This is a genomic window from Shimia sp. R9_1 (assembly GCF_017743775.1).
GTDB lineage: Bacteria > Pseudomonadota > Alphaproteobacteria > Rhodobacterales > Rhodobacteraceae > Shimia.
This window is the reverse complement of sequence record NZ_JAGHRN010000009.1, coordinates 1-47741: the sequence shown is the minus strand read 5'-3', so window position 1 is coordinate 47741 and position 47741 is coordinate 1. Positions and strand designations below refer to the sequence as shown.

General features: G+C 60.8%; 41 protein-coding genes, 2 tRNA genes and 1 pseudogene. 28 read left to right on the top strand and 16 right to left on the bottom strand.

All coding sequences use genetic code 11. From position 1 onward, the window contains the following. From tuf to J7399_RS19890, 6 genes and pseudogenes are all read left to right on the top strand, one after another. A pseudogene (gene tuf / locus J7399_RS19915) lies at window positions 1-197 on the top strand (elongation factor Tu); the annotation flags it as partial. A gap of 243 nt (window positions 198-440) precedes the next feature. After that, window positions 441-2006 (top strand): ABC transporter substrate-binding protein, encoded by a 1566-nt coding sequence (locus tag J7399_RS19910; protein WP_247742991.1) that lies wholly within the window; start codon window positions 441-443, stop codon window positions 2004-2006. A gap of 110 nt (window positions 2007-2116) precedes the next feature. Continuing rightward, the gene (locus tag J7399_RS19905) at window positions 2117-3097 is read left to right on the top strand and encodes an ABC transporter permease (RefSeq protein WP_209089384.1); all 981 of its coding nucleotides are present in this window, start codon (window positions 2117-2119) and stop codon (window positions 3095-3097) included. Continuing rightward, complete coding sequence (locus tag J7399_RS19900; protein WP_209081500.1) at window positions 3097-4038, top strand: ABC transporter permease; 942 nt, start codon at window positions 3097-3099, stop codon at window positions 4036-4038. The genes J7399_RS19905 and J7399_RS19900 overlap by 1 nt, the downstream gene beginning before the upstream one ends. Further along, a complete protein-coding gene (locus J7399_RS19895) occupies window positions 4038-5756 on the top strand; it encodes an ABC transporter ATP-binding protein (RefSeq protein ID WP_209089381.1) in 1719 nt (572 codons plus the stop codon). Before J7399_RS19900 ends, J7399_RS19895 begins: the two co-directional genes overlap by 1 nt. A gap of 104 nt (window positions 5757-5860) precedes the next feature. Next, window positions 5861-6352 carry an SAM-dependent methyltransferase gene (locus J7399_RS19890; protein WP_209089378.1) on the top strand — a complete coding sequence of 164 codons (492 nt, stop codon included), beginning with the start codon at window positions 5861-5863 and terminating at the stop codon, window positions 6350-6352. 58 nt (window positions 6353-6410) lie between these two features. Here the strand turns inward: J7399_RS19890 and J7399_RS19885 are convergent, their stop codons facing one another. The 7 genes from J7399_RS19885 to J7399_RS19855 form a co-directional block, all read right to left on the bottom strand. Continuing rightward, a complete protein-coding gene (locus J7399_RS19885) occupies window positions 6411-6626 on the bottom strand; it encodes a hypothetical protein (RefSeq protein WP_209089375.1) in 216 nt (71 codons plus the stop codon). Between the two features lie 228 nt (window positions 6627-6854). Then, window positions 6855-6929, bottom strand: a tRNA-Glu gene (locus tag J7399_RS19880). A gap of 48 nt (window positions 6930-6977) precedes the next feature. After that, window positions 6978-7052 (bottom strand) — tRNA-Glu (locus J7399_RS19875). A 189-nt stretch (window positions 7053-7241) separates the two neighbouring features. Further along, the gene (gene recJ, locus J7399_RS19870; RefSeq protein WP_209089371.1) at window positions 7242-8990 is read right to left on the bottom strand and encodes a single-stranded-DNA-specific exonuclease RecJ; all 1749 of its coding nucleotides are present in this window, start codon (window positions 8988-8990) and stop codon (window positions 7242-7244) included. A 90-nt stretch (window positions 8991-9080) separates the two neighbouring features. Beyond that, window positions 9081-10055 (bottom strand): class II fructose-bisphosphatase, encoded by a 975-nt coding sequence (gene glpX / locus J7399_RS19865; RefSeq protein ID WP_209089368.1) that lies wholly within the window; start codon window positions 10053-10055, stop codon window positions 9081-9083. Window positions 10056-10135: 80 nt separating this feature from the next. Then, window positions 10136-11449 carry a homoserine dehydrogenase gene (locus J7399_RS19860; RefSeq protein ID WP_247742990.1) on the bottom strand — a complete coding sequence of 438 codons (1314 nt, stop codon included), beginning with the start codon at window positions 11447-11449 and terminating at the stop codon, window positions 10136-10138. 98 nt (window positions 11450-11547) lie between these two features. Further along, window positions 11548-11790: a hypothetical protein gene (locus J7399_RS19855; RefSeq protein WP_209089366.1), complete on the bottom strand. Its 243-nt coding sequence runs from the start codon at window positions 11788-11790 to the stop codon at window positions 11548-11550. Window positions 11791-11918: 128 nt separating this feature from the next. On the opposite strand from J7399_RS19855, the gene J7399_RS19850 reads away from it, so the two are divergent. Next, on the top strand, window positions 11919-12512 hold the full coding sequence (locus J7399_RS19850) for a TetR family transcriptional regulator (RefSeq protein ID WP_209089364.1): 594 nt from the start codon (window positions 11919-11921) through the stop codon (window positions 12510-12512). 196 nt (window positions 12513-12708) lie between these two features. Here J7399_RS19850 and J7399_RS19845 read toward each other — a convergent pair whose 3' ends face one another. After that, window positions 12709-13620, bottom strand: a complete 912-nt coding sequence (locus J7399_RS19845; protein WP_209089362.1) for a pirin family protein — start codon at window positions 13618-13620, stop codon at window positions 12709-12711. A 217-nt stretch (window positions 13621-13837) separates the two neighbouring features. On the opposite strand from J7399_RS19845, the gene J7399_RS19840 reads away from it, so the two are divergent. The 7 genes from J7399_RS19840 to J7399_RS19810 all read left to right on the top strand — a co-directional run bounded on the left by J7399_RS19840 (window position 13838) and on the right by J7399_RS19810 (window position 20838). Further along, the gene (locus J7399_RS19840; RefSeq protein WP_209081482.1) at window positions 13838-15463 is read left to right on the top strand and encodes a long-chain-fatty-acid--CoA ligase; all 1626 of its coding nucleotides are present in this window, start codon (window positions 13838-13840) and stop codon (window positions 15461-15463) included. A gap of 46 nt (window positions 15464-15509) precedes the next feature. Beyond that, window positions 15510-16355, top strand: a complete 846-nt coding sequence (locus J7399_RS19835) for an alpha/beta hydrolase (RefSeq protein ID WP_209089360.1) — start codon at window positions 15510-15512, stop codon at window positions 16353-16355. A 284-nt stretch (window positions 16356-16639) separates the two neighbouring features. Continuing rightward, window positions 16640-17629, top strand: coding sequence for a nitronate monooxygenase family protein (locus J7399_RS19830; RefSeq protein WP_209065940.1), 990 nt, complete (start codon window positions 16640-16642; stop codon window positions 17627-17629). Next, on the top strand, window positions 17626-18297 hold the full coding sequence (locus J7399_RS19825; RefSeq protein ID WP_247742989.1) for a histidine phosphatase family protein: 672 nt from the start codon (window positions 17626-17628) through the stop codon (window positions 18295-18297). The genes J7399_RS19830 and J7399_RS19825 overlap by 4 nt, the downstream gene beginning before the upstream one ends. 119 nt (window positions 18298-18416) lie before the next feature. Then, window positions 18417-19442 (top strand): phosphotransferase family protein, encoded by a 1026-nt coding sequence (locus tag J7399_RS19820; RefSeq protein WP_209089359.1) that lies wholly within the window; start codon window positions 18417-18419, stop codon window positions 19440-19442. A 1-nt stretch (window position 19443) separates the two neighbouring features. Continuing rightward, window positions 19444-20220, top strand: a complete 777-nt coding sequence (locus J7399_RS19815; protein WP_209089388.1) for an SDR family NAD(P)-dependent oxidoreductase — start codon at window positions 19444-19446, stop codon at window positions 20218-20220. Window positions 20221-20418: 198 nt separating this feature from the next. Next, window positions 20419-20838, top strand: coding sequence for a PaaI family thioesterase (locus J7399_RS19810; RefSeq protein ID WP_209089351.1), 420 nt, complete (start codon window positions 20419-20421; stop codon window positions 20836-20838). 9 nt (window positions 20839-20847) lie between these two features. On the opposite strand, the gene J7399_RS19805 is transcribed toward J7399_RS19810, so the two are convergent. Then, window positions 20848-22251 carry an aminotransferase class V-fold PLP-dependent enzyme gene (locus J7399_RS19805; RefSeq protein WP_209089347.1) on the bottom strand — a complete coding sequence of 468 codons (1404 nt, stop codon included), beginning with the start codon at window positions 22249-22251 and terminating at the stop codon, window positions 20848-20850. Between the two features lie 117 nt (window positions 22252-22368). Between J7399_RS19805 and J7399_RS19800 the strand changes: the two genes are divergently transcribed. The 6 genes from J7399_RS19800 (at window position 22369) to arsJ (ending at window position 27340) form a co-directional block, all read left to right on the top strand. Further along, the gene (locus tag J7399_RS19800; RefSeq protein WP_209089344.1) at window positions 22369-22824 is read left to right on the top strand and encodes an Lrp/AsnC family transcriptional regulator; all 456 of its coding nucleotides are present in this window, start codon (window positions 22369-22371) and stop codon (window positions 22822-22824) included. A gap of 87 nt (window positions 22825-22911) precedes the next feature. After that, window positions 22912-23244 (top strand): metalloregulator ArsR/SmtB family transcription factor, encoded by a 333-nt coding sequence (locus tag J7399_RS19795; protein WP_209089341.1) that lies wholly within the window; start codon window positions 22912-22914, stop codon window positions 23242-23244. Window positions 23245-23257: 13 nt separating this feature from the next. After that, window positions 23258-23806, top strand: a complete 549-nt coding sequence (locus J7399_RS19790; protein WP_209065931.1) for an arsenate reductase ArsC — start codon at window positions 23258-23260, stop codon at window positions 23804-23806. Beyond that, window positions 23799-24848, top strand: a complete 1050-nt coding sequence (arsB, locus tag J7399_RS19785; RefSeq protein WP_209089338.1) for an ACR3 family arsenite efflux transporter — start codon at window positions 23799-23801, stop codon at window positions 24846-24848. The genes J7399_RS19790 and arsB overlap by 8 nt, the downstream gene beginning before the upstream one ends. A gap of 54 nt (window positions 24849-24902) precedes the next feature. Further along, on the top strand, window positions 24903-25913 hold the full coding sequence (locus J7399_RS19780) for an ArsJ-associated glyceraldehyde-3-phosphate dehydrogenase (RefSeq protein ID WP_209089335.1): 1011 nt from the start codon (window positions 24903-24905) through the stop codon (window positions 25911-25913). A gap of 167 nt (window positions 25914-26080) precedes the next feature. Continuing rightward, complete coding sequence (gene arsJ, locus J7399_RS19775) at window positions 26081-27340, top strand: organoarsenical effux MFS transporter ArsJ (protein WP_209089332.1); 1260 nt, start codon at window positions 26081-26083, stop codon at window positions 27338-27340. Window positions 27341-27402: 62 nt separating this feature from the next. Here arsJ and J7399_RS19770 read toward each other — a convergent pair whose 3' ends face one another. Beyond that, complete coding sequence (locus tag J7399_RS19770; RefSeq protein ID WP_209089329.1) at window positions 27403-29061, bottom strand: adenylate/guanylate cyclase domain-containing protein; 1659 nt, start codon at window positions 29059-29061, stop codon at window positions 27403-27405. Between the two features lie 316 nt (window positions 29062-29377). On the opposite strand from J7399_RS19770, the gene J7399_RS19765 reads away from it, so the two are divergent. Continuing rightward, window positions 29378-29860: a hypothetical protein gene (locus tag J7399_RS19765; RefSeq protein WP_209065925.1), complete on the top strand. Its 483-nt coding sequence runs from the start codon at window positions 29378-29380 to the stop codon at window positions 29858-29860. Between the two features lie 74 nt (window positions 29861-29934). On the opposite strand, the gene J7399_RS19760 is transcribed toward J7399_RS19765, so the two are convergent. From J7399_RS19760 to J7399_RS21035, 3 genes are all read right to left on the bottom strand, one after another. Further along, window positions 29935-31203, bottom strand: coding sequence for a PQQ-dependent sugar dehydrogenase (locus J7399_RS19760; protein WP_209089326.1), 1269 nt, complete (start codon window positions 31201-31203; stop codon window positions 29935-29937). Between the two features lie 165 nt (window positions 31204-31368). After that, window positions 31369-31680 (bottom strand): cytochrome c, encoded by a 312-nt coding sequence (locus J7399_RS19755; protein WP_209089323.1) that lies wholly within the window; start codon window positions 31678-31680, stop codon window positions 31369-31371. A 485-nt stretch (window positions 31681-32165) separates the two neighbouring features. Next, a complete protein-coding gene (locus tag J7399_RS21035; protein ID WP_247742988.1) occupies window positions 32166-33605 on the bottom strand; it encodes a hypothetical protein in 1440 nt (479 codons plus the stop codon). Window positions 33606-33797: 192 nt separating this feature from the next. Between J7399_RS21035 and lepA the strand changes: the two genes are divergently transcribed. The 5 genes from lepA to J7399_RS19725 all read left to right on the top strand — a co-directional run bounded on the left by lepA (window position 33798) and on the right by J7399_RS19725 (window position 40272). Continuing rightward, window positions 33798-35600 carry a translation elongation factor 4 gene (gene lepA / locus J7399_RS19745; RefSeq protein ID WP_209065955.1) on the top strand — a complete coding sequence of 601 codons (1803 nt, stop codon included), beginning with the start codon at window positions 33798-33800 and terminating at the stop codon, window positions 35598-35600. 532 nt (window positions 35601-36132) lie between these two features. After that, window positions 36133-36756, top strand: a complete 624-nt coding sequence (locus J7399_RS19740; protein ID WP_209089321.1) for a hypothetical protein — start codon at window positions 36133-36135, stop codon at window positions 36754-36756. A gap of 1224 nt (window positions 36757-37980) precedes the next feature. Further along, complete coding sequence (locus J7399_RS19735) at window positions 37981-38250, top strand: phosphopantetheine-binding protein (protein WP_209065922.1); 270 nt, start codon at window positions 37981-37983, stop codon at window positions 38248-38250. An 8-nt stretch (window positions 38251-38258) separates the two neighbouring features. Beyond that, window positions 38259-39491: a beta-ketoacyl-[acyl-carrier-protein] synthase family protein gene (locus J7399_RS19730; protein ID WP_209089319.1), complete on the top strand. Its 1233-nt coding sequence runs from the start codon at window positions 38259-38261 to the stop codon at window positions 39489-39491. A gap of 10 nt (window positions 39492-39501) precedes the next feature. After that, on the top strand, window positions 39502-40272 hold the full coding sequence (locus J7399_RS19725) for a MaoC family dehydratase (RefSeq protein WP_209089310.1): 771 nt from the start codon (window positions 39502-39504) through the stop codon (window positions 40270-40272). Between the two features lie 132 nt (window positions 40273-40404). Here the strand turns inward: J7399_RS19725 and J7399_RS19720 are convergent, their stop codons facing one another. Further along, window positions 40405-40794, bottom strand: coding sequence for a DUF3307 domain-containing protein (locus J7399_RS19720; protein WP_209089307.1), 390 nt, complete (start codon window positions 40792-40794; stop codon window positions 40405-40407). A gap of 349 nt (window positions 40795-41143) precedes the next feature. Here J7399_RS19720 and J7399_RS19715 point away from each other — a divergent pair, with 349 nt between their 5' ends. Continuing rightward, window positions 41144-44170, top strand: a complete 3027-nt coding sequence (locus J7399_RS19715) for a cyclic nucleotide-binding domain-containing protein (RefSeq protein ID WP_209089304.1) — start codon at window positions 41144-41146, stop codon at window positions 44168-44170. A 42-nt stretch (window positions 44171-44212) separates the two neighbouring features. Here J7399_RS19715 and J7399_RS19710 read toward each other — a convergent pair whose 3' ends face one another. Further along, window positions 44213-44767, bottom strand: a complete 555-nt coding sequence (locus tag J7399_RS19710) for a hypothetical protein (RefSeq protein WP_209065913.1) — start codon at window positions 44765-44767, stop codon at window positions 44213-44215. Window positions 44768-44879: 112 nt separating this feature from the next. Continuing rightward, on the bottom strand, window positions 44880-45752 hold the full coding sequence (locus tag J7399_RS19705; RefSeq protein WP_209089301.1) for a LysR family transcriptional regulator: 873 nt from the start codon (window positions 45750-45752) through the stop codon (window positions 44880-44882). Between the two features lie 95 nt (window positions 45753-45847). Between J7399_RS19705 and J7399_RS19700 the strand changes: the two genes are divergently transcribed. After that, complete coding sequence (locus J7399_RS19700; protein ID WP_209089284.1) at window positions 45848-47176, top strand: aminotransferase class I/II-fold pyridoxal phosphate-dependent enzyme; 1329 nt, start codon at window positions 45848-45850, stop codon at window positions 47174-47176. Window positions 47177-47741 lie beyond the last annotated feature (565 nt).

Below are 47741 nucleotides of genomic sequence, written 5' to 3'. Positions count from 1 at the left end.
AGTTCTACTTCCGTACAACTGACGTGACCGGCACTGTTGAACTGCCAGCGGGCACCGAGATGGTGATGCCTGGCGACAACCTGAAGTTCAACGTTGAGCTGATCGCACCGATCGCAATGGAAGCCGGTCTGCGCTTCGCGATCCGTGAAGGCGGCCGCACCGTTGGTTCCGGTGTTGTGTCCAAAATCGTCGAATAATCAGACCTTCTGATTTTTGACACGGAAGGGGGTGCCATTTGGCGCCCCCTTTTGCTTTGGCGCGTGCATGACCGGCTTCATTTTGCCCGCTGCCTCCTGTTTGCGCGCCTGTGCGAATTGCGGGTTTTTCTCGATTTAACAAGTTCATAAATTTCGCTGCCCTCTTGCTTTCACCCCCGCTCTGGGGTGAGACTTCCAAACAGGCTCGCTGGTGTAAGGCGAGAGGAAAAACAGGGGACTATTATGAAACGCGTCTTTTCAGCGGCTCTGGCTGCGGCGGTCTGCGCTGCGCCTGCTATGGCCGAGACTTTTAAATGGGCGGGCACAACCGACCCGCAGACCATGGACCCGCATGCGGTGAACTCCGCGCCGGTTCTGGGCTTTCTGAACAACGTTTATGAAGGGCTTGTGCGGCGCGACAAGGATATGTCCGTGCAACCTGCGCTGGCCACCAGCTGGGAGCCGATCGGCGAGGGCGCAGGCTGGCGCTTCCATCTGCGCGAAGGGGTGACCTTCCATGACGGCGCGAGCTTTGACGCTGAGGATGTGCTGTTCTCTTATCAGCGCGCCTCCAGCGAAGTGTCTGACACCCGCAGCTGGTTTGCGCCGGTGTCTGAGGTCAAAGTGGTGGATGACTACACTGTCGACATCCTGACCAGCGCGCCCAATCCGATCTTCCCGGACAGCATTGCCAACTGGATGATCATGGACAAAGACTGGGCCGAGGCCAACAGCGCCGCGCTGCCTGATAAGGAAAACGGCAACTACGCCACGCTCAACGCCAATGGCACCGGGGCCTTCAAGGTCACCGCGCGTGAGCCAGGCCTGCGCACCGAGCTGGCACCGCACGATGGCTGGTGGGACGAAGCCACCCACAACATCACCAAAGCGGAATTCACTCCGATCCAGAACGCCGCCACCGCTGTGGCCGCGCTGCTGTCTGGCGAAGTGGACATGATCAACCCTGTGCCAATCCAAGACGCCGCGCGTCTGCAGGGGCAGGACGGTGTGCAGATCATTCAGGGCATCGAAGCCCGCGTGATCATGCTGGGCTTTGCGCAGGATGCGGACGAGCTGAAATACGGCGCGGATGCGGGCAAGCCTAACCCGTTCAAAGATGCGCGCGTGCGCGAAGCCGTGGCCAAAGCGGTGAATGTGGACGCGATCCTGCAAACCATCATGCGCGGCAATGCAGAACCTGCCAGCCAGCTCGTGAGCCCGGCCATGCGCGGCTTCTCCGGCGCCAACTCGGAACGCCCGGCCTTTGACGTGGACGGTGCCAAGGCGCTGCTCGCAGAAGCCGGCTATGCGGACGGCTTTGAGTTTGGTCTGAAATGCCCCAACAACCGCTATCTGAACGATGAGGCGGTCTGTCAGGCGGTCACTTCCATGCTGGCCAAAGTCGGCGTGACGGCGCAACTCGACGCCATGCCGGTGCAGAACTACTGGCCGGAGCTGCGCGCGGATAACTTTGACATGTATCTCTTGGGTTGGTCCCCGGGCACCTTTGACGCAGAGCACCCGATCCGCTTCCTGGCCTCCACGCCAAATGCAGAGAAGAAGCTCGGCAGCTGGAACTTCGGCGGCTACTCCAACGCCCGCATTGATGAACTTCTGCCGATGATCCAGTCGGAGATTGACGACGGCAAACGCCAGATGATGCTCGATGAATCAGCCAAGATTCTGCAGGACGAAACCGCCTATGTGCCGATGTATGTGCAACCTCTGGTTTGGGGCGCGCGCGACAACGTCACGCTGATCCAACGGCCGGATAACTTCTTTATTCTGCGCTGGGTAAACGTGCAATAAAACTGCTGAAAAATGAGGCGTCGGGCAACACTCCGACGCCTCATTTGCTTTGCTTGACCCCATCTGAAGAAGGGCGCAAGGAACCCCCATAAAAACAAAGGGACGCAGTGATGCTGACGTATGTCATTAAACGAGTGTTACAGTCCGCGCTTGTGCTTCTGATCGTGGGGCTTGTTGCTTTCAGCATGTTCCGTTTTGTCGGTGATCCCATCGACAACATGCTGGGTCAGGAACGCACGGACGCCGACATCTCCCGCCTGCGGGCGGAACTGGGATTGGATGAGCCATTCCCCTTGCAATATTACAAATTCCTCGAAGGGGCCGTGCAGGGCGATTTTGGCGTGAGCTATCGTCAGGGCCGCCCCGTGGGGGAGATCCTGCTGGAGCGCGCGCCTGCCACGCTGGAGCTGGCGGCTGTGAGCGGCTTTCTGGCGATCTCCATCGGCATTGGGTTGGGCGTGTTTACCGCCATCCGGCGCGACGGGTTCATGGCCAATGCGATCATGTCGGTCTCGCTGATCGGGGTCTCATTGCCCACTTTCCTCATAGGTATTCTGCTGATCTATCTCTTCTCTGTGGAGCTCGGCTGGCTGCCGTCCTTCGGGCGTGGGGATGTTGTGAAAATAGGGTGGTGGAGCACCGGCCTTTTGACTGCAACAGGCCTGAAAGCCATCATTCTGCCCGCGATCACGCTGGGGCTTTACCAGATGACGCTGATCATGCGTCTGGTGCGCTCTGAGATGCTTGAGGTGCTGCGTCAGGATTACGTGCGCTTTGCCCGTGCCCGTGGCCTGAAGGCCCGCACGGTTAACTTCCGCCATGCGCTGAAAAACACGCTGGTGCCGGTGATCACCGTCACAGGCCTGCAGCTTGGCTCGATCATCGCCTTTGCGATCATCACCGAAACGGTCTTCCAGTGGCCCGGTGTTGGCCTGCTGTTCATCAACGCGATCCAGTTTGTCGACATCCCGGTGATGGCGGCTTACCTCATGCTGATCTCGGTGATGTTTGTGGCCATCAACCTGATCGTTGACCTTCTTTATTTTGCAATTGATCCGCGCCTGCGCACGGATGGTAAGGGGGCGCACTGATGTCTGACCAAACCTCAACCGCGCCGCAGTCCCGACTGGCGAAAGCCTGGGACAGCGACTTCGCTTACAACTTCCGCCGCTCGCCGGTGGCTGTGGTGTCTTTCCTTGTGGTGATGCTCTTGGTGCTGAGCGCCATCTTCGCCCCGCTGATTGCGCCTTATGACCCGTTTGATCCCGCCTCGCTGGATCTGATGAACGGTTTCACCGCGCCGATGGCGCCCAATGATTTCACCGGAGACACCTTCTGGCTGGGCACCGATGATCAGGGGCGCGATGTGTTCTCCACCATCCTCTACGGCATGCGGATTTCGCTGTTTGTGGGCTTCTCTGCTGTGCTGTTTGCCATGGTGCTGGGCATCACGCTGGGCCTGATCGCGGGCTATGTCGGCGGCTGGGTGGAAACCATCATCATGCGCGCCGCTGACGTGCAGCTCACTTTCCCCGCCATTCTGGTGGCCATGCTGATCTTTGGCATCGCCAAAGGCATCACCCCGATTGAGCATCAGGACACGATGGCGATCTGGGTGCTGATCCTCGCGATTGGTCTGTCCGACTGGGTGCAGTTTGCCCGGGTGGTGCGTGGCGCAACGCTGGTGGAGAAGGACAAAGAGTATGTGCAGGCCGCACGTATGATTGGCCGGGGCCGTGGCATCATCATGCTGCGTCACATCCTGCCAAATGTGCTGTCGCCCGTGCTGGTGATCGCAACCATCTCTCTTGCACTGGCCATCATCGCAGAGGCGACGCTGTCCTTCCTGGGTGTGGGTGCGCCGCCGACCCAACCGTCGCTGGGCACGCTGATCCGCATCGGGCAACAGTTCCTGTTCTCCGGCGAATGGTGGATCATCCTCTTCCCCTCCGCCACGCTTCTGGCGCTGGCGCTGTCTGTGAACCTGCTGGGCGACTGGCTGCGTGATGCATTGAACCCGAGGCTGCAGTGATGAGCGATACACTTCTTGATATCGAGGGCCTCTCGGTCCACTTCCCGACCCGTCGCAAGCTCTTTGTGGCGGTGAACAAAGCCAACCTCGCGGTGGAGCCCGGTGAAATCCACGGTCTTGTGGGCGAATCCGGTGCCGGTAAATCCACCATTGGTGCGGCTGTGATGGGCCTGCTGGAACGTCCCGGTCATATCGCGGGCGGCACGGTCAGCTTCAAAGGGGAAGCGATCAGCGGGCGGGATGCCGAAGGCATGCGCGCCCTGCGCGGGGCCAAGATCTCCATGATCTTCCAGGATCCGCTGACCTCGCTGAACCCGCTTCTGACCGTTGGCCAGCAATTGGTGGAAACCATCCAGTTCCACCTCAAGCTTTCCGATGCGGACAGCAAGGCGCGTGCGATTGAGCTCCTCGATCGGGTGGGCATCCCCAACCCGAGCGAGCGCATCAATCAATATCCGCACCAGTTCTCCGGCGGCATGCGCCAGCGGGTGGTGATTGCGCTTGCACTGTGTTCAGAGCCGGATGTGATCATCGCGGATGAGCCTACAACGGCGCTCGACGTTTCCATTCAGGCGCAGATCCTTGAGCTGATCAAGGAACTCGCGCGGGAGCGCCAGACCGGCGTGATCCTGATCACCCACGACATGGGTGTGATCGCGGACACCACCGACAAGGTGACCGTGATGTATCAGGGTGAGGTTGTGGAAAGCGGCACCACCGAGCAGGTGCTGGGTGCGCCCCAGCATGAGTACACCAAGTCGCTCATTGCCGCCGTGCCACGCCCGACACTCAAGGTGCATCGCTTCCCGCAGCTCTCGTACGGGGGCCGTCAGATCACCTTTGAGATCGAAGATCTGGCGCGCAACTGGAAGCGCCCGGAGCCGACCAAATCCGGCACGCTGCTGAAGGTCGAAGGGCTCACCAAAACCTTCCTGCAAAGCGGGTCGATCATCCCATCTCGTCGCAAATACTTCACCGCCGTGGACAAGGTCAGCTTTGACATCCGCGAGGGTGAGGTCTTTGGCATCGTGGGGGAAAGCGGCTCGGGCAAATCCACCGTCGCGCGGATGATTGCCACGCTGTATCAGACCAACGGCGGTAAGATCTTCTTTGACGATCAGGAGGTCACCAGCCTCAAGACCGCCAAGGATCTGGAAAGCTATCGCCGTCAGATCCAGATGATCTTTCAGGATCCCTTCTCAAGCCTCAACCCGCGCATGCGGGTGGATGAGATCATTGCGGAGCCGGTGCGCCACCACAAGCTGCTGGAAGGCGACGCCATTCAGCACCGCGTGGATGAGCTTCTGGAGCGTGTGGGGCTTGGTTCTGAAGCCGGGCGCAAATACCCGCATGAGTTCTCCGGCGGTCAGCGCCAGCGGATCTCGATTGCCCGCGCATTGGCCACCCAGCCGCGCTTCCTGATCTGTGATGAGCCGACCTCGGCGCTGGATGTGTCCATTCAGGCGCAGATCCTAAACATCCTCAAGGATCTTCAGGAGCATCTGGGCCTGACCATGCTCTTCATCAGCCACGACCTGCCGGTGGTGCGCCAGATGTGTGACCGTGTGGGCGTGATGCGTCAGGGGCAGATGGTGGAGGTGGCTGACACCGAAACCCTCTTTGCCAGCCCCAAGCAGGCCTACACGCAGGAGCTTTTGAGCCTCATGCCAAGGCTTGAGGGGCTCTCCACCGAAGGGCTGGAAGGCGAGATCGTCTAAACGTCAGAAACACACCTTGAAAGCGCCGCCATCGAGCGGCGCTTTTTTATGGCGCCTCGCCAAGCTCTTGGGCAGGATGTGCGCCAAGAGCCAAGGAGAGCACCATGTCTGAAACTCTACCTGAACTGCGTGACGGTGAAAGCCAGCTGGGATTTGATCCGCTTGAACGAGTGGACGCAGAGCTGCGTTTCATTGGGCGCATTCACACCCCGTGGCAGCGCGGCGATTGCCCCAAGAATGTCACCCGCGCCCGGGAGAGCGGGCAGGGGGCGTCGATCTCGCTGGAGCCGGGGTTTGCGGAAGGTCTGACCGGGCTGTCTGTAGGGGACGGGATTTTGCTGTTTTACTGGATGCATCGGGCGCGGCGCGATCTGATCACCCAGAGGCCGCGTCACAAACCGGAGGCACAGGGCACATTTGCGCTGCGTTCTCCCAACCGGCCCAATCCGATTTCGCTCGCGGCGGTGCGGATCACATCACTGGATCTCGCGGCGGGCAGGATTGGCATTGATGCCATCGACTGTTTTGATGGCACACCGCTTTTGGACATCAAACCCAGCGCCCCAGCGGTGGATGTGCCGCCTGCGCTGCCCTAGGGACGCACAGAAGCGTAGGGGGGCGCAGAGGGAGCGGCTGAGGCCCTCTGGGGCGCTGTCAGGCGCGGATCTTCAGGGTTGGGCCGTTGGGCGACGTATGCGGCCAGATACGGCGGTTCAGATTGCCGGACGGCGGCGGAATGAGCGCGAGGTCCGCATCTTTGCATGAGGCGAGGATGAAGGCCCCGGAACGCGCCTTGATACGCTCTGACCGCGACGTGGCCGGGCATGCGCTTCTGGGAAGCACCCAAACTGACAGATGTGTCTTACTCATTTTACCCCCACATGTGGTTTTCGGAGACGAGCCATGGCTGCGGCGAATCCGATTCCGTTAAAAGACCTTCGTTGAGACCCAGATTTAGCGGGGATTGGTTAACGAAGAGTCTGCGCCCGAAAGATGTGGGGATTTATAGTTCACATCTTAAGCGTGCATTGCGTGTGCAGGAAGGCGCACAGGCAAAGCGGCTTGTGGCGAAGGATTTCTGCAATTTTCATAAGGAAGTGGCAGCCCGTAGGGGAATCGAACCCCTCTTTCCAGGTTGAAAACCTGGCGTCCTAACCGATAGACGAACGGGCCACTGTGGCGATTTTCAGGAAGAGGTCTTCTCAAAAATCTCGCTTCGACTGGCAGCCCGTAGGGGAATCGAACCCCTCTTTCCAGGTTGAAAACCTGGCGTCCTAACCGATAGACGAACGGGCCGTGCCGAAGCGTGAGGCGTATCTAGTGAATGGCGCGGGTGGGCGCAAGCGGAAATTTGAGCCTTTGTGACGATTTTTTTCAGAAAGCTGTTTTGGCGGGTTTGGGGCGTGATGCGGGGGCTTTGCCCCCATCGCGTCAGAGCCGCGATTCCCCCAGGATATTGGGGGAATGAGAAGGCTTTGGTGCGGCTCAGGCGGCTTTGGCCGCATCCTCCAGACGCAGCTGCACAGATTGGCGGCCGCCCCATGTGTTGATCTCCAGACGGCCCGCCAGATGGAATCGCGCACCGCCATGTGATTCCAAGGCCGTCCCCAGCGCGGTGTCATAGGCGCCAAAGGCAATCGCATCGATACGCGCGCCGAATCCATCGCCAAAGGTGAGCTTGAGGTGGCTTTCGCCCACCCGTTTGGTGAAGCGAATCTCCACATCCGGAAAGGCAAAGCGCGGGGCAGGAGCGCCTGCTCCAAAGGGGCCAGCCTTTTCGATGTCGGTGATCAGCTCAACCGTGGCCGCGGTGGGCATCAGCAGGCTGTCGAGTTTCAGATCCGCCGGCCCCATGTCGCCTGCGCCCTGTTTGGCCATCAGCTCGGTGAGCCGCGCCATGGCGGGCTCCAGCTGGTCACGGGCCACGGTCAGGCCGGCGGCCATCTTGTGCCCGCCGCCTTTGATCAGCAGCTCTTCCGCGGCGAGCTTTTGAATGGAGGCGCCGAGATCCACACCGGAGACAGAGCGGCCAGAGCCTTTGCCCTCGTCCCCGTCAAGGCCGATCACAATGGCGGGGCGGTTGGTGGCCTCTTTCAGACGGGAGGCGACAATGCCGACCACACCGGGGTGCCAGCCTTCGCCTGCGGCCCAGACCAGCGGCGCATCCAGCCCACGCTCTTCGGCCTGTGCCATGGCCGCGGCACGCACAGCGGCCTCAATGTCGCGCCGCTCGGTGTTGAGCTCATCGAGTCGCTCCGCGAGCGCCTTAGCTTCTTGTTCGTTGTCGGTGGAGAGCAAGCGCGCGCCGAGGTCGGCCTGTCCGATGCGCCCGCCTGCGTTCACACGTGGCCCCAGCAGAAAGCCGAGGTGATAGCTGTTGGGGGCGCTGTCCATGCGGCTCACATCCGAGAGTGCCACGATCCCGGTGCGGTCCCGCCGCGCCATGACTTTGAGGCCCTGACGCACAAGCGCGCGGTTCACCCCCACCAGGGGGGCCACATCCGCCACCGTGCCAAGCGCCACCAGATCAAGCATCGCCATCAGATCGGGCCCACGTGTGCCATCGGCCTCGCGCATCTGGCGGTTGGCCTCCACCAGCATGAGAAACACCACTGCCGCCGCGCAGAGATGGGCCAGATCACCGCTTTCATCCTGTCGGTTGGGGTTCACCACCGCCACACAATCGGGCAGGGTCTCGCCGCCCAGGTGGTGGTCGAGCACAATCACATCTGCCGCCTTTGCCGCCGCAATCGGCCCGTGGCTGAGCGTGCCGCAATCCACACAGATGATCAGGTCATGGTTGGCGGCCAGCTGCGCCATGGCGGCCTCATTGGGGCCATAGCCCTCATCAATGCGATCCGGCACATAGAGCGTGGCCTTCAGCCCCATATGACGCAGCCATGTGATCAGCAGCGCCGCAGAGGTGCCGCCATCCACGTCATAATCTGCAAACACCGCGATGCGCTCACGTTTGCGCACCGCTTGCAGGAAACGCGCGGCGGCGGTCTGCATGTCTTTGATGCCGCGTGGATCGGGCAACAGGTCTGCGAGGCGCGGCTCCAGAAAGTTCTCCGCTTCCGCCGCTGTCACCCCACGCCGCGCCAAAACTGCACAGAGTGCCGGGGGCAGGGTGGTCTCCTGCGCCAGCAGCTCGGCAGCGCGGGTGGCCTCCACATCCGGCCCCAGCCAGCGTCGTCCGGTCAGGCTTTCGGATACACCAAGGAAGTCGGTCATGGGCAGGGCTTTCATCTTATCAAAAGGCCCGCCAAAGAGGCGGGCCGTAAGGGGCGCTTTGGCCCAGTCAATCAGTGCAGCGTGCTGTGATCAAGAGGTCTGATCGACGGGCGCGCGGTAGGTCATGCGACGCACGGAACCGGACTTGGAGCGCATCAGCAGGGTCTCGGTTTCGATCCAGCCCGGGGTGCGCTTGATGCGCGGCAGCAGAGAGCCGCCGGTCACGCCGGTTGCGGCAAAGATCACGTCCTGTGTGACCATCTCGTCGCGGGAGTAGATGCGGTCCAGATCGGTGATGCCGGTCTTGGCGGCGCGGGCGCGCTCGTCATCGTTGCGGAACACCAGACGGCCCCACATCTGACCGCCCATGCATTTCAGCGCGGCTGCCGCGAGCACACCCTCTGGCGCGCCGCCACGGCCCATATACATGTCGATGCCGGTTTCTTCGGCTTCGGCGCAGTGCATCACACCAGCCACGTCACCATCGGTGATCAGGCGGATGGAGGCGCCGGTGGCGCGCACTTCGGCGATCATGTCTTCGTGGCGCGGACGCTCCAGAATGCAGACGGTGATGTCGGAGGTGTCACAGCCTTTGGCTTTGGCCAGCGCTTCCACACGCTCTTTCGGGCTCATTTCCAGCGAAACAACATCTTCCGCGTAGCCCGGGCCGATGGCCAGCTTGTCCATATAGGTGTCCGGCGCGTGCAGCATGGAGCCGCGCGGGCCCATGGCGATTACGGTCAGCGCGTTTGGCATGTCTTTTGCGGTCAGCGTGGTGCCTTCCAGCGGGTCCAGCGCAATGTCCACGCCGGGGCCGTTGCCGGTGCCCACTTCTTCGCCGATGAACAGCATCGGCGCCTCGTCGCGCTCACCTTCACCAATCACCACAACACCGGCGATGTCCAGAAGGTTGAGCTGCTCGCGCATGGCGTTCACAGCGGCTTGGTCTGCGGCTTTCTCATCGCCGTTGCCAATCAGCGCTGCGGAGGCAATCGCTGCCTGTTCGGCCACACGGGCCAAACCGAGAGACAGCATACGGTCGTGAAATTCCGGCGTTTGGGACATGGGGTGATCCTTATGTGCTTGCTTAAATATCGGTTATCGCAGCGGCGGCGCGCTCACAAGAGGGGCGCGCCATTGAAATCTCAAACCTGCTCTATGCGCAACGCCACAGGGGCGCTTGCGACCACGCCGGTGCTCTGCATGGCGGCAATGGCTTCATCCAGAGCGGCGCGCTGGGTTTTGTGGGTCACGATCAGCACAGGGGCGAGCTCATCATTGTGGCGGGTCTGGCGCATGCGGTCGATGCTGATCCCGTTGTCGCCAAGCGCGGTGGCAATCTTGGCCATGGCACCCGGGCGGTCTTCCAGCGTCAGGCGCAGATAGTAGGGCGCCGGGGAGTTGGAGCGCGCCGCCTTGGCGCTGGTCAGCTGCTCTGCGGGCATGCCGAAGGTGGAGAGGCGGAAGCCGCGCGCAATGTCACAGACATCGCCCATCACCGCGCTGGCGGTCGGGCCTTCACCGGCACCGGGGCCGCGCAGCACAACCTGCTCCACCGCGTCGCCTTCAATCACCACCATATTGGTGCCGCCTTTGAGCTGGCCCAGCGGGCTGTCTGCGGGCACAAGGCAGGGCGACATGCGCTGCTCCAGCCCACGGCCGGTCATCTGGGTCACGCCCAGCAGCTTGATCTTGAAGCCAAGCTCGGCGGCCTGATGAATGTCTTCAATGGAGATGCGCTGAATGCCTTCCAGCTCCACACCCGCGAAATCCACCTTGGTGCCAAAGGCGATGGAGGAGAGCAGCGACAGCTTGTGTCCGGCGTCAATGCCGCCCACGTCCAGATTGGGGTCCGCTTCCAGATAGCCAAGCGCATCGGCCTCGGCGAAAACCTCTTCATAGGGCAGGCCCGCGTCCTGCATCCGGGTGAGGATGTAGTTACAGGTGCCGTTCATCACGCCCATGATGCGGGTGATCTCATTGCCCGCCAGCCCTTCGGTGAGGGATTTGATCACCGGAATGCCGCCTGCCACAGCCGCTTCAAAGCGGATCACCGCGCCTTTGGCCTCTGCGGTCTCGGCCAGCGCCTGACCGTGATGGGCCAGCAGCGCCTTGTTGGCGGTGACCACATCTTTGCCTAGCGCCAATGCGGCCTCAATCGCGTCTTTCGCCGGGCCGTCTTCGCCGCCCATCAGTTCGACAAACACATCCACGTCGTCGCGCTTGGCCAGAGCCACCGGATCCTCTTCCCAAGCGTAATTCGCCAGCGACACGCCGCGGTCCTTATCCTTGGAGCGCGCGCTCACGGCGGTGATCACCACCGGACGCCCGGTGCGGGCCGCCAGCAGGTTGGCCTTCTGGCGCACGATCTTCACCACACCCACGCCCACGGTGCCCAAGCCGGCAATCCCAAGACGGAGCGGTGTTGTGTTGGGGTTGCTCATCTGCGCATCGGTCATGAAGCACTACCTCGAATATGTGTTGGTATGGTCTGCTGTGTTGCTTTGCCGTGTAGCGGCTCTTGCAGGGGGGTGCAACGCGTCTGCATCGGGCAGGCTTACTGCAGCTCACGCGCGCGGCGATTGAGACGAGCGCCACGGGCGGCAAGCTCTTCCTCGCTGCTCTCCGTCAGGCGCTGCTCCGGCGCGGCAGGCAGCGCGCGCGCAGGCAGAAGCTCAGGGTAGGGCGCGGCCTCCACTTCTTTGGAAACAGCGGCATCCAGTCCCGGCACATCGCCACAGCTGGCCAGCACGCCCGTGCATAAGATCATCAAGAGGCTTGCTTTGGTCTGTCGTGTCACGCGAATGGCCCTTTTGTTGCCCGGCTTTCTTATGGCCCAGTCGGGGCTGGCGACACAAGCCAACTTGCACGCCTCAGCCCTGCTTATGCGGGGTTTTAAAGGAACGTACGTTCAGTTAAATTGCGCCTATGGCACGAACTCAAGGCTCACATTCCGGCATCACCGGCCCGCGCGTGCGCGCCGCCGCGCTCTCGCTCTTTGCCCAGCACGGCTATGCCGCTGTTTCCATGCGCCAAATTGCGCGTGAGGTCGGCGTGCAGGCAGGGGCGCTTTACAACTATACGCCGGACAAACAGTCGCTGCTGTTTGATCTGATGAAAACCCATATGGATGAGCTTCTGGCCACCCGCGCCTCGCTTGAGGCCCCGGCTTCTCCGGTGGCGGCACTGGAGACCTTCACCCGTCTGCACCTGCGCTTTCACTCAGAGCGCCCTGATGAGGTGTTCATCGCCTATATGGAGCTGCGCAATCTCAGCCCGGAAAACTTCTCCGAGGTCGAAGCCCTGCGCCGCGCCTATGAAGACCAGCTCGAAGCGATCCTGCGCGCCGGTGTGGAAAGCGGTGATTTCACTGTGGCGGACCCCAAAATCACCACCATGGCCGTGATTGCCATGCTGACCGGCGTGAACACATGGTTCCGCGAAGGCGGCCGCCTGTCGCTTTCCGAGGTGGAGCAGATCTACTGGGATATGGTGCGCCAAGCCGTAGGCATCGCCGCCTAACAGCTCTGCCTTCCTCCCCCCCCCTAAGCGCTTCTCATTCAAAAAATATCCCGGGGGTGAGCCGCGTCTCGGAATGTGTCCAGTGGACACATTCAGCGGCGAACGGGCGGAGCCCTTACTCCGCTTGATGTGACAGGGGCAGCGCCCCTCATAGACGGAGGGGTCTCCCCCTCCGTCCACTTTTCTAAAGCCATGATCAATGCGCCGGTTTGATGAATGTGCCGTTGCGCAGCTCTGCAAAGGCCTGCTGCAGCTCCGCCTGCGTGTTCATCACAATCGGGCCGTGCCAGGCCACCGGCTCCTGAATGGGCTGGCCTGAGATCAGCAGGAAGCGCACGCCCTGTTCGCCGGCCTGTACCGTGACCTCATCGCCATTGCCAAAGCGCACCAGCGTGCGGTCCCCGCTCATATCGCGGATATTGACCTCTTCTCCGGCCACCTCTTTTTCCAACAGAATGCCGGTGGGCTGGCTGGCATCGGCAAAGGCCGCATCCCCTTCAAATACATAGGCAAAAGCGCGCCGGTGTGTGTCGATCGGGAAGGTCTTTTTCACCCCCGCAGGCACGGTCACATCCAGAAACATCGGATCGGCGGCAATGCCATCCACCGGGCCGGTCTGACCCCAGAAGCTGCCGATGATCACCCGCACCTTGGTGCCGTCATCCTCAAAGATCTCGGGGATTTCTTTGGCGGTCACATCCTGGTAGCGCGGATCGGTCATCTTCAGATCGCGGGGCAGATTGGCCCAGAGCTGAAAGCCGTGGTTCACCCCATTGGCACCGGGGGTGGGCATCTCCTGATGCAAAATTCCGCGCCCTGCCGTCATCCACTGCACATCCCCCGCGCCCAGATTGCCGGTGTTGCCAAGGCTGTCCTGATGTTCCACCGCGCCGTCAATCACATAGGTGATGGTCTCAATGCCGCGATGCGGATGCCACGGAAAGCCCGCCTCATAAAGCCGGGGATCATCGTTGCGGAAGTGATCCATCATCAGGAAGGGATCAAGCTCCTCAGGATCCTGAAACCCAAAGGCGCGGTGCAGATGCACGCCAGCCCCTTCCCGGGCAGGAATGGCTTTGCGCGTTTCCAAAACAGGTCTGATCGACATGATGTCTCTCCTTTCCTCCCCAAGGTAGGGCAGGCGGTGTGCCCTGAAAATCGCCAGCACCGCGCGCTCATTGTGCGGATCTGCACAGAAATAAACTTAACAAGTGCAACAGCTTAGGTTGAGCGACGTAGCGGCATATTTCAACCGCCCTTTCCTCTACCTTGGCCTTGCGCGTATGGTCACGCGCGACAATACATTCACAGGCAGGGAGGCCTAAATGCTAGGGTCTATGATGATGCGTCCGCTCAACATCGCGGATATTCTCAAATTTGCAGCCGAAATCCACCCAACCGGAGAAGTCGTCTCTGTGCGCACCGAGGGGGATATCCACCGCCAGACATATGCTGAGATGGCCCCCCGTGTGGCGCGTCTTGCCAATGCGCTCACAACACAGGGCCTGAAGGTCGGTGACCGCATCGCAACGCTGGCGTGGAACGGCTACCGCCACCTTGAGCTCTACTACGCGATCTCCGGTGCTGGCGGCGTCTGCCACACCATCAACCCGCGCCTTTCCGCGGAGCAGATGACCTACATCGTGAACCACGCCAAGGACACGATGCTGTTTGTGGACACCACCTTTGTGCCGCTGGTCAACGCCCTGCGCGCGCAATGGCCAGAAGGCCTCAAAGTGGTGGTCATGACCGACCGCGCCCATATGCCAGAGGGCGATTTCCTCTGCTATGAAGAGCTGCTTGAGGCGGAATCCGAGGAATTTGACTGGCCAGAGCTGCCGGAAGACACCGCCGCGGGCCTGTGTTACACCTCCGGCACCACCGGGAACCCCAAAGGCACACTCTACACCCACCGCTCCACAGTGCTGCATGCCATGACTGTGGGCCTGTCGCTGCCCAAAGTCTGCCAGCCGGGCCGCCGCATCCTGCCGGTTGTGCCGCTCTTCCACGTCAACGCCTGGGGCCTGCCCTATATCGCGCTGCTCACCGGCGCCTCGCTGGTCTTCCCAGGCGGCGCGCTTGACGGGGAAAGCCTGTTTAAGCTGATGGAAGGCGAAAACGTCTACTCCGCATGGGGCGTGCCCACCGTCTGGCTCGGCCTTCAGGGCGAGATGGAGAAACAGGGCCGCATGCCCAAAGGTCTCGAAGATCTGGTGATCGGCGGCTCCGCCGCACCGGCCAGCATGATCACCTATTTTGAGGAAAATAACGTCAACGTCTGCCACGCCTGGGGCATGACCGAGATGAGCCCGGTCGGCACCATGGGCAACCTGCCTGTGCATCTGGAAGACCACATCCTAGAAGAGCGCGTGGCGATCAAATCCAAACAGGGCCGCCGCATCTTTGGCGTGGACCTGAAAATCGTGGACGAAGACGGCAAGCGTCTGCCCCATGACGGCGAAGCCGCAGGCGAGCTGTTTGTGCGCGGCAACAACATCACCGCAGGCTACTTTGAGAACGAAGAGGCCAACGCAGGCGCCTTTGATGCGGATGGCTGGTTTGGCACCGGCGATGTGGCCACGATTGACGGCCACGGCTACCTCACCATCACCGACCGCGCCAAAGACCTGATCAAATCCGGCGGCGAATGGATCAGCTCGCTCGATCTGGAAAACACCGTGATGGCGCACCCGAATGTGGCCAACTGCGCGGTGATCGCCGTGGCCCACCCCAAATGGGACGAACGCCCGCTGATGGTTGTGGTGCCCTCTGCCGAAGGCAAGCCGGAAATCAGCGAGCTGATGGCCCTGTTAGAGGAGCACTTCGCCAAGTGGCAGCTGCCTGATGATGTGGTCTTTGTGGACGAGCTGCCGATGACCGCCACCGGCAAAGTCTCCAAGCTCACCCTGCGCAAGCAGTTTGCCGACTACAAACTGCCCGACATGGTGTGATTTGGCACAAAGCCAGTTCATAACACTCAACGGTCACGCGTATCACATGCGCGTGGCCGGCGACCCTCAGGCCCCCGTGCTCCTGTGCCTGCACGGCTTTCCCGAATATTCCGGCGCCTTTGACGATCTGATCCCCCATCTGGAGGATCACTTCTTCCTCGTAGCCCCGGATCAGCGCGGCTACGGCCAAAGCTGGCGACCGGCAGAGGTGAAACACTACGCGCCTGCCGCGCTTGTCGCCGATGCCGCTGCCATCCTGAAGCACTACTGTTCTGACCGGCCTGCCGCCGCAGTGCTCGGCCATGATTGGGGCGCGGCCATCGCCTATGGTCTGGCCTTCCGCCATGCCGATCTGTTTGAGCGCCTGATCATCGCAAACGGGGTGCATCCGATCCCGTTTCAGCGCGCACTCGCGGCGGGCGGCGCACAATCTGCGGCCAGCCAATACATCAACTGGCTGCGCGCCGAAGGCTCCGAGGACCGGCTCGCAGAAAACGATCACGCCCGCATGATGGGCATCTTTTCCAAACATATGGTCATGTCCTGGATGGACGAGAGCAAACTGGCCGCCTACCGCGCGGCCTGGGGCACAGCCGAAGAGGTGCGCGGCATGGTCAACTGGTATCGCGCCTCAACCCTTCAGGTCGCAGACCCCGGCGCACCGCTGCCAGCCGAAGCCCTGCCCAAACTGCCGCCCCAAGCCCTGCGCGTGCCCATGCCGCATCTGCTCTTGTGGGGGGAAGAGGACACCGCGCTCCTGCCGGAGTGCCATGCAGGCCTTGAGGATCTCTGCGACGATCTCACCCGCATCACCCTGCCGGGTGCCGATCACTGGCTTTTGCATCAAAAGCCCGCCGAGGTGGCCCGCCACATCCTGCAGTTTCTGCGTTAAGCCCCGGCTTCTCATTCCCCAAATATCCCCGCCGGAGGCTTCCGGACATGGCCGCGCATCCCTGCCTTCCGCGAAGGCAAGCCCATTGTGACGTCATGTTACTTTGCCATCCTCTTGTTTGAGCCGCCCGCACGCGGCTTTATCCTGTCACCAAGGCGTCGTGCGGTTTTGCGCGGCATCCGGAGGAGAGGGAGTGGCACGCAGCCCGCATAGGCTGCTTTGCCTCGCGTCGTGCTCCGGTGTCCGCAGAGATTGGCAAGGCGCTGAGAAAACAGGAGTTTTTTATGTCTGGTGACCGCCACCTTCCCAAAGCGCTTCAGGGCCTGCGTATCCCCGCAGTGGCCTCTCCGCTTTTCATCATTTCCGTACCCGCACTGGTCATTGCCCAGTGTAAGGCAGGCATCATAGGCAGTTTCCCCGCACTCAACGCCCGTGAGGCGGCAGGAGACCATCCCCTTCTGGACACCTGGCTCACGCAGATCCGCGAAGAGCTGGACCGTCACAATCAGGAAAATCCCGATCAACCGGCCGCGCCTTTTGCGGTCAACCAGATCGTGCATCGCTCCAACGAACGTCTGGAGCGCGACATTGCGCTTTGCCACAAACATGAGGTGCCGGTCTGGATCACCTCGCTGGGCGCGCGTAAAGAGGTCAATGACGCCGCCCATGATTGCGGCGGCATCGCGCTGCATGACATCATCAACAACAAATTTGCCAAAAAGGCGATCGAGAAAGGGGCTGACGGCCTCATCGCGGTGGCCGCCGGTGCGGGTGGCCATGCGGGCTCCCAATCCCCGCTCGCGCTGATCAGCGAAATCCGCGAGTGGTTTGACGGCCCAGTGCTGCTTTCCGGTGCCATTGCCACCGGCTCCTCGCTGCTGGCCGCACAGGCCATGGGCGCAGACCTTGGCTATATCGGCTCGCCGTTCATCGCCACCAAGGAGGCCAATGCCGAGCAGGGCTATAAAGACATGATTGTCGAGAGCGGCGCGGATGACATTGTCTATTCCTCGCTCTTCACCGGTGTCTGGGGCAACTACCTCAAAGGCTCCGTTGAGGCGGCGGGCATGGATCCGGATCGCCTGCCGGTGGGCGATGTCTCCACCATGGATTTTGGCACCGACCGCGACAAACCCAAAGCGTGGAAAACCATCTGGGGCTCCGGTCAGGGCATTGGCGCGGTGAAAGAGGTGGGCACTGTGGCCAGCCTCGTGGACCGGCTGGAGCGCGAATATAAAACCGCCTACCAGCGTCTGCAGGACCGCATGGCATGAGCCAGATGTTCCACCTGATCCGCCACGCCCAGGCCAGCTTTGGCGCGGCGGATTACGACAATCTCTCGGAGCTGGGCCACCGCCAGTCCGCCGCCCTTGGCGCGGCGCTCAAACGTCAGGGTGTGGTGCCGGATGCGGTGTTCATCGGCGGGCAGAAACGCCACCGCCAGACCTGGGAAGGCATCGAAAGCGCGCTGGGCACGGGGCTGACCCCGATTGTTGTGCCGGGCTGGAACGAATTTGATTTCGCAGGGCTTCTGGAGGCGCGCTTTGCAGGGCGCACCGACAAGCCTGCGGATCTGCACACAGACCGCAAAACCCACTTCCGCATCCTCCGCGACACGGTGCTGGAGTGGCAGCGCGACGAGATCGCAAACCCGCCCGAAAGTTTTGCCGCTTTCACGAGCCGCGTGCGCGAAGCCCGCGCCATTGTGGCCGCCTCCGGGGCCAAGACCCCGCTGGCGGTCAGCTCCGGTGGTGCCATCGGGCGCACGGTGGCCGATGTGCTCGATGCCCCTGCCGAACAGATGATTCTGCTGCAACTGCAGGTCAAAAATTGCGCCGTGGCGCGCATCGTGATGGCCAAGGGGCAGGAGTGGCTCAACGGATTTAACGAAACCCCGCATATTGACGGGTGCAACGAGAAAGAGATGCTGACCTACAGCTGAGAGAGAACATGGGGGAGGTCGGGCGCGGCCGGTTTGCTGCGCACCCCGGCCATTCTGAAGCGCCGCCGCGCGTTTCGAGATCGGGCACCGCGCCGTGTCTGATGCAAAGGGAGGAAACTATGGACGCAACCCAACTGGACACCGCCGCCGTTGCGCGCTGGTTGTCTGACAATCTGGATGGCTTTGCGGGGCCCATTGAGGCCACCAAATTCAACATCGGCCAGTCCAATCCGACCTTCCGGCTGGATGCGCCATCAGGGCAATATGTGCTGCGCCGCAAGCCGCCCGGGGTGCTTTTGAAATCCGCCCATGCGGTGGACCGCGAATTTCGCGTGCAAAAGGCCTTGGCCGACACCGATGTGCCGGTCGCCAAAATGCATCTGCTTTGCGAAGACGATGATGTGATCGGCTCAGCCTTCTATGTGATGGACTATGTGGAGGGACGCAATTTTGACGATCCCCGCCTCAAAGACCTCTCCAACGCAGACCGCGCCGCCGTGATCAATGAAATGGGCCGCGTGCTGGCCGCCATCCATTCGGTTGATATCACCGCCGTGGGTCTGTCGGACTATGGCCCAGAAGGCAATTATTTTGAGCGTCAGGTGGGCCGCTGGACCAAGCAGTACCGCGCCTCAGAAACAGAAACCCTGCTGCAGATGGATGAGTTGATCGATTGGCTTGCCGCCAATATCCCCACCGATGACGGCAAGCGCACGCTGGTGCATGGCGACTACCGGATCGACAATATGCTCTTTGCCAAGGACCGCCCCGAAGTGGTGGCGGTGCTGGATTGGGAGCTCTCCACCATTGGCCATCCCTACGCTGATCTGGCGGCGGTGATCATGCAGTGGCAGATGCCGCCGGGCCATGAGGGCCGCGGGCTGGCCGGTGTGGACCGAGCCGCCCTTGGTCTGCCCAGCGATGAAGAGTTCATCGCGCAGTATTGTGCCCGCATGGGCCTGCCGGGGATTGAGAAATTCGGCTTCTATCTGGCGTTTTGCTTCTTCCGCATGGGCGCGATCATCCAAGGGGTGAAAAAACGCGCGCTCGATGGCAACGCCTCTGATCCCGAACGCGCGGCCAAGCTTGGAAGCTTTGTGCCGATGTTCGCCATGGCAGGGCTGGAGGCCGCAAAACGTGGATAAGATGTTTCAGGATAAAGTGGTGATGATCACCGGCGCGGCCAGCGGCTTTGGGGCCATGGCGGCAGAACGCTTTGCCGCACAGGGCGCAAAGCTCGGCTTGTCAGACATCAACGGTGATCAACTGGCCAATGTCGCAGAAACCCTGCGCGCCCAAGGGGTTGAGCTGGTCTCTGCCGCGGTGGATGTGTCAGATGAGGCGCAGGTGGCCGCCCATGTCAGCCACATTGCAGAGACCTTTGGCACCATCGATGTGGGGCTCAACAACGCGGGCATCGGCCATGATGTGCGCCCGCTTCAGTTCCTCACCACCGAGGATTTTGACCTGATGATGAATGTGAATGCCAAAGGGGTGTTCCTCTGCATGAAGCATCAGATCCCGCTGATGCAGAAAGCAGGCAGCGGCGCGATCCTGAATGTGGCCTCAGCGGCGGGTCTGGTGGGTTCAGGCCATCTGTCGCTTTATGCGGCGGCCAAACATGCGGTGGTGGGCCTGACCAAGGCGGCGGCGGATGAGAACGCCTCCCGCGGCATTCGCGTGAATGCGCTTTGCCCCTCGTTTTCGGCCACACCGATGGTGGATGAGATGGCCGACATCGTGGGGGAGCGCGCGGGCCTGTCCCGTGAGGATGCCATGACCCATATTGCCAGCCGCGTGCCCATGCGGCGCGTCTCCAAGCCCGAGGAGGTGGTGCAGGCCATGCTCTGGATCAATGCGCCCGAAAACAGCTTCATGACCGGGCAGGCGATTGCCATCGACGGTGGTCTGACCGCTGTTTGACGGCGGTCTGACTTAAGCCCCGGAACAAGGCGCTTGCGCCGCCGGGGCAGCGCACGTCCGCCCCCTTGGGCGTGCGCTTTTGCAACGTCGCGGCACTTTCTGGCGGCTGCGTTGAAGTCGCGGGATAAACTGCCAGACTGACACCCGATTTTGCGCCCACCCGCGGCCGCGCGCTGCCCCTCGTTTGAAAGCTTCCCCATGACCCACAAGCCCCTCGATCCCGCTCTGGAAGAAACCCCTTATGAGCTGCAAAAGCACCTCGGGTTTCGCATCACCCATTGGGATGTGGATTACGCCCGTCTGGAGCTGCCCATTGCGCCGCATCTGATGAACCGCGCGGGCATTCCGCACGGCGGGATTTACGCCACGCTGCTCGACACAGTGATGGGCTTTGCGGGCTGTTACACCGGTGATCCGGCGCACAAACGTCTGGCGCTCACGCTTTCGATGACCACCAACTTCCTCAGCCGCCCCAAGGGGCAGGGGCTGATTGCCGAAGGTTGGCGCACAGGGGGCGGCGCCAAAACCTTCTTTGCCGAAAGTACGATTTCCGATGAAACCGGAGAGATCATTGCGCGCGGCTCCGGCGCCTTCAAATACCGCGCCACCACGTTGTGACCTGAGAGATCAACCCGCCAGAGCCTGCGGGGTTTCCGCACCCCAACCCTGCGCCAGCTCCGCGACCGACTGAAGGATGAAATCCACGGTCTCATCAGACATCAGCACGCTCAGGTTCAGGCGCACAAACCCCGGTTTGCTTGCGCCCGGACCTTGCAGAATGTCATCTCGGATATGCGCGGATTGCCCGTCGTCAATATCCAGCAGCGCATGCACATACGGCCCCGCGCAAGAGCAACCGCCCCGGGCCTGAATGCCATAGCGCTCTGACAGCGCGCGGGTGAAGGCGTTGTGGTCAATCCGCGTGCCTGTGCTGTCCAGCGGCACAAAGGAGAGAATGGGCAACCGCGCGCTCCGATCAGCCGCCAGCAGGTGCAGATTGGCCTTTGCCCCCCAGGCCGCAAAGGCCTTGGCTGTCAGCGCCGCATTGCGGGCCTGCATCTCCGCGCCAATCACCTCTTTCACGATCAGCGCCAGCGCCACGCGGATGTCACCCACCACATTGGGGGTGCCGCCTTCCTCGCGCTGGGCCAGCCCCGCCACATAGTCATGCTGGCGGGCGTTCACAAAAGCCACGGTGCCGCCGCCGGGCCGGTAGGGCACCGCTGCGCGCACCGCATCTTCGCGCACCACCAGCACGCCGCTCGCGCCGGGGCCGCCAATGCATTTATGGGCTGAGAACACCAGCGCATCGACCTCCGCGCCCTCTGCTGGTGTCATCTGCATCGGCAGATAGGGTCCGCCACCCGCATAGTCCCAGACCATCAGCGCGTCATAGGTTTTCACCAGCCGCGTCACCGCCGCCACATCTGTGCAGACGCCGGTGACATTGGCTGCCGCGCTCATCGCGACAATCACACGCCCGTTCAGGCTGTGCTCCGCCAGTGCCTGCGTTAGCGCCGCGCGATCCGGGCCGGGCAGGGCGCCTTCAGGGATTTCAATGACCTGCGCGCCGCTCTCGCGCCAGGGCAATAGGTTGGAGTGATGCTCATAAGGCCCGACCAGCACCGTGTCGCCTGCGCCCACCTGCAGCATATGCACAAGTTGGTTCAGCCCCGTGGTTGCGCCCGATCCGGCAAAGATCACCGCATGTTCCCCCTCACGCGCCCCGCAGTGCCGCGCCACCACAGCCCGCGCCCCTTCACGCAGCTGCCCCATGCGCGCCCCGCAGAAAGAGGCATCTGTGTGGGTGTTGGCATAGTAAGGCAGCACGTTTTCCAGAACGAAGCTTTCCACCTGCCGCAGCGCCCGACCAGAGGCGACATAATCCGCATAGATCAGCTTGCGCGGACCATAAGGCGTGTCGATCTGCAGATCCGCCCCAATCAGCCCGTCGCGCAAGCTGTCCATCGGCGCTGCGACGGAGGAGAGCTGTGCTGCAAAGTGATCAAAGGGGGCGGTGAGCTTGGACATTGTGAGCCTCTTATCCATGTGTTTGAGGTGTTTTACTTCGTTACTCCGGCGAAATTTGCCCCTCATTTTGCGAAATGGGTCGTACTTTGTTGTCATATGATCTAAACAAGCAGTCATATGGACCAAATTGATCGAAATATCCTTGATGTGCTGCAACGCGATGCCTCTTTGTCCCAGCGTGAGGTGGCTGAGCGTGTGGGCCTCTCTCAAAACGCGCTCTGGCGTCGTCTCAAACGGTTGGAGGAGGAGGGCGTGCTGCAGGGCGCGCGCATGCGTATTGATCCCGCAGCCTTGGGCCTTGATCTGACGGTTTTTGTGATGGTGCGCACCCGCAACCATTCCGTAGAGTGGGCAGAGAGCTTCAAACGCCATGTGTCGCTGATCCCGCAGGTGCTGGAAATGCACCGGATCGGCGGTGACTGGGACTATATGCTCAAGATCGTGACCTCGGGCATGGCGGGTTATGATCAAGTCTACCGCCGTCTCACCACCGGCTTTGAGCTGGATACAGTCACCGGCTATTTCTCCATGGAAACCATGCTCGAAGACCGCCCGCTTGACGTCAGAGGCTGATCCGGCCCCCATCTGTCATCAAAGTTTCACGCGCTGCAGGCAGAGACTCACTTGCATCTCGCCCAATATTTCCATAATTCACGATATATGGATAAATTATCAGCCCTCACGGCCTTTGCCGCCCTGTCTCAATCCACGCGCCTGGATGCGTTCCGCCTGTTGATCAAGGCGGGCGAGGCCGGCCTGACCGCCGGGGAGATCGCCGATGCGCTGAATGTGCGCCAGAACACCCTCTCGGCAAATCTCTCCGTGCTGTTGCAGGCCAACCTGCTGCGCAATCAGCGTGAAGGGCGCAGCATTCGCTATTTTGCCAACACAGACGGCGTCCGGGGGCTTTTGGGCTTCCTGCTGGAGGACTGCTGCGGCGGACAGCCCGAGTTGTGCCAGCCGTTGATCGAAGACCTCACCTGTGGATGCTAAAGGAGCCGGTCCCATGTCGGATAAACGCTACAACGTCCTCTTCCTCTGCACGGGCAATTCCGCCCGCTCCCTTCTTGCCGAAGCGATTTTACAGCGCGAGGCCATGGGCCGCTTTCGCGGCTTCAGCGCGGGCTCCCACCCCAAAGGCGCGCCGCACCCATACGCCATAGACCTGCTGCAAGGCCTCAACCACGACACAGGGTTTGCCCGCTCCAAAAGCTGGGACGAATTTGCAGGCAAAGACGCGCCGGAGATGGATTTTGTGTTCACCGTCTGTGACCGCGCCGCCAAAGAAGACTGCCCGGTCTGGCCCGGGCAACCCGTGACCGCCCATTGGGGCATCCCGGATCCCAGCAATTTTGAAGGCTCTGAGGCCGAAAAACGTGTCGCATTCGCCGAAGCCTACCGGATGCTCTACAACCGCATTTCGATCTTTGTGAACCTGCCGATGGGGCGTCTTGATGCCGTGTCCCTCAGGCAGCAACTGGACGATCTGGGCACATCGGAGCCGGTCGATATTCTCAGCGCGATGCGCCGCTACAGGGAGCAGAAGGATGTCTGATCACGCCGCAGAACTGGACCCAGGCCTAGGTACTTTTGAGCGGCTTCTGTCGCTTTGGGTCGCCCTCGCCATCGCCGCAGGTCTTGCCTTGGGCCTCCTCATGCCGGCTCTCTTTGGTGCCCTTGCCAGCCTTGAGGTTGCGTCGGTCAACCTGCCTGTGGCCGTGCTGATCTGGGCCATGGTTTACCCGATGATGGTGGGCATTGATTTTGGCGCGCTTGCTGATGTGGGGCGCAAACCCAAAGGTTTGGTGATCACTCTTGTGGTCAACTGGCTGATCAAGCCTTTCTCCATGGCGGCGCTGGGCGTCTTGTTCTTTGAATATATCTTCGCCGCCTGGATCGATCCGCAAACCGCCAGCGAATACCTCGCAGGCGTGATCCTTCTCGGCGCGGCACCCTGCACGGCGATGGTCTTTGTCTGGTCCAATCTGGTGCGCGGTGATGCCAACTACACGCTGGTGCAAGTCAGTGTGAATGACGTGATCATGGTCTTTGCCTTCGCCCCCATCGTGGCCTTCCTGCTTGGCGTGACCAATATAACCGTGCCGTGGGAAACTCTGATCCTGTCCGCCGTGCTCTATATCCTGCTGCCGCTGGTGGCCGGTTACATCACCCGCAAGCGCCTGATGGGGCAGGGCGGTGAGGCAGCTGTTGAGGCCTTCCGCAACCGCCTGCGTCCCACCTCTGTCGGTGGCCTCTTGTTGACGGTTGTGCTGCTCTTTGGCTTTCAGGCCCAGACCATCCTGAGCCAGCCCTTCAACATCCTACTGATCGCCATCCCGCTGCTGATCCAGACCTATGGCATCTTCTTTGTCGCCTATGGTGCGGCGCGTCTTTGGAAGGTGCCGTTTGAGGTCGCCGCCCCCTGCGCGCTGATCGGCACCTCCAATTTTTTTGAGCTGGCGGTGGCCGTGGCCATCTCGCTCTTCGGCCTTGGCTCCGGCGCGGCGCTTGCGACCGTCGTGGGGGTGCTCGTGGAGGTGCCCGTGATGCTCAGCCTTGTCGCTTTCGCCAACCGCACCCGCGGCTGGTTTGCTTAACTCTTCGCTTCCTCCCGAGGTCGGCCGCCGCCCTCTGTTTCAAAAGGTAGACACATGACCAAAATCGCAATCAATGGCCTTGGCCGCATGGGCAAGCTGGTGATCCGCAGCTTCTTTGACCTCGGTCTGGATGCCGAAATCGTCCTGCTCAACGACCCTTCCGGCGACGCCGAGCTGCACGCGCATCTTCTGGAGTTTGATACCGTCCACGGCCGCTGGCGCGCCGATTTCGCTTATGGCGCAGACAGCATCACCATCGACGGCCACCAGATGCGCAAAACCGAAGCCTGGTCGATCGAAGAGCTGCCGCTCCAAGAGCTGGGGGTTGATCTGGTGGTGGATTGCACAGGCGTCTTCAAAACCAACGCCAAATTGCAGCCCTACTTTGATGCGGGCGTGAAAAAGGTCGTGGTCTCCGCCCCTGTGAAAGAAGACGATGTGGCCAATATCGTCTACGGCGTGAATGACGCCACCTATGATGCGGCCGCCCACAAGGTGATCACCGCCGCCTCCTGCACCACCAACTGCATCGCGCCGGTGGTCAAGGTGATCCGCGAGAAACTGGGCATCGAGCAGGCCAGCTTCACCACCATCCACGACGTGACCAACACGCAGACCATTGTGGACCGCGCCCACAAAGACCCGCGCCGCGCGCGCTCTGCCCTCAACTCCCTGATCCCCACCACCACCGGCTCCGCCAAGGCGATCATCCAGATCTTCCCCGATATGGACGGTAAGATCGACGGCCACGCGGTGCGCGTGCCGCTCTTGAATGCCTCGCTCACCGACATCGTCTTTGACGTCAGCCGCGACACCACCGCCGAGGAGGTCAACGCCTTCTTCGCCGAGGCCGCCGCAGGGGAGCTGGACGGTATTCTGGGCTATGAAACCCGCCCACTGGTGAGCTGTGATTTCACCAATGACGACCGCTCAACCATTGTCGATGCGCTCTCCACCCGTGTGGTCAACAACCGCCATGTGAAAGTCTATGCCTGGTATGACAACGAGTGGGGCTATGCCTTCCGTCTGGCAGATGTCACCCGCATGGTGCTCGCCAGCCTTTAAAGGGCACCTTTGGTCCGGCACCGCCGGACCGCGCCCCATTGCCCGGTAGGGGCTTGTGAAACAAGCTCCCGAAAGAGACCCTCCCCGTCGCGCCGAAGGCGCGCCACAACAAAACTGTAGGGCGCTTCGCTTCCTCCCGAGGTCGGATGCGCTCCTGAGTGATCTTGATGACCAACGCCCAAACCCAAAAAACAGACGGCCTCGCCGCCTATATCACCGTCACCGCCGCCTATTGGGCCTTTATGCTGACCGACGGCGCGCTGCGGATGCTGGTGCTTTTGCACTTCAACGGGCTGGGCTTCTCCCCGATCCAGCTGGCCTATCTGTTCCTGCTTTACGAGGTCATGGGCATTGTCACCAACCTCTCCGCCGGCTGGATCGCTGCGCGCTTTGGTCTGACCTCCACGCTTTATGCGGGCCTCACCATACAGATCGCCGGCCTGATCGCTCTGGCACAGCTTGATCCCGCATGGGGTGCCACCGCCTCCGTGATCTTTGTGATGTGCGTGCAGGGCGCGTCCGGCGTGGCTAAAGACCTCTCCAAGATGTCGTCTAAGTCGGCGGTCAAACTGCTCGCCCCCAAAGAGGGCGGCGGCCTCTTCCGCTGGGTGGCGCTGCTCACGGGCTCCAAGAATGCGGTCAAAGGCTGCGGCTTCTTTCTGGGCGCTGCGCTGCTGGCGCTCTGGGGCTTTCAGGCCTCGGTCTGGGGCATGGCCATCATCCTCGCGGTGATCCTCGCAGGGGTGGTGACTTTCATGCCCTCAGGCCTGCCGCAGGGCTCCAAAAAGGCCAAGTTCTCGCAGGTCTTCTCCAAAGACCCCAATGTGAACCGGCTCTCCTTGGCGCGCATGTTCCTCTTTGGAGCGCGTGATGTGTGGTTTGTGGTCGGCATCCCGGTCTATTTCAACGCGGTGCTCTCTGATGGCACCGCCGAAGGCCGCCGCGAAGCCTTCTTCATCATCGGCATCTTCATGGCGGTCTGGATCATCCTTTACGGGGCAGTGCAGGGCAACGCCCCGCGCATCCTGAAAGCCGCAAATGCCAGCACCGATCAGGTGGTCGGCAAAGCCATCAATTGGGTCGGCTATCTCAACCTGATCCCGCTGGCGCTCACCGCCGCCGTGCTGATGCTTGAGACTTCGGCCATGCTCACGGCCATTCTGATTGCCGGGCTTTTGGTGTTTGGCTTTGTCTTTGCGGTGAACTCTTCAGTGCACAGCTACCTGATCCTCGCCTTCACCTCAGACGAGCGCGTCACCATGGATGTGGGGTTTTATTACATGTCCAACGCCGCCGGGCGGCTGCTCGGCACCTTGCTCTCAGGTCTCAGCTATCAGATCGGCGGCTTGTGGCTCTGCCTGTTCACCGCCGCAGTGATGTCGGCACTCAGCTGGTGGGCGGCAAGGCGGCTGAGGCACGCCGCCTAAACTTCCTCTTGCCAAAAATATCCCCGCCGGAGGCATCCGACGTGGGCCACAAAGCGCTGCGTTTAAGCGGGGTCAGCCTGCGGATGCAGCGCGTCGTTGATCCAGCCCATCTCTTCGGGCAGGGTCAGCTGGTTGATCGCGATGGAGGGTTTTTTCGGCAGGCTGGCCGCCGCCGCGCGCGCCTCTTCCAGCCCGCGCGTGTCTCCGGCCTTTTGGCAAGCCAGTGCCTTGAGCAGCTGCAAGCCGCGATCCATTGGCCGCAGGTCCGCCGCTTCGCGCGCGGTCACGCGCGCCATCGCAAAATCTCCGGCCGCCAGATAGACCCGCGCGGTGAACGCCATCCGCGTCACGCGGAAGGGATCACTGCTGGTCATCTGCACAAAGCTTGAAAGCGCCTCGATGGCTTTTTCTGGCTTGCCTTCCAGAAGCGCAAGCTGCGTGATCAGATCGACAAAGCCAAGGAATGTCGGGTTGATCCGGCGCGAATGCTCAATATCCGCCGCCGCACCTTTCAGATCGCGCAGCACCCGCAGCCGATAGGCGCCGCGTGCCCAGAACACAAAATCGCTGTTGGGGGATTCCGCAATCGCCACATCCAGATCACGCCCAAGCGAGGCCAGCTCCGCGTCACTCAGGGTTTCATATTTGATATTGCTGAGGTTGAGGCGGCTTTGCGCGCGCATCGCCAACGACATGCCGTCCGTCGGGCTCAGCAGCACCGCACGGTCGAGCGCCGCGTAGCCTTCTTCCCAGGATTCCAACGTCTGCTTGAAGAACAGCCCCGCCGCCCGCGCGCGCAGCTCAGACACGCTCAGCTGGGTGTTTTTCAGATGCGCCAGACGGTTGCCGTCATATTGGATGGTTTGCAGCCGCAGATCAGAGCTCACCACAGGCAGGATCTCATCCACAAAGGCGAAAGGATCACTCACATCGCCGTCATAGCTCTGGGTCCAGAGCGTGGTCATATCCCGCCGCAGGATCAGCGACACGGTGAAGCGCGCGCGTGTGCCCGACACCCGCAGCCGCCCATGGGTCAGAAACAGGGTCGGCGTGGCCTCCACGCTGCCCGCATCCACCGTGGTGATGCCGGTACGCTTCATCGACATCTGCACCATGCCGTCGTGCAGATCCTGCGCCAGCGCCATGCTGTCCGGTGTCTCGGGCGCGGCCACAAAATTCTCAAACCCGATCGAGGGCAGGGAGCCTTTGTTGGGCGCGGTGGTCAGGTTGGCCGGGCGCCACTGGTAAAGACGGATTGGTGTTGCGATGTTCTTGAGGTTGAACATCCCCACATCGCTCAGCTCTTTCTGGCGTGCCTCAGACAGCTGGCGGAACAGATCTTCAGAGAACATCGCCCCACCGGGAGGCGCTTCGGTCTCGATCCGCTGGGCAATGTTCACCCCATTGCCATAGAAATCCGCCTCATCCTCGACAATCTCACCCACGTGACAGCCGATGCGCAGCTTGATGACCTCATGCTCCACAAGGTTGCTCTGCACCTCTTCGGCGCAATCCAGCGCCGCTTCCACACCGGGGAAGGACAGGATCCAGCCATCACCCATGCGTTTGAGCACCTCGCCGCCATAGGTCTTTGCCACAGGCTCCAAATGCTCGTTGCGCAGCTCCTGAACAGAGGCCACGGCAAGCGCTTCGTCTTCGCCCATAAGGGTGGAATAGCCCACCAAATCTGCACACATCAATGTGGTCAAGCGACGGCGCATCTGCGAGTTCCCTGAAGTATACCTGCCCGTACACGCGTGTATTGGGGGGGTATGAATTTCGTCTTTAGATTGGTCCTGAATCTTGGGTCTGCAGGCAGCAGGTTCAAGAGCAAGAGGTTGTATTTTCTTTTGCCCCAAAAAACAAGGGTGCCTGTGCCTTCTCACTTGCGAGATCACCGCGATTTGAGGCTATCTGGCATTTGAAACGGTTTCGCTGCGTCGGGCACTGGCAATTGTCACATCTGAAATGTAGATCGCCTGTACGCCTTGTGCTTTAAATCATTGGGGCCGCTTTAGGCTTGGGTAATAGGGGAACATGACTGTGACGGCTTTCACCGCTCAAAACCTCGGGCGCGCGCTGATGTGCATCTTTGTCGCAGCCTCAGCCCTGCAGGCCCATGCCGCGCAGCGCTCTGTGCAAGCCCTTCCGGCCGCGCCGGTGCTGTCTCCGCTGCCTGTGGCGGGCGGGGATGCGGTCAAGCTCAGCAAACAGCGCGCCCAAAAGGGCGATTTTGATGCGGAAATCCTCATTCCCTGCGCGCAGGAGCTTGGCCAGAACCTCGGCAGCTGCAACGCGGCTGTGGCGCGGGCGGGGCAGGGCGCGGCCACGGTTGTGGTAACCTTTCCCAACGGCTTTGCCCGCAAGCTTTACTTCACCGAAGGCGCTTTCACCTCGGCCAGCGCCACCATGTCGGGCGCCGGGCGCGACACCGACTGGTCACTTCAGGGCGATCTGTTTCAGATCCGGGTCGACGATCAGCGCTATGAAATCCCTGAGAGTTTTGTTCTCGGCAATTGACCCCCCCTCAAAAAAGACTGCGCCGCAGAGCGCCGCGCAGCCTCAAATGTTTTACCTGAAGTCGTAGTGCAGGCTTACGGCGTGATCTTATAGATCATGCCCTCATCAACTGCCGCATAAAGGCTGCCATCCGGCCCTGACACCAGCGAGCGGAACCGTCCCGGCTCCATCGGCAGGGTCATCTCCGTGACATCCATCACCTCGGTGCCATCCTCTGTGAGCTGAATCACGTCAATCCGCTGCCCCAGAGGGGTGCCGCCAAAGCCGATGCCCATCAGCCCGACAACCATCGCGCCTTCCCAGTCGCCCCAGGCGCTGCCTTCCAGAAAGGCGGCAGACGAAGTGCCCTGTGACCAGCCATTGTTGGTCCAGATCGGGGGCATGGCGTTTGGATAGGTGGCAAAATCCGTCATCGGCATCCACGAGGCCCGCGCAAAGCGGTTGTCGCCCACCATCTGGTTCGGGCTGTAGCCGCAATAGTCATCCGGGCAGGCGTCCCGACCCGCCATATTGGGGCGCGGATCCCATCCGGCGTTGCCGCCATTGCGCAGCACGGTGATTTCATCAGAGTGCCATGGCCCGTGCTCTGCGGTGATCGCCGCCCCGGTGGTGGGGTGGAAGGCGATGCCCTGCACATTGCGGTGCCCATAGGTGTAGGTGCGCTTGTCAAAGCCCACAGGCGGGGTGTTTCCCGCCGCAGGGGTGCCGTCCGTATCGATCCGGATCACCTTGCTGCCCATCAGCGAGGGGCTTTGCGGCACCGCGCTGTTGTGGGTGTCTCCGGTGGTCAGATAGAGATAGCCATCCGCCGGATTGAACCGCACGCGCCCGCCATTGTGTGCGCCCGGCCCGCCAAAGGGGTGATCCGTGGCGGTCATCTTATAAGGCACATCCTCCACAATATCGATGCGCTCTGACACGGTTGAGAAATCCTCACTCACCACCATCCGCATCAGACGGTTGGTGTGCGGCGTCACCATATTGGAGGTGGAATAGACATAGATCCGCCGGTTGTTGGCAAAATCCGGGTCCACGGCCACGCCCATCATCCCCGCCTGACCTTCACAAAACAGATCCTCTGCGGTGGCGGCATAGCCGTCCACGCCGCCCATCCCCAAAAGTGCGGTGATGTCACCTGAAGGCATCAGCACCGACAGGCCTTTGCACTTCTCTGTGTAAAACATGGTGCCATCGTCCAGAAACGCCATGTCCCATGGGTTTTCCAGATCCTCCAGCACCACAGTGTGGCTCAGGCTGGTGGTGTTCTGCGCCCAAGCAGGCGCAGCCATCGTCACAGCGCCCACCGCCAAAGCCGCGGCGCTCATCTGATATCGCAATTTCATTACGTCCTCCCAACGTGATTGCAGTCATCGCTGCGCGAGAGGCTCAAATCTGCGGTGTCACCTGCCAAAGAGATGCCGGGCCTATCAATAAGCCGTCCGTGCCCGGCTTGCGTCGTTCAAAAAAGTCCGTACCAAAACCCGTTGTCCTGCGCCGGAGACACGAAGTCACTCCAGCGAAGTGATGAAGTGGCTGATATTGGTGATGTCTTCGTCAGAGAGTTTCTTGGCATTGGGGGTCATCAAAGGCGTGTTGGGCCCGAATTTCTCCCCCGCGCGGTAGCGCGTGAGCCTGTCTGCCAGATACTCCGCAGACTGATCGCGCAGCGATGGATAGCTCGACAGACCTTTGGCCGTCGGTCCATGACAGCTGCGGCAGGTCTTTTTGTAGAGCTTTTCACCGGCGGTGATATCAGCCTCCGCCGCCCAGCTCAGCGCCGGGGCCAAAATCATCGCAACAACGATGGGTACATATCTCACGTCAGCATCCTCACTGATGGCATTCAGGCTTCAGTCAAAGTGCAATTGAGGCAGCTAACACTGATTTTGAAGATCGGGCAAGGGGAACCGCGCGCAGCGGTGGCGGCATGGTGAGGGGGGAGGGGGCGGCGGTATGGCCATTGGTGTTGCTGTTGGGGGTGTTTGTGGAGTGGCCCTCAATCTTTACTCGGATCACTCGTGATCCGGATCGCACCCCGCTGACGGCAGGGCTTTGCAACGCAAAGTCCCGAGAGTGTCCCCGCCCCCCAGGCCGGGTGCGATTTTGCCATGGTTGAGTTAGACGAGACGTAGAGATTTGCGGAGAGCGATTTGCCAACCTGACAACCGCCCTCGGTGTCGGGCGCGATCCTCTGTTGCTACTACCCAACAAACGCCCAACCAGCTCGGCCCCGCCGAGCCGCGCCCGACCCTCCCCACAGGAGGGCGCATTCGCTTCCTCCCAGGGTCAGGCGCGGCTCTAATACTTAAAGGACGCCAAACACACGCAGGCCGATTTCCACAATGCTATCTAAGTGCTTGAGAACGAAATGATGAACCGCAGCGCCACCCGCGCCGACAAATCCGATCAATCTCAGCGTTTTTATTGTATCGCTATCAAAGACTTGAGCGCCCTTCTTCGTCAGTTCTGAAGTCGCCCCCAACTTCACTCGCATTTTGGCAGAGCGCCCGAAAACTCTTGTGCTGGCGTCTGCGCCCGGCAGTCTTGGCGCGCCAGATGGGAGGGGTAGCAATGCGTCGTTGATCAGCTCAGGAATGTCTTCGGCAAAATCCTCTGCCATAGCGCCCTCGCTGATGGCTGATAGAACCGGCGCAGCCTTTTCAAGAGTTTCGCGATCTTCAGCGCTCAGTTCCTGAATGGCGAGCTGCGCCAGCTGTTCGCGATTTGCCGCGACTTCAGGGTGGTTCGCCCGAATGCCGCGAACACCTTCCTCAACCGAGTTGAGGAGGGCGAGATTATCCTCGCTGTCCGGCAGTTCGCCCGTTTCGTACAGTTGTCGGCGAAGGCCCTGCGCCACAGATGTCAGCGTTAGCTCTGCTTGCTGAGGATCATTGCCATATCGCGTCACAACCCGCTGGATTTTCCGTGCTTCGCTTGAAGTTTTGGTGACGCCGTTGTGCCCAGCCATGGCGTCTTCCAAATCGTCAGAAATTTGCGTCAGTAAGGCTGACATCAAAGGCGCATTTTCGACCGGAGTGGGGGTGGCGCGAAATTTGCCTGTGTCAGGATTTAGGTCGATGGTTTCGGCAAGAGGAAGTTGATCTGCGAGATAGCGGACTTGGATGCGTTCGATTTCATCAGCAACCGCCTTAGGGCCAGCTTCCCAAATGTCATCTGCGATCAACGCAACGCGGCGTTGGAGCTTCGCGGCGACTGGTTTGCCTTCAATTAAGCTCAGATACCAGTTGTACCAAAAATCCCAGACACCTGGCTGAAGTTGCTGGTATTTGATGACTGTCTTTGCATTAGAGCGCTGTTCTTGTGTTTCGAAACCTCTCCAAAGTGGCTGGTTTAGCAGGAGGTTTGAGCGGTCGTCGGCAACTTGTTTATTGTATAGCGAGACGCCTTTTCCCACTTCAAACACTTCGTGAACAAAAAGTTCATCTTCGAATACAGCATCGGTGCTGTGTTCGAAGCCACTAGCTGCCATATTTCTGTCATGGAATGAAAATGCAGGCATGCCGCTTGCAGAGGATAGTTTAAAGAGAGGACTAGAGCGATAGTACCTGAGATAGTGGGTATCTGGTCCATCGTTGGGCTCATATGGTGCGCTATAAATACGTTTTTCGCGATTGACGCCGGAAAACACGGAAATGGCCAGGCGAAATGCCTCAAAAAGTTGGTAGCTGTGGGCTTTTCCGAAAAAACCTTCATCAGGATCCAGCGAAGAAAGTTGTCTCAGCATGTATCTACATACAAGGATCTGTCGTGCGTGTGAGTTAAACCATCCCAATCTCCGCAACGCCTGTTCGAAGTTTCTTGAGCGATCAATTGTAGTCAAATTCAATGGTCCGAATGTCCTTCTACCCCAAATATCCCGCCCCGCACCCTACAGCGCTGCTTGACCAACACAAGATTCCCCATCATATCCCGCATCATGAGCACCGATCTGTCCAAAATCCGCAATTTCTCCATCGTGGCCCACATCGACCACGGTAAATCCACCCTTGCTGACCGCCTCATTCAGGAGACGGGCACGGTGGAAGACCGCGATATGAAAGAACAGCTGCTGGACAGCATGGACATCGAGCGCGAGCGTGGCATCACCATCAAAGCCAACACCGTGCGCATCGACTATAAGGCGGATGACGGCGAGACCTATGTCCTCAACCTCATCGACACCCCGGGCCACGTCGACTTCGCCTATGAGGTCTCCCGCTCCATGAAAGCGGTCGAAGGCTCGCTTCTGGTGGTGGACAGCACCCAGGGCGTGGAAGCGCAGACCCTCGCCAACGTCTATCAGGCCATTGAGGCCGATCACGAGCTGGTGCCTGTGCTCAACAAGATCGACCTGCCGGCCTCTGATTGTGACCGTGTGGCCGAACAGATCGAAGACGTCATCGGCATCGACGCCACCGGCGCCATTCAGGTCTCCGCCAAGACCGGCGTCGGCATCCACGAGACCCTTGAGGCCATCGTCAAAGACCTGCCCGCGCCAACCGGCAATCTGGATGCCCCGCTCAAAGCCATGCTGGTGGACAGCTGGTATGACGCCTACCTCGGCGTGATCGTTCTCGTGCGGATCATGGATGGCACCCTGAAAAAGGGCCAGCGCGTCAAATTCATGTCCAACGGCACCCTGCATTCGGTGGACCGCGTCGGCGTCTTCCGCCCGGAAATGCAGATGGTCGACAGCCTCGGCCCCGGCGAGATCGGCTTCCTGACCGCCTCGATCAAACAGGTGCGCGACACCCGCGTGGGCGACACAATCACCAATGACCGCCACGGCACCGAAGAGGCCCTGCCGGGCTTTAAGCCTGCGCAGCCGGTGGTCTTCTGTGGTCTCTTCCCGGTGGATTCAGCTGAGTTCGAAGACCTGCGCGACGCCATCGACAAGCTGGCGCTGAATGACGCATCCTTCAGCTTTGAAATGGAAACCTCCGCCGCGCTGGGCTTTGGCTTCCGCTGCGGCTTCCTCGGCCTCCTGCACCTCGAAGTGATCCGCGACCGGATCGAGCGCGAATACAACATCGAGCTCATCACCACGGCGCCTTCCGTGATCTATCACGTCTACATGAAAGACGGCGAGAAGATCGAGCTGCACAACCCCGCCGACATGCCCGACATGTCCAAGGTCGACCACCTTGAGGAGCCGCGCATCAAGGCCACCATCCTGGTGCCGGACGAATACCTCGGCGACGTGCTCAAGCTCTGCCAGGACCGCCGCGGCATCCAGCTCGATCTCACCTACGCCGGCTCCCGCGCCATGTGCGTCTACGACCTGCCGCTCAACGAGGTGGTGTTTGACTTCTACGACCGTTTGAAATCGGTGACCAAAGGCTATGCGTCTTTTGACTACCAGATGGAGGATTACCGCGAAGACAACCTCGTGAAGATGTCCGTGCTGGTGAACGACGAGCCGGTGGACGCGCTCTCCATGATGGTACACCGCGACCGGGCTGAGATGCGCGGCCGGGCGATGTGTGAAAAGCTCAAAACCCTGATCCCGCGCCACATGTTCAAGATCCCGATTCAAGCGGCCATCGGCGGCAAAGTCATTGCCCGTGAGACTTTGAGCGCGCTGCGCAAAGACGTGACCGCCAAATGTTACGGCGGCGACGCCACCCGGAAGCGCAAGCTTTTGGACAAACAGAAAGCCGGTAAGAAAAAGATGCGCCAGTTTGGTAAGGTGGATATCCCGCAGGAAGCGTTTATCAGCGCACTCAAAATGGACGATTGAGCACCGGTCCAGAGCTCTGCTCAGGCAAACGCTCCAGTGGAGCGTTTGAGGCGCGAAAGGGCGGAGCCCGTCGGCTTTTTTCGAGCGCGAGTGCGCGAAAGCGAACGGCGCAGCCTTCGCGGGCGCACCCCGGGATTTAGGGCACGCAAAGCCAACCCCAATTCCCAAGGCCGCTCCAATCGAGCGGCCTTTCTCTTTTCCAACCTGAGCCGCATAGCCAATTCCCCCCAAGCGGTCACACCACTAAGCACCCGCGTAGCCCCGCCGCTGGGATCGCGCCCGACCCCGAGGGCGGCTCTCCGCTTGGTACAGTCCTGTCCGCACATCCTTCACGTTCCGTCTATCGCAACCGAAGCAAAATCGCACCCGCCCTGGGGGGGCGGGGTCGGGCGCGATCCGGATCGGATATCCAGTAACTGTGGGGAGCGCGTTGGCCAAAGGTATTCAAAAGAAAATAGCGCGTGGGTTGTTCGGTGCTGCTACGCCGTGCTCTATGTTTACGAAATATAGAAACTGAATTTTGAGATTTAAAATGACAGAATACGATAGGCATTTCAAACTAACGGAAACTAGGGATCAAGAAATTGTAATATTTGAAGAACAGTATCGTTCTCTCCGAAAAGAAATCTTGGATAGGCAGCAGAGGCGATTTTTTATTGTTGCGGGAGCGGCGTTAGGCATACCGAGTGTTTCTGGATTGAAGATAACTGGGGTTATGGAAGGCTCCTTTTTGCTAATTGTGCCGATTGTTGTCGTTGCTATGTCTTTCCTTTTTGTCATTGAAGTGAACGGCATTGCTCGGGCAGGCCGCTTCATCGAGCAAAGAATAGAAAATCACTACAAGAACGTTCGGGGGTGGGAGCACTACCTTAAAGAGCTCCAAGAAGCTGAAGAACTAACACCTAGAGTCGTCAAAAGCGCTAACTCGAGTTTTTTGATCTTAATGGGGGTCTATTTCGCGTTCAGTGCAGTAGTTTCCACTCATCGAGTACTTTTTCAGAACCTTGCGGAAGATACTAAAGTGCTTGAAGCGCTGGGGACATTTAATGGGGTATGGGCGCTTGCATACTTGGTGTTCATGATTGCTATTTTCGCCGCCTGGCTTGTTGAGATGTGGCCACACCTTCAGTTTTCTGCTGAAAAACATAAATCCTAATTCTAGCGAAATCTTGCCCACGTCCGGCACGGGCAGCGCCCGATCCTCCCCACGGGAGGGCGCTTTGCGGGGCTCCGCCCGCTCACGGCTGAAAGCGTCCGCTGGACGCTTTCCAAGACGCCGTTCGCCCCACCCAGGGTCAGGCGCTTCCCTCTGTTGTGCTCAAGCCAATCGCCTCCAACCACCCAGTCCTCATTCCAACCCCACCGTGCTCCGCCCATTCGCGGCTAAAACGGTCCACTGGACCGTTTCCAAGACGCCGCTCACCCCACAAAATAATTCCATCCTCCCCCAACAGCCCCGCATCGCTGACCTTTCCAAATCCATCCCCAACCTATCCACATGAAACCCACAGGCTTGCCCCGCGCCTTACCCCCAGCGCGGGCCTCTCAAACACCCGTTTTCCCTTGCCAAACGGCCCTCTCAGGGCGCAGCATCTTCCCCAACGCAAGGGGTCGCAAAGACCCGGCGCGGGACGCTGAGGTCTTCCGGGGCCCGGTAGGGGAAGGGGCCGAGACATCGGCGTTTCAACTGCCACCACTCGGCCCGGATCGCCTGCCACACTGGCTGAGACTCTTTGCGCATGGCTCCACCCAAGACCCCACGGGGATCACGGGACGGAGCATTGTGACGAGGGACGCAGGCAGGACGGCGGCAAACGCCTGAGCGTAGGCTGACAGCGGGGTGCTTTTCATCAGAAAAGCACGGTCTCTGTTGGTAGGGGGGAGCGGATCTCTGCTTTGGGCCTCGGCCCGCTTGGCGATATCCGTATCCCACGGCACCGATCACGTGCCATGGGGCTCAGCGTCTTGAGCCGTTTCGGCGAACCCCTTCTGGGGCCATGGCTTGGTTGGCGCGCACCGAATGGCGGTGCTGGGATCTGGGGGGCTCTTTTTCGGGCGGCCTGCTGTCTCATCAGCGCGCGTTCAAGGAAGGCGTCAGAGACGCGAGGGGCGGGGCGTTGTGCCCATTTTCCTCATGTGTCTGGCGCCTTTTTCTAGGCTGCTCTTTGCTTTGCCACGTCACCAAAACGCGGCGGCATATTCTCTCCGCAATGCTGCTCCCATAGGCACGTGAGACCTTCGCGATACAGACAGCGGATTTGCGCCCTTTTGCGGCGATCTTCGGCTGGATGTTTTGCGGAAGGCCACCTAAAGTCTCGCTCAAGGCCCTGCGGGTAGCGGGGAGAATTGACCAAAAGACTTTACGACTGGAAGGACGCTGATGAGCACCGATCGCGAGACGCTGACGCGGGAACTACTGGAGATGGTGGCTGAAGAGGGCATGGTGGATGCCTCCGAAATCACACCGGAGCGCCCGCTGGAAGAGCTGGACATCCAGTCTGCGGATTTTGTGATGATCCTCATGGCGATCGAAGAGAAATACGGCGCTTATGTCTCGGTCGACAATGAGTTGACCGATGTTGTGACCGTGCAGGACCTGCTGGATCTTGCGATCTCCAAAATCGAAGCGCACCAAGCTGAGGAGGCGTGAGCCACCCCATGACGCGCAATGCTTCTACCCGAGTTGTCGTCACCGGCCTCGGCGCCGTTTCCGCATGTGGCATCGGTGCAGATGCACTGATTGAGGCCACACAATCCGGCACCTCCGGTGTCAAACCGGTCAGCTTTGAGGCGCTCGACATTCAGCGCGTCAAAACCGCTGGGAAAATTGCGGAGGGTGATCTGGCGGAGATCCTCGGCGAAAAGCCCCATCGTATGCGCGAGCCCGTCGCCGAATATGCGCTGGCAGCGGCGCGTGAGGCGGTGGCGCAGGCGGGCCTCACCGAGGAGCATTTCGGGGACAATTGCGGCGTCTCCATCGGCTCAGGCTTTGGCGGCGCGCAAACTTTGGACCGCAACTACCTGAAATTTGGCGCCGAAGGCTCCATGCGGCTTGATCCCATGGCCGTGCCCAAGATCATGAACAATGCCGCCGCGAGTTGGGTCTCCATGGAGTTTGGCGCAACCGGCCCCGCGCTCTGTCTGGCCACCGCCTGTTCCTCGGCCAGCCAGTCGATTGGCATGGGCATGCAAATGATTGCTTCGGGGCAAGTGGAGCGCTGCCTTGTGGGCGGCTCTGAAGCCTGTCTCGAAAACGGCGTCTTCCGCGTCTGGGAGCTTTTGCGGGTGATGACCGCAGATCTCAACCGCCCCTTCAGCAAAGACCGCAATGGCATGATCCTGGGCGAAGGCGCGGGTGTGCTGGTGCTGGAAAGCCTTGAGGCCGCAGAGGCGCGCGGCGCGACCATTCTCTGCGAACTCAGCGGTTTTGGCACTAACTCAGACGCCGGCGACCTGCTGCGTCCCAATCCAGAGCGTGCCTCGGCCTGCATGCGCATGGCGCTGCGTCAGGCGGGGCTGGATGCGAGTGACATTGGCTATGTGAACGCCCATGGCACCGGCACGGTGGCCAATGACGTGAACGAGGTCTCCGCCCTGCGCGCGGTGTTTGGCGACACGCTTGACGGTGTTGAGATCTCCTCAACCAAACCGGTGCATGGTCACGCGCTTGGCGCGGCCGGTGCGCTGGAGCTGATCGTCGCCATCGGTGCGCTTTTGCGCCAATCGGCCCCGCCGACGCTGAACTTCGCCGAGGTTGATCCCAAAATCGGGCTGGAGCCTGTGCCTAACGCGGCCAAGGCGACACCGCTGAAGGCGGTCATGTCCAACTCGCTCGCCTTTGGCGGCATCAACGCAACGCTGATTGCCGAGGCCTTTGCAGCCGATGTCTAAGGACACAGCGGTGACAACCCTGACGCTGGAGCGTGGTGTGGACGCCACGCAAGAGGCGGCGCTGGCCGCGCTTTTTGCGGAACTCGCAGGCGCGCCCCAGCCGTTGCCCGCCCCGATCACCGGCAAGGTGCTGCTGCTGGGTGATCCGGCGCTATGGGAGGTGAAAGCCGCCCTGCGCGCGCCCACCGGCACCTATGCGGTGCAGGAAAGCCAGAGCTTTCTGGGCTGTCAGACTGCCCGCGTTGAGGCCGGTAACAAGATTGTCGTGCATCAGGAGCGCAGCGAGGCGGCCGCAAGCTTCCGCTTTGGCCTCAATGACAGCGGCGCGCAGATGGAAACCCGGGTGAAGTTTCTCACCGCACCCCAGATCCGCGAGATGCGCCCGCCAAGTTTTGCTGAACGCATGGCCCCGCCACAGGCGGAAACAGTATCCCTGACTCCTTTGAGCCCGCAGGCCGTGTCGCGCTATCTGGCGCTGGCCCATGACGACAACCCGATCCACACCGATGATGTGATGGCCAAAGTGGCCGGTTTTGACGGCGCCATTGTGCCGGGCATGTTGTTCTGCGCCATGGCGGAAGCGCTCTGCCTGCGTGCCGCAACCGGCCTGAGTGTGTCTGATGTGCGCGCGCGTTTCCTTTCAGCCGCCCGTGTGGGCGCATCGGTGCGCTGCATCCTGTCGCCCTTTGCCGGGGCCGCGACACAAAAGGCGCGGGTGTTTGTGGTGGGGGATGCCGATCAGATGCACGCCATCATCGACGTGTTTGCCGCCAAAGCCTGATCCTTACGCGCATTTTTGCGCTATGCGCATTCGAACAGCGATTTCTGAAAAAAACGTGTCGCGCTCAGGTGGTCTTGAGGCGGGCGCTCCGACTCACGGGGCAGTCTTAGGCGCAATCTCAACCGGTCAAACTCAGGCGGTCAGGCAAGCGAAATAGGCCCAGGTCATCACCAGATAGGTCAGCTGGTGCAGCGCCTGATCAAACCCCATGGCATACCAATACATCGGTTGCTCAGGCGTCAGCCCGCGATCCACAGAGAATCGCGCCTTGCCCCAATCAATATGAAAATGGACGATGAACTCGGCCAGAACCATCCAGAAAATCACCATCGGGCTGGAGCCAAACAGAGCCAGCACCACAACCGAGAAAACAGCGTGAATGCCCGCGTGCTGCGCCCGGCCCATATGCCAGTAACGCTCGCGCCCCATGATCATCTTGGCGTTCTGCAAAAAGAAGTCCGCCACCAGATGTTTGATCTGAAACGCAGCGACCAGCAAAAGTATGGTCGTGATTTGGTCCATAGACCTAAGCCCCATGATGTATTTGACTTTCTGAGACTAGACTCAGAATTCAGCTACCGCAAACCCATGTTTTGTGCCTATATCATTTCCCGACCAAAGTGGTCCGCCAAAAACGTGGATCTCAGCCTTTGGCGGCGCATGGTGTGACCTATTGAGGTTTTGCGCGCGCTGCCTTGTCTGATGCTTCAAGTTAAAGGCAGATGCATTAAGAAACCGTTTGAACACAGGGTGGATGCATTGATAGCATCTGCTGAAAGTCCGGGTTTCGGCCCGTTGCCTAAGACCGGGAGTTGAGGTCATAGAACGCTCGCTATTTTCGTTCATCTGGAAATTCTCAAAGCGCGACCAGATGGTGCTTCTGGCGCTGACGGCCTGTTTGTTTCCGCTGCAGTTCCTGACGCTGGAGCTGCCCAAGCGGATCATCAACGACGCGATTGACGCGGATCAGGATTTCATCGACGTGCTCGATTTTGAGATGACCCAGGAAAACTTCCTGATCATGCTCAGCCTCCTGTTCCTGCTCTCGGTGCTGTTTCACGGCCTGATGAAAATGCGCATCAACACCATGAAAGGTGTGCTCTCTGAGCGGATGCTGCGCCGCTACCGCTTCACGCTGATCTCGCGCATCACGCGCTTTCCGCAGCCCTATCTGCGGCGCACTTCGCAGGGCGAGCTGGTGTCGATGATCACCGCAGAATCCGAGCCGCTGGGCGGCATGATGGGCGATGCCATCAGCCTGCCGGTGATGCAGGCGGGGCAGATGATCACCATTCTGACCTTCCTGTTCTTGCAAAACATCTGGTTCGGTTTTGCCGCGATTGCGCTTATCCCCGTGCAGGCCTGGCTCATTCCCAAGCTGCAGCGCCAGATCAACCTGCTGAACAAGGACCGCATCCAACAGGTGCGCAAACTGGCGGCAGAGATCGGCGAAACCGCGGCGGGTGCGCCGGAGCTGCGCGTGAACGGCGGCTGGCGCTTCCGCATGGCGCAGACCACACGCCGTCTGGGCACGCTCTTCCTGATCCGCCTGTCGATCTACAAGAAGAAATTCTTCATGAAGTTCCTCAACAACTTCATCACCCAGCTGACGCCGTTTTTCTTCTACCTCGTTGGTGGCCTTCTGGTGATCCGGGGGCAGGTGACCCTTGGCGCGCTTGTGGCTGCCTTGGCCGCCTACAAAGACCTGTCCTCTCCGTGGAAAGAGCTGCTGAACTACTACAACCGCGTGGCGGATCTGTCCCTGCGCTGGCATCTGATCGGTGACCGTTTTGACCCAAGCGGCATGGTCGATGAAGCGCTGATTGAGGGCGAGCCTGAAGAGATCCCACGCCTGACCGGCGCAATCGCGCTGGATAAGGTCTATGTGCGCGATCACGATGGCGACACCGTGCTGGAAAACATCACCGCCACCGTGCCGCAGGGCACGGTGATGGGCATTCGTTCTCAGGACGCCGAAGAACGCCGCGCGCTGGCGGAGCTCTTCACTCGGGAAATCCTGCCGATGAGCGGCAGCCTCTCAATTGGCGAGCAAAAGCTCAGTGATCTGCACCAGCGTGTGATCGCCTCCCGCATCGGCTATGCCGATCCGTCGCCCTATGTGTTTGAAGGCACCTTTGGCGACAATGTGATGATGCCGCTCAAACGCGCCCCGCTTTCAGAGCGCCCCGATCCGCAGGGCGAAGGCGAAGACCGCAAGCGCGCTTATGAAAGCCGCCGCACCGGCAACAGCACGGACCGCCTCTTTGCCGATTGGGTGGACCCAAATCTGGCCGATCTCGCAGATGAGGATGCGGTACACGGTTTCTGGGTCCAGCTGATGGACGCAACAGGCGCGGGCAACGCGCTCTTCCGGCGCGGTTTGGATCAGATCTTCAACGAAGAGGATCATGCGGAACTGGCGCAGACGCTGGTCAGCCTGCGCCCCAAAATTCAGGAGGCGCTGGCCAAGGCCGGGCTTGAGAAAGCCTACTACCGCTTTGATCCGGACGCCTATAACCCCGCCATGCCTGTGGCGGCGAACCTGTTCTTTGCCACACCTCTGCGCGAAATTCAGGAGCCGGACCCCGAAGAGGTCATGGGCTTCCTTGATCTGCTGCACGAGCTGGGCATCGAGGAGGGCATCCTGCGCATGTCTCAGGAAGTGATCGAGATGCTGAACCAGACCTTTGGTGTGGACGGCACGGATCACCCGCTGTTCCAGCAGCTTGGCCTCAACGCCGAAGTCTTCACCCGCAACGTGGAGCTGGTCGGCAAAAGCCGCGAGGTGGGGCTGTCTGAAATGGCGCGCGAGGAATTGGGCCAGATGCTCAACCTGCCGTTCTCCGTGTCAGCGGAGCGCATTGGTCCGGGCTTTGGCGACGAGCTGAAACAGACCATTCTGGAGCTGCGCCACAATGAGGCGGAGAAGCTCGCGGAATGGATGACCGCCTTCCTCGCGCCCTTGGATGAAACCCGCTACGCGCCGGGCCTGACTGTTCTGGAGAATGCGATCTACGGCAAGCTGTCGGCCTCCGCCGGTGGCCGCGGCGAGCAGCTGCGCGATATCGTGTCCCAGATCCTCAGCGATGCGGGCGTGAAAGACGAAGTGGCCGAGCTGCTCTTTGCGGTGCCAACCGGCATCGGCGGCACCAATCTGCCCGGCGCCTTTGCCGAGCCGCTGGCGATCAGCCGCGCCGCGATCAAAAAACCTGACCTTCTGATCCTCAACCGCTGTCTGGCGTCTTATGAGGAAGGGCAGGCGGCCAAGATCATCGAAAGCCTGCGCAGCCTTCTGCCCACCACCACCATGGTGTTTCTGGAAGAGGAGTTTGAGGATCAGGACAGCTTTGACATGCTGCTGGAGCTGGAGCACGGCCGCCTGAAAGACGGCGAGGCGGTGGACATTGAAGACACCGAAAACGCCGCCAGCGCCGACCTGCGCCGCAAGATGCGCGCGCTCACCTCTGCGGACATGTTTGCTGGCCTGTCCCGCCGCCAGATGCGCCTTCTGGCCTTTGGTGCGCAGTGGCATCAGGAAAAGGCGGGCGATTATGTCTTCCATCAGGGTGACGATCCGGCTGACGGCGCTTATCTGATCCTTGAAGGCACCGCCGGGCTTGGCTTCCACACACCGGACGGGGAGGCCCATGAGGTTGCCGAGGCCGGTGCGGGCACGCTGGTGGGCGAACTGGCGCTGTTGCGCAAAGAAAAGCGCGCGCTGGATATGTATGCCAAGACCGATATGGAAATGCTGCGCCTTGGGGAAACCGAGTTTATGGCCGTGGTCGAAAACGACGCCTCAACCGCCTTCCGCATCCTGCAGACGGTGTCCGGCTATGTCGGCGCGCTGAGCCGCCGTCAGGAACAGACTGAGACGCAGGATCAGGACGAGGGCTAGGAAACAGCGGTCGCAGGCCCGCGCCTGCGACCGGCCCCGCACTCAGGCGCGGGCATGGGACACCACCCGCACCTGCTTTGCCTCGCTGTCCCACCAAAGCCGCCAGCTGCCCTGCGCACCGGATTTGTTTTTGACCAGATCCCATTGGTGCATCACCGCGATATGGGGATCAAACACCGGCCTGCACCGCCACCGCGTCTCCGCCGCATTGCTGCCCATCCCCTCAGAGATCAGCGCCAGCCCCGTGCATTTGCCCTCCCGCGCGGCCAGCTGCAGCCGCCGCCCCTGCGTCAGGGTCACCTCCTTGCTGAGCTCCACCACCACCAGCGCAACCGCGCCGGAGCGCAGCGCATCCTCCGCCACGCCAAGGGCCTGCGCATGATCCTTGGTCTTGCAGAGATACAGCTCCGCCGGATCAATAAACGCCTTAAACCCGTTGGGATCGAGCCGGTCCCGCCGCCAGCGGTCCCGCACCCAGATGATGGTCCCGCGACAGTGATGGCCCAGCACAAAAGCAAACACCGGCCCGCCGGGGCCGAAGGCTTCATGCACACGGCCTTTGGCCAGAGGGGGAGGGGGCGGCAAAGAATCTGTCATGCCGCCAATATAAGAGAGTGAGAACAAAAATAGAACATTTGAGGCGGCGAGAAATGTAATGGCCTGCCCGAAACCCGCCCCACAGTGCGCCCCAGAGCCAGATCGGAAGCCCTTAGCCCGACAACACAGCCACAATCTCCGCCGTTTCCGCCCGCCGCCGCGCAGGATGCGGCTGCGCGATCAGCAGCGACCGGCCTGTGGGGCAGGGCGTTTCTTCAACCGCCACCAACGCACCGGACGCCAAAGCCTCCTCGATCAGGCAGAGATGCCCCATCAGCACACCGGCCCCCGCCTTGGCCTCTTCCATCGCCAGACTGTAAAGGGAAAACCGCGGCCCGCCTTTGCTTTGGGAAACCTCGGCTCCGCTATGCGCCGCCCAAAGCGCCCAATCCTCCTCCCATGTCTGGTCATGCAGATGGGTCACCGCAGTCAGATCCTCTTTGGCCTCAGGCAACAGCGTCGGCGCACAGACCGGCAGGATCGCATCGGCGCAAACCGCAACCTGATCTGCCGCCCCATCGGGCACCCCGAAAAAGATCGACAGATCAAACATCTCCCGCGCAAGGCTTGGCGGAGTCTCCATGGCTGTGACCGAAAAGGTGATTTCCGGAAACTGCGCCCGCACCTGCCGCAACCGCTTGGGCAGCCACAGCTGCGCGACCGCTGGCAATGCGGCGATATGAAAATCGGGATTGGGCGTGAGATTGCGCAGCGCCCGCGCCGCATCGGCAAGCTGGTCAAAGGCGGCGGTGAAATCCGCCACCAGCGCTTGCCCCTCTGCCGTCAGCGCCACGCCTTGGGCATTGCGCTGAAACAACGGCGTGCCCGCCCAGCCTTCCAATGTCTTGATGTGCTGTGAAATCGCCCCGGGCGTCACATTCAGCTCTTCCGCCGCAGCCACAAAACTCACATGCCGCGCCGCCGCCTCAAAGGCGCGCATGGCATTTAACGGAGGGCCTTTGGGCCGTTTGGGCGCAACACTCATCTTCTAGCCTTAGTTTTTCTACGCCAAGAAATATCAATTCTGTTTTGCGAAGTCACCTGCGCGCGGCCAGACTGCCCAAAACAGGAGAGCGATCGATGACCCTCGCACAAAGAGACTGGGTGCCCGCCACCAGCGAAACCTTGGTGCAGCGCATTGCTGGGCAGACCACGGCTGCCACGTCTGACACACTTCTGGCGCGCATCACGCAACTGGCCGAGCAAAACCGCCAGATCCATGAGCGGGAGTGTTTCAATCTCAATCCCGCCACCAATGTGATGAACCCCAAGGCCGAGGCGCTTCTGTCCTCCGGCATCGGCTCGCGCCCCTCCCTTGGCTATCCGGGGGACAAATATGAAATGGGGCTGGAAGCGATTGAGGAAATCGAGGTCATTGCCGCCACCCTCTGCGCCGAGGTGTTTGATGCGCGCTTTGCCGAGGTGCGGGTGGCGTCAGGGGCCATGGCCAATCTCTATGGCTTCATGGCGATCTGCCAACCCGGCGACACCATCATTGCGCCGCCTGCTTCCATCGGCGGCCATGTGACCCACCATATGGCAGGCTGCGCCGGGCTGTTTGGTCTGCGCATCATAGAGGCCCCGGTCAACGCGGATGGCTATACCGTCGATCTGGACGGGCTGCGCGCGCTGGCCTTGGCCGAGCGGCCCCGGCTGATCACTCTCGGAGGCAGCCTCAATCTCTTTGAACATCCCGTGGCCGAGGTGCGCAGCATTGCAGATGAGGTGGGGGCCAAGCTGCTGTTTGACGCGGCCCATCAATGCGGGATCATTGCAGGGCGGGCGTGGTCCAATCCGCTGAAGGCCGGCGCGCATCTCATGACCATGAGCACCTACAAAAGCCTTGGCGGCCCGGCCGGTGGTCTGATCGTGAGCGATGATGCCGAGATTGCCCAGCGTCTGGATGCCATTGCCTTTCCCGGCATGACCGCCAATTTCGACGCCGCCAAAACCGCCGCGCTGGCGGTGACCATGCTGGATTGGAAAGACTGCGGTGCCGCCTATGCCGCCGAGATGATCGCCATGGCACAGGCACTGGCAGACGGACTGGCGGGGCAGGGGCTGCCGGTGTTCTCAGGTGCAGCTGTCGATGGCCCGGCAAAGTTCACGCAGTCTCACCAGTTCGCCATAGAGGCCGCAGCCTTTGGCGGAGGGCAGGCCGCCTCCAAACAGCTGCGCCAGGCGGGGTTCCTCGCCTGCGGCATCGGTCTGCCGATTGCCGAGGTTGCGGGAGACATGAACGGCCTGCGCATCGGCACCCCCGAGCTTGTCCGCTGGGGCATGACCGCCCCCGACGCCCCCCGCCTCGCCTCTCTGATCACGCAAGGCCTTCAGGGAGCACCAGTCGCCGCCGAAGTCGCAGACTGGCGCCGCAGCTTTGACACCGTGCATTTTGTGACGGGCGGGTAGGGGGCGCTTACAGGGGGGACTCAAGGAGGGAGGCGGCGACAGCGCGCCTCTCCTCTGACAGACCTGAGGGTGCGCTACACCTCTTTCTCATGGCGTTCCCCCCCCCCCCCATGCTGGTGGCTGAGCGACTCGATGAGACGACCTGCCTGACCTCCGTTGCGGATTCTGCGTCTTTGCGCCCGTTGGTCTTGGCAGTCAGAATCTTCCACCTCCGCAATACGTATGCGTTACCGACGTGATACCGACGTTATGGTTTGGCGTTGCGTGTGGTGTTTCGGAACGCTGTCCTCATTTTGGGACGAGTCTTCAGCGTATCTCTGGCGAGTCTTTGACTGACTCTCTGGCGAGTCTTTTGCCGAGTCTGTGGGTTATTCTGTGGATAAGGTTGTTTTGTTGGGATTTGGGTATGGTTTGTGGGATTGTTGGTGAGGTTGTGTGTGGTTAAGTCATTGATATTGTTTGTTTTTGCAAGAAAGTTTTTGAATTTGGGAAAAAAGTGAAAAAAGCGCTTGCGGCTGGTGGGTGATAACCTTAGAACCCCCTTCACCGGCGGCGCTGAGGCGCA

Bases quoted from the DNA above. Each gene is read 5' to 3' on its own strand.
- J7399_RS19910 (WP_247742991.1), top strand. From the start codon at position 441: ATGAAACGCGTCTTTTCAGCGGCTCTGGCTGCGGCGGTCTGCGCTGCG.
- J7399_RS19905 (WP_209089384.1), top strand. From the start codon at position 2,117: ATGCTGACGTATGTCATTAAACGAGTGTTACAGTCCGCGCTTGTGCTT.
- J7399_RS19900 (WP_209081500.1), top strand. From the start codon at position 3,097: ATGTCTGACCAAACCTCAACCGCGCCGCAGTCCCGACTGGCGAAAGCC.
- J7399_RS19895 (WP_209089381.1), top strand. From the start codon at position 4,038: ATGAGCGATACACTTCTTGATATCGAGGGCCTCTCGGTCCACTTCCCG.
- J7399_RS19890 (WP_209089378.1), top strand. From the start codon at position 5,861: ATGTCTGAAACTCTACCTGAACTGCGTGACGGTGAAAGCCAGCTGGGA.
- J7399_RS19885 (WP_209089375.1), bottom strand. From the start codon at position 6,626: ATGAGTAAGACACATCTGTCAGTTTGGGTGCTTCCCAGAAGCGCATGC.
- recJ (WP_209089371.1), bottom strand. From the start codon at position 8,990: ATGACCGACTTCCTTGGTGTATCCGAAAGCCTGACCGGACGACGCTGG.
- glpX (WP_209089368.1), bottom strand. From the start codon at position 10,055: ATGTCCCAAACGCCGGAATTTCACGACCGTATGCTGTCTCTCGGTTTG.
- J7399_RS19860 (WP_247742990.1), bottom strand. From the start codon at position 11,449: ATGACCGATGCGCAGATGAGCAACCCCAACACAACACCGCTCCGTCTT.
- J7399_RS19850 (WP_209089364.1), top strand. From the start codon at position 11,919: ATGGCACGAACTCAAGGCTCACATTCCGGCATCACCGGCCCGCGCGTG.
- J7399_RS19845 (WP_209089362.1), bottom strand. From the start codon at position 13,620: ATGTCGATCAGACCTGTTTTGGAAACGCGCAAAGCCATTCCTGCCCGG.
- J7399_RS19840 (WP_209081482.1), top strand. From the start codon at position 13,838: ATGCTAGGGTCTATGATGATGCGTCCGCTCAACATCGCGGATATTCTC.
- J7399_RS19835 (WP_209089360.1), top strand. From the start codon at position 15,510: ATGCGCGTGGCCGGCGACCCTCAGGCCCCCGTGCTCCTGTGCCTGCAC.
- J7399_RS19830 (WP_209065940.1), top strand. From the start codon at position 16,640: ATGTCTGGTGACCGCCACCTTCCCAAAGCGCTTCAGGGCCTGCGTATC.
- J7399_RS19825 (WP_247742989.1), top strand. From the start codon at position 17,626: ATGAGCCAGATGTTCCACCTGATCCGCCACGCCCAGGCCAGCTTTGGC.
- J7399_RS19820 (WP_209089359.1), top strand. From the start codon at position 18,417: ATGGACGCAACCCAACTGGACACCGCCGCCGTTGCGCGCTGGTTGTCT.
- J7399_RS19815 (WP_209089388.1), top strand. From the start codon at position 19,444: ATGTTTCAGGATAAAGTGGTGATGATCACCGGCGCGGCCAGCGGCTTT.
- J7399_RS19810 (WP_209089351.1), top strand. From the start codon at position 20,419: ATGACCCACAAGCCCCTCGATCCCGCTCTGGAAGAAACCCCTTATGAG.
- J7399_RS19805 (WP_209089347.1), bottom strand. From the start codon at position 22,251: ATGTCCAAGCTCACCGCCCCCTTTGATCACTTTGCAGCACAGCTCTCC.
- J7399_RS19800 (WP_209089344.1), top strand. From the start codon at position 22,369: ATGGACCAAATTGATCGAAATATCCTTGATGTGCTGCAACGCGATGCC.
- J7399_RS19795 (WP_209089341.1), top strand. From the start codon at position 22,912: ATGGATAAATTATCAGCCCTCACGGCCTTTGCCGCCCTGTCTCAATCC.
- J7399_RS19790 (WP_209065931.1), top strand. From the start codon at position 23,258: ATGTCGGATAAACGCTACAACGTCCTCTTCCTCTGCACGGGCAATTCC.
- arsB (WP_209089338.1), top strand. From the start codon at position 23,799: ATGTCTGATCACGCCGCAGAACTGGACCCAGGCCTAGGTACTTTTGAG.
- J7399_RS19780 (WP_209089335.1), top strand. From the start codon at position 24,903: ATGACCAAAATCGCAATCAATGGCCTTGGCCGCATGGGCAAGCTGGTG.
- arsJ (WP_209089332.1), top strand. From the start codon at position 26,081: ATGACCAACGCCCAAACCCAAAAAACAGACGGCCTCGCCGCCTATATC.
- J7399_RS19770 (WP_209089329.1), bottom strand. From the start codon at position 29,061: ATGCGCCGTCGCTTGACCACATTGATGTGTGCAGATTTGGTGGGCTAT.
- J7399_RS19765 (WP_209065925.1), top strand. From the start codon at position 29,378: ATGACTGTGACGGCTTTCACCGCTCAAAACCTCGGGCGCGCGCTGATG.
- J7399_RS19760 (WP_209089326.1), bottom strand. From the start codon at position 31,203: ATGAAATTGCGATATCAGATGAGCGCCGCGGCTTTGGCGGTGGGCGCT.
- J7399_RS21035 (WP_247742988.1), bottom strand. From the start codon at position 33,605: ATGCTGAGACAACTTTCTTCGCTGGATCCTGATGAAGGTTTTTTCGGA.
- lepA (WP_209065955.1), top strand. From the start codon at position 33,798: ATGAGCACCGATCTGTCCAAAATCCGCAATTTCTCCATCGTGGCCCAC.
- J7399_RS19740 (WP_209089321.1), top strand. From the start codon at position 36,133: ATGACAGAATACGATAGGCATTTCAAACTAACGGAAACTAGGGATCAA.
- J7399_RS19735 (WP_209065922.1), top strand. From the start codon at position 37,981: ATGAGCACCGATCGCGAGACGCTGACGCGGGAACTACTGGAGATGGTG.
- J7399_RS19730 (WP_209089319.1), top strand. From the start codon at position 38,259: ATGACGCGCAATGCTTCTACCCGAGTTGTCGTCACCGGCCTCGGCGCC.
- J7399_RS19720 (WP_209089307.1), bottom strand. From the start codon at position 40,794: ATGGACCAAATCACGACCATACTTTTGCTGGTCGCTGCGTTTCAGATC.
- J7399_RS19715 (WP_209089304.1), top strand. From the start codon at position 41,144: ATGGTGCTTCTGGCGCTGACGGCCTGTTTGTTTCCGCTGCAGTTCCTG.
- J7399_RS19710 (WP_209065913.1), bottom strand. From the start codon at position 44,767: ATGACAGATTCTTTGCCGCCCCCTCCCCCTCTGGCCAAAGGCCGTGTG.
- J7399_RS19705 (WP_209089301.1), bottom strand. From the start codon at position 45,752: ATGAGTGTTGCGCCCAAACGGCCCAAAGGCCCTCCGTTAAATGCCATG.
- J7399_RS19700 (WP_209089284.1), top strand. From the start codon at position 45,848: ATGACCCTCGCACAAAGAGACTGGGTGCCCGCCACCAGCGAAACCTTG.